General features: G+C 69.9%; 50 protein-coding genes and 1 pseudogene (1 of these 51 cut by a window edge). 28 read left to right on the top strand and 23 right to left on the bottom strand.

Annotated features, from left to right (window positions below):
• The 5 genes from ACJ8AN_RS03115 to ACJ8AN_RS03095 form a co-directional block, all read left to right on the top strand.
• On the top strand, positions 1-150 hold the 3' portion of the coding sequence (locus ACJ8AN_RS03115; protein WP_407753694.1) for a DUF3618 domain-containing protein. It extends 72 nt beyond the left edge of the window; only the last 150 of its 222 coding nucleotides appear in the window; its start codon lies beyond the left edge, outside the window; its stop codon occupies positions 148-150.
• A gap of 47 nt (positions 151-197) precedes the next feature.
• On the top strand, positions 198-398 hold the full coding sequence (locus ACJ8AN_RS03110) for a hypothetical protein (protein WP_407753693.1): 201 nt from the start codon (positions 198-200) through the stop codon (positions 396-398).
• Between the two features lie 37 nt (positions 399-435).
• On the top strand, positions 436-888 hold the full coding sequence (locus ACJ8AN_RS03105) for a hypothetical protein (RefSeq protein WP_407753692.1): 453 nt from the start codon (positions 436-438) through the stop codon (positions 886-888).
• Positions 889-928: 40 nt separating this feature from the next.
• Complete coding sequence (locus tag ACJ8AN_RS03100; RefSeq protein ID WP_407753691.1) at positions 929-1201, top strand: YtxH domain-containing protein; 273 nt, start codon at positions 929-931, stop codon at positions 1199-1201.
• A 395-nt stretch (positions 1202-1596) separates the two neighbouring features.
• On the top strand, positions 1597-2592 hold the full coding sequence (locus ACJ8AN_RS03095; RefSeq protein ID WP_407753706.1) for a hypothetical protein: 996 nt from the start codon (positions 1597-1599) through the stop codon (positions 2590-2592).
• Positions 2593-2601: 9 nt separating this feature from the next.
• Here the strand turns inward: ACJ8AN_RS03095 and ACJ8AN_RS03090 are convergent, their stop codons facing one another.
• A complete protein-coding gene (locus ACJ8AN_RS03090) occupies positions 2602-3477 on the bottom strand; it encodes a hypothetical protein (protein WP_407753690.1) in 876 nt (291 codons plus the stop codon).
• Between the two features lie 95 nt (positions 3478-3572).
• Here ACJ8AN_RS03090 and ACJ8AN_RS03085 point away from each other — a divergent pair, with 95 nt between their 5' ends.
• A complete protein-coding gene (locus tag ACJ8AN_RS03085; RefSeq protein ID WP_407753689.1) occupies positions 3573-6146 on the top strand; it encodes a CHASE2 domain-containing protein in 2574 nt (857 codons plus the stop codon).
• A gap of 7 nt (positions 6147-6153) precedes the next feature.
• Here the strand turns inward: ACJ8AN_RS03085 and ACJ8AN_RS03080 are convergent, their stop codons facing one another.
• The 7 genes from ACJ8AN_RS03080 to ACJ8AN_RS03050 form a co-directional block, all read right to left on the bottom strand.
• Positions 6154-6513, bottom strand: coding sequence for a (2Fe-2S) ferredoxin domain-containing protein (locus ACJ8AN_RS03080; protein ID WP_407753688.1), 360 nt, complete (start codon positions 6511-6513; stop codon positions 6154-6156).
• 201 nt (positions 6514-6714) lie between these two features.
• Positions 6715-7479 (bottom strand): NuoI/complex I 23 kDa subunit family protein, encoded by a 765-nt coding sequence (locus ACJ8AN_RS03075; protein ID WP_407753687.1) that lies wholly within the window; start codon positions 7477-7479, stop codon positions 6715-6717.
• A 21-nt stretch (positions 7480-7500) separates the two neighbouring features.
• Positions 7501-8988, bottom strand: coding sequence for a complex I subunit 1/NuoH family protein (locus ACJ8AN_RS03070; protein ID WP_407753686.1), 1488 nt, complete (start codon positions 8986-8988; stop codon positions 7501-7503).
• Between the two features lie 2 nt (positions 8989-8990).
• Positions 8991-10856, bottom strand: a complete 1866-nt coding sequence (locus ACJ8AN_RS03065; RefSeq protein WP_407753685.1) for a 2Fe-2S iron-sulfur cluster-binding protein — start codon at positions 10854-10856, stop codon at positions 8991-8993.
• On the bottom strand, positions 10853-12118 hold the full coding sequence (nuoD, locus tag ACJ8AN_RS03060) for an NADH dehydrogenase (quinone) subunit D (RefSeq protein ID WP_407753684.1): 1266 nt from the start codon (positions 12116-12118) through the stop codon (positions 10853-10855). Before nuoD ends, ACJ8AN_RS03065 begins: the two co-directional genes overlap by 4 nt.
• Positions 12119-12157: 39 nt before the next feature.
• A complete protein-coding gene (locus ACJ8AN_RS03055; protein ID WP_407753705.1) occupies positions 12158-12670 on the bottom strand; it encodes an NADH-quinone oxidoreductase subunit C in 513 nt (170 codons plus the stop codon).
• Positions 12671-12814: 144 nt separating this feature from the next.
• On the bottom strand, positions 12815-14101 hold the full coding sequence (locus ACJ8AN_RS03050; protein ID WP_407753683.1) for an adenylate/guanylate cyclase domain-containing protein: 1287 nt from the start codon (positions 14099-14101) through the stop codon (positions 12815-12817).
• Between the two features lie 121 nt (positions 14102-14222).
• Between ACJ8AN_RS03050 and ACJ8AN_RS03045 the strand changes: the two genes are divergently transcribed.
• Complete coding sequence (locus ACJ8AN_RS03045) at positions 14223-14693, top strand: PaaI family thioesterase (protein ID WP_407753682.1); 471 nt, start codon at positions 14223-14225, stop codon at positions 14691-14693.
• Positions 14694-14778: 85 nt separating this feature from the next.
• Here ACJ8AN_RS03045 and ACJ8AN_RS03040 read toward each other — a convergent pair whose 3' ends face one another.
• Both ACJ8AN_RS03040 and ACJ8AN_RS03035 read right to left on the bottom strand, forming a co-directional pair.
• On the bottom strand, positions 14779-15336 hold the full coding sequence (locus ACJ8AN_RS03040; RefSeq protein ID WP_407753681.1) for an NADH-quinone oxidoreductase subunit B: 558 nt from the start codon (positions 15334-15336) through the stop codon (positions 14779-14781).
• Positions 15337-15351: 15 nt separating this feature from the next.
• Positions 15352-15723, bottom strand: a complete 372-nt coding sequence (locus ACJ8AN_RS03035; RefSeq protein ID WP_407753680.1) for an NADH-quinone oxidoreductase subunit A — start codon at positions 15721-15723, stop codon at positions 15352-15354.
• 213 nt (positions 15724-15936) lie between these two features.
• Between ACJ8AN_RS03035 and ACJ8AN_RS03030 the strand changes: the two genes are divergently transcribed.
• Positions 15937-17541 (top strand): methyl-accepting chemotaxis protein, encoded by a 1605-nt coding sequence (locus ACJ8AN_RS03030; RefSeq protein ID WP_407753679.1) that lies wholly within the window; start codon positions 15937-15939, stop codon positions 17539-17541.
• Positions 17542-17544: 3 nt separating this feature from the next.
• On the opposite strand, the gene ACJ8AN_RS03025 is transcribed toward ACJ8AN_RS03030, so the two are convergent.
• Complete coding sequence (locus tag ACJ8AN_RS03025; RefSeq protein ID WP_407753678.1) at positions 17545-18960, bottom strand: hypothetical protein; 1416 nt, start codon at positions 18958-18960, stop codon at positions 17545-17547.
• Between the two features lie 154 nt (positions 18961-19114).
• Between ACJ8AN_RS03025 and ACJ8AN_RS03020 the strand changes: the two genes are divergently transcribed.
• Positions 19115-21076, top strand: a complete 1962-nt coding sequence (locus ACJ8AN_RS03020) for a S8 family serine peptidase (protein WP_407753677.1) — start codon at positions 19115-19117, stop codon at positions 21074-21076.
• Between the two features lie 41 nt (positions 21077-21117).
• On the opposite strand, the gene ACJ8AN_RS03015 is transcribed toward ACJ8AN_RS03020, so the two are convergent.
• Positions 21118-21945 (bottom strand): PHP domain-containing protein, encoded by an 828-nt coding sequence (locus ACJ8AN_RS03015; RefSeq protein WP_407753676.1) that lies wholly within the window; start codon positions 21943-21945, stop codon positions 21118-21120.
• A gap of 87 nt (positions 21946-22032) precedes the next feature.
• Here ACJ8AN_RS03015 and ACJ8AN_RS03010 point away from each other — a divergent pair, with 87 nt between their 5' ends.
• The 6 genes from ACJ8AN_RS03010 (at position 22033) to ACJ8AN_RS02985 (ending at position 26621) form a co-directional block, all read left to right on the top strand.
• Positions 22033-22533, top strand: coding sequence for an RrF2 family transcriptional regulator (locus tag ACJ8AN_RS03010; protein WP_407753675.1), 501 nt, complete (start codon positions 22033-22035; stop codon positions 22531-22533).
• A gap of 15 nt (positions 22534-22548) precedes the next feature.
• Positions 22549-22821: a hypothetical protein gene (locus tag ACJ8AN_RS03005; protein WP_407753674.1), complete on the top strand. Its 273-nt coding sequence runs from the start codon at positions 22549-22551 to the stop codon at positions 22819-22821.
• A gap of 44 nt (positions 22822-22865) precedes the next feature.
• Positions 22866-24080, top strand: coding sequence for a deoxyhypusine synthase family protein (locus tag ACJ8AN_RS03000; RefSeq protein ID WP_407753673.1), 1215 nt, complete (start codon positions 22866-22868; stop codon positions 24078-24080).
• Positions 24081-24110: 30 nt separating this feature from the next.
• The gene (locus ACJ8AN_RS02995; protein ID WP_407753672.1) at positions 24111-24548 is read left to right on the top strand and encodes an OsmC family protein; all 438 of its coding nucleotides are present in this window, start codon (positions 24111-24113) and stop codon (positions 24546-24548) included.
• A gap of 117 nt (positions 24549-24665) precedes the next feature.
• Positions 24666-25196, top strand: a complete 531-nt coding sequence (locus ACJ8AN_RS02990; RefSeq protein ID WP_407753671.1) for a hypothetical protein — start codon at positions 24666-24668, stop codon at positions 25194-25196.
• 111 nt (positions 25197-25307) lie between these two features.
• Complete coding sequence (locus ACJ8AN_RS02985) at positions 25308-26621, top strand: tetratricopeptide repeat protein (RefSeq protein ID WP_407753670.1); 1314 nt, start codon at positions 25308-25310, stop codon at positions 26619-26621.
• A 4-nt stretch (positions 26622-26625) separates the two neighbouring features.
• Here the strand turns inward: ACJ8AN_RS02985 and ACJ8AN_RS02980 are convergent, their stop codons facing one another.
• Positions 26626-27381, bottom strand: coding sequence for a CsgG/HfaB family protein (locus tag ACJ8AN_RS02980; protein ID WP_407753669.1), 756 nt, complete (start codon positions 27379-27381; stop codon positions 26626-26628).
• 43 nt (positions 27382-27424) lie between these two features.
• Here ACJ8AN_RS02980 and ACJ8AN_RS02975 point away from each other — a divergent pair, with 43 nt between their 5' ends.
• On the top strand, positions 27425-29752 hold the full coding sequence (locus ACJ8AN_RS02975; RefSeq protein ID WP_407753668.1) for a hypothetical protein: 2328 nt from the start codon (positions 27425-27427) through the stop codon (positions 29750-29752).
• Positions 29753-29764: 12 nt separating this feature from the next.
• Here ACJ8AN_RS02975 and ACJ8AN_RS02970 read toward each other — a convergent pair whose 3' ends face one another.
• Positions 29765-31609, bottom strand: coding sequence for a CsgG/HfaB family protein (locus ACJ8AN_RS02970; protein WP_407753667.1), 1845 nt, complete (start codon positions 31607-31609; stop codon positions 29765-29767).
• Between the two features lie 46 nt (positions 31610-31655).
• On the opposite strand from ACJ8AN_RS02970, the gene add reads away from it, so the two are divergent.
• The 3 genes from add (at position 31656) to ACJ8AN_RS02955 (ending at position 34715) form a co-directional block, all read left to right on the top strand.
• Entirely contained in the window at positions 31656-32702 is a 1047-nt protein-coding gene (gene add, locus ACJ8AN_RS02965) for an adenosine deaminase (RefSeq protein WP_407753666.1), read from the top strand.
• Positions 32703-32733: 31 nt separating this feature from the next.
• The gene (locus ACJ8AN_RS02960) at positions 32734-33231 is read left to right on the top strand and encodes a hypothetical protein (protein ID WP_407753665.1); all 498 of its coding nucleotides are present in this window, start codon (positions 32734-32736) and stop codon (positions 33229-33231) included.
• Between the two features lie 110 nt (positions 33232-33341).
• On the top strand, positions 33342-34715 hold the full coding sequence (locus tag ACJ8AN_RS02955) for a TAXI family TRAP transporter solute-binding subunit (protein WP_407753664.1): 1374 nt from the start codon (positions 33342-33344) through the stop codon (positions 34713-34715).
• 172 nt (positions 34716-34887) lie between these two features.
• On the opposite strand, the gene ACJ8AN_RS02950 is transcribed toward ACJ8AN_RS02955, so the two are convergent.
• On the bottom strand, positions 34888-36705 hold the full coding sequence (locus ACJ8AN_RS02950) for a penicillin-binding transpeptidase domain-containing protein (RefSeq protein WP_407753704.1): 1818 nt from the start codon (positions 36703-36705) through the stop codon (positions 34888-34890).
• A 399-nt stretch (positions 36706-37104) separates the two neighbouring features.
• Between ACJ8AN_RS02950 and ACJ8AN_RS02945 the strand changes: the two genes are divergently transcribed.
• Complete coding sequence (locus ACJ8AN_RS02945) at positions 37105-37647, top strand: hypothetical protein (protein WP_407753663.1); 543 nt, start codon at positions 37105-37107, stop codon at positions 37645-37647.
• A 103-nt stretch (positions 37648-37750) separates the two neighbouring features.
• On the opposite strand, the gene speA is transcribed toward ACJ8AN_RS02945, so the two are convergent.
• Positions 37751-39772, bottom strand: a complete 2022-nt coding sequence (gene speA, locus ACJ8AN_RS02940) for a biosynthetic arginine decarboxylase (RefSeq protein WP_407753662.1) — start codon at positions 39770-39772, stop codon at positions 37751-37753.
• Between the two features lie 228 nt (positions 39773-40000).
• On the opposite strand from speA, the gene clpX reads away from it, so the two are divergent.
• Positions 40001-41074: an ATP-dependent Clp protease ATP-binding subunit ClpX gene (clpX, locus tag ACJ8AN_RS02935; RefSeq protein ID WP_407753661.1), complete on the top strand. Its 1074-nt coding sequence runs from the start codon at positions 40001-40003 to the stop codon at positions 41072-41074.
• A gap of 12 nt (positions 41075-41086) precedes the next feature.
• Here clpX and ACJ8AN_RS02930 read toward each other — a convergent pair whose 3' ends face one another.
• From ACJ8AN_RS02930 to dnaK, 3 genes are all read right to left on the bottom strand, one after another.
• Positions 41087-41845, bottom strand: a complete 759-nt coding sequence (locus ACJ8AN_RS02930) for a CvpA family protein (protein ID WP_407753660.1) — start codon at positions 41843-41845, stop codon at positions 41087-41089.
• Between the two features lie 27 nt (positions 41846-41872).
• Positions 41873-42892 (bottom strand): DnaJ domain-containing protein, encoded by a 1020-nt coding sequence (locus ACJ8AN_RS02925; protein ID WP_407753659.1) that lies wholly within the window; start codon positions 42890-42892, stop codon positions 41873-41875.
• Between the two features lie 735 nt (positions 42893-43627).
• Positions 43628-45244 carry a molecular chaperone DnaK gene (gene dnaK / locus ACJ8AN_RS02920; protein WP_407753658.1) on the bottom strand — a complete coding sequence of 539 codons (1617 nt, stop codon included), beginning with the start codon at positions 45242-45244 and terminating at the stop codon, positions 43628-43630.
• A gap of 226 nt (positions 45245-45470) precedes the next feature.
• Here dnaK and ACJ8AN_RS02915 point away from each other — a divergent pair, with 226 nt between their 5' ends.
• The gene (locus ACJ8AN_RS02915; RefSeq protein ID WP_407753657.1) at positions 45471-46304 is read left to right on the top strand and encodes a class II glutamine amidotransferase; all 834 of its coding nucleotides are present in this window, start codon (positions 45471-45473) and stop codon (positions 46302-46304) included.
• A gap of 13 nt (positions 46305-46317) precedes the next feature.
• On the opposite strand, the gene mrtX is transcribed toward ACJ8AN_RS02915, so the two are convergent.
• Genes mrtX through polX form a run of 3 tightly spaced genes read right to left on the bottom strand, consistent with a single transcriptional unit; the run spans position 46318 to position 49413 of the window.
• On the bottom strand, positions 46318-47040 hold the full coding sequence (gene mrtX, locus ACJ8AN_RS02910) for a myxosortase MrtX (protein WP_407753656.1): 723 nt from the start codon (positions 47038-47040) through the stop codon (positions 46318-46320).
• A complete protein-coding gene (locus ACJ8AN_RS02905; protein ID WP_407753655.1) occupies positions 47037-47636 on the bottom strand; it encodes a trypsin-like peptidase domain-containing protein in 600 nt (199 codons plus the stop codon). Before ACJ8AN_RS02905 ends, mrtX begins: the two co-directional genes overlap by 4 nt.
• Before the next feature lie 34 nt (positions 47637-47670).
• A complete protein-coding gene (gene polX, locus ACJ8AN_RS02900; protein WP_407753654.1) occupies positions 47671-49413 on the bottom strand; it encodes a DNA polymerase/3'-5' exonuclease PolX in 1743 nt (580 codons plus the stop codon).
• A gap of 140 nt (positions 49414-49553) precedes the next feature.
• Here polX and ACJ8AN_RS02895 point away from each other — a divergent pair, with 140 nt between their 5' ends.
• Positions 49554-49871, top strand: coding sequence for a Rieske (2Fe-2S) protein (locus ACJ8AN_RS02895; protein WP_407753653.1), 318 nt, complete (start codon positions 49554-49556; stop codon positions 49869-49871).
• Between the two features lie 215 nt (positions 49872-50086).
• Positions 50087-50554 (top strand): molybdenum cofactor biosynthesis protein B, encoded by a 468-nt coding sequence (locus tag ACJ8AN_RS02890; RefSeq protein WP_407753703.1) that lies wholly within the window; start codon positions 50087-50089, stop codon positions 50552-50554.
• Positions 50555-50599: 45 nt separating this feature from the next.
• Here the strand turns inward: ACJ8AN_RS02890 and ACJ8AN_RS02885 are convergent, their stop codons facing one another.
• Positions 50600-52399, bottom strand: a complete 1800-nt coding sequence (locus ACJ8AN_RS02885) for an NAD-binding protein (RefSeq protein ID WP_407753652.1) — start codon at positions 52397-52399, stop codon at positions 50600-50602.
• Between the two features lie 90 nt (positions 52400-52489).
• Between ACJ8AN_RS02885 and ACJ8AN_RS02880 the strand changes: the two genes are divergently transcribed.
• From ACJ8AN_RS02880 to ACJ8AN_RS02865, 4 genes and pseudogenes are all read left to right on the top strand, one after another.
• On the top strand, positions 52490-53065 hold the full coding sequence (locus tag ACJ8AN_RS02880) for a phosphoglycerate mutase family protein (RefSeq protein ID WP_407753651.1): 576 nt from the start codon (positions 52490-52492) through the stop codon (positions 53063-53065).
• Between the two features lie 109 nt (positions 53066-53174).
• Positions 53175-54125, top strand: coding sequence for a TIGR02757 family protein (locus ACJ8AN_RS02875; RefSeq protein ID WP_407753650.1), 951 nt, complete (start codon positions 53175-53177; stop codon positions 54123-54125).
• A gap of 39 nt (positions 54126-54164) precedes the next feature.
• Positions 54165-55193, top strand: a complete 1029-nt coding sequence (holB, locus tag ACJ8AN_RS02870; protein ID WP_407753649.1) for a DNA polymerase III subunit delta' — start codon at positions 54165-54167, stop codon at positions 55191-55193.
• Positions 55190-55615 (top strand): annotated as a pseudogene (locus ACJ8AN_RS02865) (DNA polymerase III subunit delta); the annotation flags it as partial. The gene holB and the pseudogene ACJ8AN_RS02865, both read left to right, overlap by 4 nt.

Genomic DNA, 55615 nt, shown 5'->3' with positions numbered 1-55615 from the left:
CGGGCCGAGCTCATCCACTCCGTGGGCGAGCTGCGCGAGGAGGTGGCCTGGCGCACCGACTGGCGCGAGTGGGTGCGGCGCCGGCCCCTCACGTGCGTGGGCGCGGCTTTTTTCATCGGCTTCCTCATCGGCAATAGCCAACGGCGTTGAGGCGCCCCATCTTCGTTCCACCCTTCAACCCGAGAGGCTGAACTTCCATGGACGTCAATCCGCAGCACCTGCAGGAGAAGGCCCGTCAGCTCCAGGAGAACATGTTGCCGCAGCTGGAGGATGCGCGGCGCAACCTGGAGGAAGTGAACAACCGCGTGGTGGGCTTCATCCGCGCCAACCCGGGCACGTGCCTGCTGGGCGCCGTGGCCCTGGGCTTCATCGTCGGGCGGATTGCCTCCCGCCGCTGAGCGTGTCGCCGTTTCCTCGAAGACTCGGAGTACCAACATGACGACCTTCCAGAGCAACCCGGGCAATGGCGGCCAGTCGGCCAGCGACAGCCAGACGCAGGGCAACCAGGGGCAGGCGGGCTTCGGCCATAAGGTGGACCGGATCGGCACGGACGCGCAGCAGTTGTGGGACGACGCGCGCGGCGCGGTGACGGACCTGCGCGACACGATGGACCTCAAGGGCCGCGTGGAGCGCAACCCGTACCTGATGGTGGCCGCGGCCCTCGGCGTGGGCTACGTGCTCGGCGGAGGCCTCTTCACGCGCACCACCGGGCGCATCCTCCGGCTGGGCGTGCGGCTGGCGGCGCTGCCCATGGTGAAGGACGAGCTCATCGGCATGGCCGAGGCGGCCCTGCACGGCGTCGAGGTGGGCGCCGGCCGCGTGTCGAACATGACCGGGGGCGGTGGCGGGACGGGCGGCGCGGGCGGTCCCCAGGGCTCGCAGGTGTGATTCACTGGTTTCCCCACTCGCCACACATGGAGCTCCCGCGATGTTCAGCGCCAGAGACCTGAAGAAGATGGACAAGGACGACGTGCTCGAGTTGCTCGGCCTGGAGAGCAAGAAGGGCCCCGCGGACTGGCTGTTGCCCACGCTGGGTGCCTTCTCCGTGGGCCTGCTGGTGGGCGCGGGCCTCGGCCTGCTGATGGCGCCCAAGCCCGGCGCCGAGCTGCGCGATGACCTGCGCAGCCGGTTGCAGGGGGGCCAGGACTCGCTGGCCAACGGCGACGGCCAGCGCTCCGAGTCCGTGTCCCGCGGCGTCTGAGCCCCGGGAGTCCGAAGCTCCGCCCGTGAACCGGGCGGCCCTCGAGGGGCGATCCGCTGAAGTCGGGTCGCCCCTTCTACTTTCCAGGCGGTAGACTCCGAGCCCATGCGAGAGCGCGCGGCGTGACGTCGAGGAAGGAGCGCAAGCCAGCGGGCGGTAGGGGCCGGGCGGGGAAGGGGCCCGCCAAGGGCGGGGGTGCGTCGAAGCGCGAGGAGTCGCCGCGGCGGCGGGACACGCCCCGGGAGATTCCCGCCATCGACGAGGCGTGGGTGGAGGAAAGCCCACTCCCCGCGCCCGTGCGGAGCCATCGGCCGGCCCGGGACGGGACGCGAGCGCCCTCCGCCGGGATTCCGCTCGGGCACCTGGCCTCGCTGCGCCGGCACACGCCGGAAGCCATGCCCGCGGTGGGTGCGAAGGAAGAGAAGGCCCTGGCGCGCACCGGCACCGTGCCGACGGCCCGGCCGGAGACGCCACGCGAGCCGCCCCCACCCGGAGCCTCCGCCGAGTCGGTGATTCGCGGAGCCCTGGCCCGAGTGCGAGGCCTGGAGACGCTGGAGCCCGCCTATGACGCGTGGCTCGAATTGCGGCTGGCGCACGGCGCCGCGAGGTTGCGCTTCCAGGAGGAGCACGAGCGGCTGGAGCAGCAGGGCTCCTTCCTGGTGGGCGCGGTGCGGGCGGCGAGCCAGGAGCGGGCGTCCGTGGGCTCGGCACCCACGGCGGAGTCGGCGCTCACCCCGGCGGACGCGCCCATGCGGGACTTCCTGCGCCAGGCCGAGGAGAAGCTGATGCGGGCGCGCGAGGCGCTCGCGAAGGACGAGGCCGAGCGCGAGTCCCGCTACCGGACGGCCTTCGAGGAACTGCGCGCCACCATCCGGGACAGGGTGCGGCGCTACCTGGCCGCGTCGCCTCCACGCCTGCGGTTGCTGCTGCGCAAGGTGGGCGCCACGCGCGCCGTGCTGCATGTGGAGCGGGTGAGTGGGGACGCGCCGCTGCTGCTGCTGTACCTCTTCGCCGAGCGCATTCCCTCGCGCTACGGCTTCCTCTTCGACGACTCCACGGAGGACGTGTCCCTGCCCCCGGCGCCGCTCTACGCGGAGGAGGGCGTCGCGCCGGGCGAGGTGCGTCCGGAGGCCCTGGCGCTGGTGGAGCGGGTGCGCGTGCCGGGCGAGGTGCTGCCGGTGAAGGGCTTCCTGCCCGTCTTCGTGCCGCGGCCCGAGGGAGGTGAGGACTTCTTCCGCCTCCTGCAGCGCGGGCCGGTGATGGAGGTGGAGGTGGCCGAGGGCCCCGGCTTCCGGGGCATCCTCACCCGCGAGGAGTCCGAGCGCTTCGCGGGGCACCTGCTGCGCCTCAAGCTCGAGGGCAGGCTCGAGCTCGAGGTGGAGGCGGGCTGAGCGCGCGGGCTACTGCGTGCGGACGAAGCCCAAGTCCGCGGTGCCCACCAGCAGGGCGCTGCCGTAGAAGAGGTTGTCGGACTCGGCGCCGCCCATCCTCACCGTCTGGAAGGTGACGAGGTAGTTGCTGCCCGGCTGGGGGAAGGCGGTGCCGGGGATGGCGATCGTCGCCTTCTGCCACTCGACGGGCAGGGCCACGAGCTGGAGGAACTCCAGCGGCTCCTTGGGCACGTTGGTGTAGGTGGGCTCACCCTTCTCGCCGTTGGAGCCCAGCGGGAAGACGGTGACGAAGCCGAGCGTGCGCTCCACATTGGGGGCCACCGACGGCCGCTGCAGCGTGAGGCCCTGGTTGGCGGTGAGCCGCACGTAGCCCGAGGCCGGGTGGAGCGCTTCAATCCGCTCGAGGGCCGGCGCGTCCATCACCTGGCCCACGTACGAGCTGCCGCCCTGCGCGGCGACGAAGTTGTAGGTGGCGCCGGACTTGTACTTCACGCCGCCGTCCTCGCCGAAGTCGCTCGTGACGCTGTAGGTGCCCACGCCCTTGTTGTCGAGGGGGATGGAGGTGCCGTTCTGGACGTCGATGCGGACGGTGGCGTCGGCGAGGGGGGCCGGGGCGCCGGTGTCTCCATTGCGCGTGCCGAAGAAGACGAGGGCGGCCGTCTGGCCCGGGATGGTCTGTTGGTCGGCGAAGCCGCCATCGGTCCGGGGCGTGCCGGCGTCGAACCCGGCCATGGCGGTGGGCGAGAAGCTCACGTCGGGCGTGGAGAACAGGGTGCCCACCATCACCTTCTCGGCGAGGATTTGATTGCCCGTCTTGGTGAAGTCGCAGGCAAGGGGGGTGAGCAGGAGAGCGGTGGCGGCGGCGGACAGCAGGAGGCGTTTCATAAGCGTCTTTCCGGGAGGACGACCCGGCGGGCGAGCATACCAGGGCCACGCGAGGGCTGGGACCGTGGGCCGAACGCGCTATGGTGCCGCTGCCCGTGCGAAGCCTTCCCATCTACTCGGCCGGTCTCCGCTTCCTGCAGCGGCTCGGCTATTCGCTCCTGCAGGCCACGCTCTTCGGCGCCATTCTCGGGCTGCTGGTGTACTACCGCGTCCCGCGCGCGCAGCTGTCCGAGGAGGCCACGCCCATCGCGCTGCTCGCCCGGCCCTCGGCCTGGTTGCAGTCCTGGGAGCGCGGCACCTACGACTGGCGCGTGCGCTCGCTGGGAGGCCGCTCCTCGCGCTCGGATCGCGTGGTGGTGGTGGCGCTCGACGACGAGACGCTCGCCGAGGCCCGCCAGGACGAGCACCCGGGCATCGCCTCCAACCCGTGGCCCCGGGAGATTTTCGGAGGCCTGTCCAACCGGCTCGTCGACGAGGGCGCGGAGCTGGTGCTGCTCGACTTCCCCTTCACCGAGCTGAGCCCGCGCGCCTGCCTGGCGCAGGGGACGCCGGGCCTCGAGGGGCTGGACGACGACCGGGCCTTCCGCAAGCTGTTGGACCGCAACCCGGGCAAGTCGGTGCTGGCCTTCTCGTGGACGCCGGATCGGGGCATCCCCGCGGGCAGCCGGCTGTGGCCGTACCGGGTGCGGCTGGGCAGCTACGCGAGCGCGGCGGACGCGCGGGCCCGGGTGCAGTCGGTGCTGGCGGACCAGAGGCCGGCGTACCTGCTGCCCTCGGGGAACGCGGTGGAGGTGTGGGCGGGCGTGGCCAGCGAGCAGGAGGGCCAGAGGGTGGCCCTGGCGCAGGGCGTGCGCGAGCCGTCGAAGGTGCAGGAGCGGCGCATCACGGACGACACGTACCGCGTGGGCCCGCTCGAGCTCTTCATCTCCCTGGCCGAGGTGGAGGTGGAGGGGCTGGACGCGGCACAGCTGGAGGAGGTGCGGCAGCTGGAGCACCCGGTGGCGCCGCTGCTGGGCTCGGCGAGCCTCTATGGCGCCATCACCGTGCCGGCGGAGCCAGACGGGGTGGTGCGGGCGGTGCCGCACCTGGTGAGCTACCGCTCGCGCGAGGGCAACCGGCACGTGCTGCCCTCGATGCCGCTGGCGGCGGCGATGCGCCTGGCGAGCTCGCGCCAGCTCCGGTACGCGGACGGCCGGCTGTACGTGGGAGATCGCTTCTCCATCCCCATGGACGAGTCCGGCTACAGCCTGGTGCGCTGGGACGCGGCGGAAGTGGGGCGGGGCTCGCGGGGCTCGGTGTCGCGGGCGATTCCCGCGTGGAACGTGCTGCTCAACCTCTTCGCCGTGCGCGAGGGCGTGCCTCCCCGGGCGGTGCACGATATCGAAGGCCGCCTCATCGTCTTCACCAACACCTCGCGCCAGGCGATGGACTTCCAGCACACGCCCATCGGCGAGCGGACGCCCTCGGGCGCGGTGCTCGCGCAGTCGCTGGTGAACCTGCTGCAGTCCGAGGGCATCACCCGCGCCACGCCGCGCACGGACCTGTTCCTCACGCTGGGGCTGGCGCTGGTGGGGGCCTTCGTGGCGCTCACCTTCAACCGGGGCCTGCGCTCCTTCGGGGACGTGCTGCTGTACCTGGCCGCCATGGTGGCGCTGGGGCTGCTCTACGCGGGCGTGGCCTGGTACGTCTTCGTCAACGAGCTGGTGTGGGTGGCGATGATGGGCCCGCTGCTGGCCATGGGCCTCACCTTCATCTTCACCATCGTCCAGGCCTCGCGCACCGAGCGGCAGCTGCGCCACTTCATCACCGATGTGCTCGGCCGCTACGTGCACCCCGAGGTGGCGCGGCTCGTCACGAGGGACCTGCGCCTGCTCACGCGCCCGGAGCGCCGCGAGGTGACGGTCTTCTTCTGCGACCTCGATGGCTTCTCGAAGCTGTCGGGGCAGCTGCCGCCCGAGCGGCTCGTCCAGCTGCTCAACGACTACCTGACGGAGATGACGGACGTGGTGCGCGCCACGCACGGGCAGGTGGACAAGTACATCGGCGACGCGGTGATGGCCTTCTGGGGCGCGCCGGTGCGCACGGACCGGCACGCGCACCGGGCCTGCGAGGCCGCGCTGAAGGTGCGCGAGGTGCTGGCCGAGCGCCAGGAGTACTGGGACAAGACGTACGGCCACCACCTGCAGTGCCGCATCGGCATCGACAGCGGCGAGGTGCTGGTGGGCGGCATGGGCAGCGACTTCGAGTCCAAGTACTCGGTGATGGGCGAGTCGGTGAAGCTGTCCATGTTCCTGGAGAGCCTCAACCGGGGCTACGGCACCTTCGTGCTGGTGGGGGACTCGGCGGCGAAGCTGGCGCAGGACGCCTACGTCTTCCGCGAGGTGGACCGGGTGCGGCTCAAGGGCCGGGCCGAGCCCATGCGCATGCACGAGCTGGTGGGCCGCAAGGGAGAGATTTCCCCGCGGGTGCAGGCGCAGCTGGCGCTCTACGAGCAGGCGCTCACCGCGTACCACCAGCGGCGCTTCGACGAGGCGCTGGCGCTGTTCACGCGGGGCGTGGAGGAGCTCCAGGACGCGGTGGCCGGCGTGTACGCCGAGCGCTGCCGCAAGCTCTCCTCGGTGGCGCCCCCGGAGGACTGGGACGGCGTGTTCTCGCTCGAGGGGCAGTGACGGGAGGCTAGTCGTCCGCCTCGTCCGGGTGGCCGAAGAGCTCGACGACGGGCTGGTCCTGCTCGATGTGCCAGGCCACCACGCGCCGCATCTTCTCCGGCGTCATGTGCGAGTAGTACGCCTCGCCCTCCCAGCCCATGAGCTGGTAGTCCTCGGGGGAGAGCGGATCCCTCTTGCGGCCCGTCTCCTCGCGGATGACGACGTTGGGCCCCATGTGGCAGAAGCCGTAGCAGCCGCCCCGGTACAGCTCGCAGCGCACCTGCAGCTTCCGGGAGGACAGCTCGTCGCGAGCGGCCGCGGCCACAGCGTCGGAGCCGCCGGCCTTGCAGCTCGAGCCCTTGCACACGGAGAGGCGGTAGCGCTTCATGCGCCATCCACCCTACGGAGTTTGCGAGAGGCTGGAAAGGGTCGCGCGGCCGAGGAGGGCCAGCCCCCTCGCATGCCGGGAGCGGGGTTGTACGGCTGCAATGCGGCTGCACCTGCACTCGCACTGCGCCTGAAAAAGCACCGGCCCGCCGTTCCACCGCGCAGGCGGGGAGGGCGGGCCGGGAGCGGGGCACCGGACGAGCTACTTGAGGAACTTCGTCACGGGTACCGGGCCCTCGTTGGAGACGACGGTGCGGCTGGCCGGGGCGGCGGGGGCGGCGGGGGCGGCGTGGCCGTGGCCCGCCTCGAGCTGCGCGGGGTGGTGCGACTCGTGGCCCTCGCCGATGCGGGTGTGGGCCTCCTTGTGCGTGTGCTCCGGCCGCTCCGAGCCCGGGCGCTTGTTCCACGGGTCGGACGGGTGGGAGACGGCGGGCCCCTTGAGCAGCTTGGGGATGTCGTAGACGAAGCCCTGCCGGTTGTACTCGGGCGGCGTGTGCGTGTACGTGTCCATGCGGATGGCGTCCTTGGGGCACGCGTCCACGCACAGGCCGCACACGATGCAGCGCAGCTCGTCGATGACGAACTGGGTGGGGAACTTCTCGATGACGCGCGAGCCCGCCTCGGCCGCGTCCGTCTCGTACTCACCCGCCTCGATGTAGATGCACTGGGCCGGGCAGATGGTGGCGCACATGTAGCACGCCACGCAGCGCGGCTTGCCGTCGTCGCGGGGAACCAGGCGGTGCAGGCCACGGTAGCCCGGGGGATAGGGGACCTTCTCCTCGGGGTACTGCACCGTGGTGATCTGACTGAAGCCCTTGCGGTCCTCGAATGGAACGCCCACCTCGCGCGTCCCGAAGAGGTTGCGCAGGAAGTGCCGGGTGGTGATGGCCAGACCCTTGATCAGCTCCGGAATGTAGGAGCGCTCGCGGATGTCGGTGCGGGGCTCCTGAGTCGCGTTGTAAGCCATGGTGTCTGTCTCTCCGCTCGACTAGTGCGAGGCCGTGGCGGCACCGGAGTGCGCACCGGCATGGGTGTCCGCGTGGGCCGTGGCGGCATGCGCGTGGGCGGGCAGGCCGTGCCCGTGGTCGTCGTGGCCGTGGCCGCCGTGAGCGCCGCCGTGGCCGTGACCCTCGTGGCCCTCTTCCTTCTTGGCGCCCGAGGACAGGGTCAGCGCCACCAGGACGCCGATCTCCAGCAGGCCGAACACAGCCAGCGCCCGGAGGGACGGATCCCACAGCACCAGCGCGCCGGTGACGAACACGTTGATGAGGCCGGTGGGGAAGAGGATCTTCCAGCCCAGCGTCTGGATCTGATCGTAGCGGAAGCGCGGCATCGTCCAGCGGATGGCCAGCTGCAGCCAGACGAAGAACATCACCTTCGCCCAGAACACGGTGCCCATCACGGTGCCGTACAGCCAGCCGTGCTCCTTCATGATGGCCAGGTTGGACAGCCACTCGCCACCGATGGGCAGGTGGTAGCCGCCGAAGAAGAGCACCACGATCAGACCCGACAGGACCACGATCTCCACGAACTCGGAGATCATGAACAGGCCGAACTTCATGCCCGAGTACTCGACGAAGTAGCCGATGATCTCCGACTCACCTTCCGGTGTGTCGAAGGGGGCGCGCTTGGTCTCCGCGAAGGCCGCGGCGAAGAAGAGGAAGAAGCCGAGCGGCTGCAGCAGGAAGCCCCACGCGGGGATGCCGACGTCGAAGCCGCCGATGCTGCCGGACCACAGGTAGCGGGCCTGGCCACTGGCGGCAACGCCCGTGCCCAGCTCATTGGTCAGGTTGCCCACGAAGGCGGGCAGCTGCACCGTGGAGAAGGCCAGCATCAGTCCCACCAGCGACAGGCCGAGCGCCACTTCGTAGGAGATCATCTGCGAGGAGGCGCGGACGCCACCGAGCAGCGCGAACTTGTTGTTGGAGGACCAGCCGGCCAGCGACGTGCCGTACACCGCCAGCGAGGCGATGGCGAACACGTAGAGGATGCCGAAGTCCGGGGTGGCCACCACCATGTCCACCGTCTTGCCGAACACCGACACGGTGGGACCGGCGGGCACCACCGCGAACAGCGCGAAGATGGGCCCGAAGGCCAGCATGGGCCCCAGGTTGTAGAGCAGCCGGTTGGCCGTGGCGGGGAAGAAGTCCTCCTTGAACAGCATCTTCATGCCGTCCGCGAGGAAGTGGGGGATGCCCACCAGGGCGTTGTCCTTGAGGCCGGGCAGGTTGATGCGCGCGCGGTTGGGACCGATGCGGTCCTGCATCAGCGCGCTCCACTTGCGCTCGGCCACCGTGAGCAGGGACGCGATGCCCATCACCACGGCGATCATCAGGATGACCAGGTTCGTCAGGCGGCTGGCGCCCGGGAAGAGGCCCTCCGCGAGGCCGCCCAGGGCATACGCCGCGGCCATGATGCCCACGAAGTGGGCGAACATGATGCCGAACCAGAAGAGGATGGTGAGTATGCGCTTCATTGTCAGATACCTCGGACCCTGGGAGCGCCGAACTCACGGTAGCCCGGAGGCCGGCCGTCGGCGGCGGTCGGCAGCGGGTTGATGCCCGGCTTCTCCCGGTCGGGCGGAGCGGCCTTGTCCCAGTCGAACTGGGCGAGCTCGGCCACCTGCTTGCCCAGCTCGCGGAACGCGTCACGCGAAGAGTTCCAGGCGGCGGTGCCACCCATGGCGCGGGTGAGCTCGGCCGCCAGCGCCCAGTGGGCCACGGCGTCGCCCTTGGAGGGGTACGCCTTGCGGAAGCGCTGGACGAGCCCATCCACCTGCACGAAGGAGCCGTCGTACTCCACGTGGGTGGAGGCCGGCAGCAGCACGGTGGCCTGCGCGGTCAGCGGCGACTCGTTCATCGCCTGCGCCACGAAGACGTCCAGCTTGGCGGCGGCCTGCGCGAAGGTCTCCACGTTGCCCGGCACCTCGGTGCCCACGGCGTAGAGCGCCTTCACCTTGCCGCCGTTCATGGCCGTCACCAGCTCGTCGAACGGCTTGAGCGCGAGCCCCAGACCGGCGGCGATCAGCTCCAGGCCCTTGCGGTTGGGGTTCTTGTCCGCCGTCATGAGGTAGTGGTCGGCCTCACCCTGCGGGCGGCCACCGACAAACACTTCCTTGGCGCCCAGCGTCCCCTTGGCGAAGGTGAGCGTGGCGAGCAGGTCCTCATTGGAGGCCAGCGGCGAGGCGAGCACGGCCACGCGGCCCTTCACGTCGGCGAGCGCCTTGGCGGCGGCGGCGACGGCGTCCTTGCGAGCCACCTCGGGACGGGCGGTGCCAATGTCCTGCTGACGGCCCACCACCGCGCTCAGCACGCGGCCGAGGTTGAGGTACTTGTACGAGAGCCGGCCCTGATCGCACATCCAGCTCTTGTTGACGGCCTCGTTCTCGCGCGGGCGGTAGCGGTAGGTGTCCTGCGCCATGAAGTCCGCGTAGGTGTTGCAGCCGCGCGAGCAGCCGGTGCACACGGACGGAGCGGCGGAGAGGAACCAGGAGCGGGCGCGGAAGCGGAAGTCGCGGCTGAGCAGCGCGCCCACCGGGCAGATGTCCACGGTGTTGAGCGAGTAGTTGCTGCTCAGCTCGCTGCCCGGGAAGGTGTCGATGACCTCGTGGCTGCCACGGCCGAAGATGCCGAGCTGCGGCTCCTTCGGAATCTCGTTCATGAAGCGCACGCAGCGGCTGCAGATGATGCAGCGCTCCTGGTCCAGCACCACGCGGGGCCCGAGCACCTTGCGCTTGTTCTTCAGGACCTTGCCACCCTCGAGCCGCGACGGGCGGTAGTCGTAGCGCATGTAGTAGTCCTGCAGCTTGCACTCACCGGCCTGGTCGCAGATGGAGCAGTCGACCGGGTGGTTGAGGAGCAGGAACTCCATGACGGCGCGCTGCTGCTCCTTCACCTTGGGCGTGTTGGTCTTGATGACCTGGCCCTCGGCGAGCGGCGTCTGGCAGGCGGGCACCAGCTTGGGGGCGTTGGAGGCCTCCACCATGCACATGCGGCAGTTGGCCGCGATGGACAGGCGCGGGTGGTAGCAGAAGTAGGGGATGTCCGAGCCGACCGAACGGGCGGCCTCGACCATGTTCGTCCCCGGCTTCACCACGACTTCCTTGCCGTCGATGGTGCAGGTGACGAAGCCCGGGTTCTTCGGCGGGGGCGGCCCAGCGGGCTTGGCCGCCGGGGGAGGCGGAGGCGCGGTGGGGGCGCTGTGCGCGGCCGGAGGGGTGTCCAGCTTCGCGCCCGCGGGCGGATGCTTCGGCGCGGAGCCGGGCGCCTCCCGGGTCTCGGAGGGCGCGCCCTTGGGAGGCGTCTGCGAGTCTCCGGTGGGCTTCTTGGTGTCGTTGTCGCTCACTGCTCGACCTCGCCGCCGATCATGTTGATCGTGTCAAAGGTGGGAATGAGGTCCGCCAGCATCTTGCCCTTGATGATGTAGGGCACGGCGGACAGGATGGGGTAGCCAGGGGCGCGCACGTGGACCTTGTACGGCCGGCCGCTGCCGTCGCTCACCATGTACCAGCCCAGCTCGCCGTTGGCGGCCTCGGTGGCGTCGTAGACCTCGCCGGGGGGCACCTGCACACCCTCCATCACCAGCTTGAAGTGCGAGATGACGCCTTCGATGGTGCCGTACACCTCGGGCTTGGGCGGCAGCGCGATGCGCCAGTCGTCCAGGATGATGGGGCCGGAGGGGATCTTCTTGAGCGCCTGGCGGAGGATCTTGTCCGACTGCTTCATCTCCTCGATGCGCATCAGGTAGCGATCGTAGTTGTCGCCGTGCTCACCCACCGGCACGTCGAACTCGAGCTGGTCGTAGACCCAGTACGGCTTCGCCTTGCGCACGTCGTAGTTGATGCCGCAGGCGCGCAGGCACGGGCCCGTCCAGCCGTAGTCGATGGCGTCCTCGGCGCTGATGACGCCCGTCTCCTTGGTGCGGTCCACGAAGATGCGGTTGCGCGAGAGCAGGCCCTCGATCTCCGCGACGAGCTCCATCGTCTTGTCGAGCGACTTGATGACCTTCTCGATCCACCCCTCGGGCAGGTCGCGGTTCATGCCGCCGATGCGCCCGAAGCTGGTGGTCAGACGCGCGCCCGTGAGCTCGGCCACGCGGTCCATGATGAGCTCGCGCGCTTCCACGGCGAAGAGGAACGGGGCGAAGCCGCCGAGCTCCATGCCCGTGGCGCCCACGCACGTGAGGTGATCATGGATGCGGTGCAGCTCCGAGCCGATGACGCGGATGTACTGGGCGCGCTCCGGAATCTCCAGGCCGATGAGCTTCTCCACGGCGTTGAGGAAGCCGAAGTTGTTCATCATCGCGGACACGTAGTTCAACCGGTCCGTGTAGGGCAGGCACTGGGTCCAGGTGACGTTCTCGCAGCTCTTCTGGAAGCCGCGGTGGAGGAAGCCGATCTCGCAGTCGGACGTGGCGATGTTCTCGCCCTCGAGCTCCACCTTCATGCGCACGGTGCCGTGCATGGCGGGGTGCGAGGGGCCCATGTTCACGTACATCCGCTTGGTCTGGAGGTGGGCCTCCAGCTCCGCCTCGTGGGCGTAGGCGTCGGTGTCCGGGTTGGGCGCTTCGGGGTTGGGGGGTGACACGGGCTTGTGGGTGTCCGCCATGATGTCTTTCCTGCTCGAAAGAGGGGGGCGCGGGGGCGCTCAGGAAACGCCGCTGGTACCGGGGCCGCGGAAGATGTCCTTGATGGGCCGCTCGGGGATGAGCGGCTGACGGTCGCGCAGGGCGTAGTCCTTGCGGAGCGGGTGGCCCTGGAACTCCTCGTAGAGCAGCACGCGGCGCAGGTCCGGGTGGCCCGAGAAGCGCACGCCGTAGAAGTCCCAGACGAAGCGCTCCCACCAGTCAGCGCCCTTGAAGATGGACACGATGGAGGGGACTTCCGGCCTGGCCTCGCTCACGCGCACCTTGAGGCGCACGTGCTCGTGACGCGACAGCGAGTAGATGAAGTAGACGACCTCGAAGCGCGGATCATTCTCCGCGAGGTGGAGGCGATCCACCGCGTCGATGGACGTGAAGAGCTTGAAGTCGAGCTCGTTCTTCAGGAACGCCGCGACCTTCGGCAGGTGCTCGGCGTGGATGACGGCCCAGGCGCCGCCAGTGCGGTCGAGGTAGCGCTCCGCCACCGCCTCTGGGAACTGGGCGGTGACCCTGTCCAGTGCGAAAGTGCTCAAGGGGGCCTCAATGCTGGCTAAGGAATCCGGCGCGTTATAAGGATGGGTCCCGCCGCCCGTCAACGTAATCCCTCAACCATCCCCGCTACTTACGCGAGTCAGAAGCCGGCGTGGGCCGGGACGGGCATTTCAGGCCGCCGCCTCGGGCCCCTCGCGGGCGGGGAGCGGCCGGGGAATGAAGGTGGAAACGGGCTCGGTCTTGCCGGCCACCCGCGTGGGGGGCAGCTCCTCCCAGCGGAAGCCCTCCCCGGCCTGTTCACGGGTGGTGCGCGAGACGAGGACGGGGGTGCCGTGCTGCTTGGTGAGCCGCTCGATGCGGTTGGCCAGGTTCACCGTGTCCCCAATGGCCGTGTACTCCAGGCGGTGGGCCGTGGAGCCGATGTTGCCGAGCACCACCCGGCCGGTGTGCAGGCCCACCCCCATGCGCAGGGCGGGCTCGCCCCGGGAGGCCCGCTCGGCGTTCACCGCCTCCAGCTCCCGCATCATCTCCAGGGCGCACTCCACGGCCCGCCGGGCGTGGTGCGGCTCGGGCAGGGGAGCGCCGAAGTACACCATGAGTGCATCCCCGATGAACTTGTCGAGCGTGCCGCCGTGGCGGAACACCACCTCCACCATGCGGCCGTGGACTTCATTGAGCAGGGCCACCACGGCCTCGGGGGACAGCCGCTCGCTGAGCGCGGTGAAGCCCCGCAGGTCCGTGAAGAGGAGCGTCACCTCGCGCAGCTCCGGGGTGGACACCGGCGAGGCCAGGTCCTGCAGGCGCTCGGCCACCGCGGGGGAGAAGTAGCGGCCGAGCTGGGCGCGCTGGAGCTCCTCGTGCGTCACCGCGGAGATGAGCACGCGGATGCGGTGGAAGAGGTAGCGCGCGGCCCCCGCCGTCAGCCCCAGCACCACCACCGCCACCACGCGCGCGCCCACGCCGATGCCGGCCTCGGCCTGCAGGTACACCTCGGCCACGGCCGCCACCGCCGTCACGGCGAAGATCACCGGGCGGCGCAGTGACAGCGCCGAGAGGACGATGATGCAGGCGTAGAGGCCCAGGGTGAAGCCCGCCACCCCCCCGGGTGAGGGCGAGACGGGCAGGGCGAGGTGCTGCAGCCAATAGATGGCCGGCACGTCCACCACCGCGAGCGACAGCCCGGCCCAGGTCGTCACGCGGGGCAGGCGCATCACCACGCCCAGGGTCACCCCGGTGCACAGCCAGTAGGAGGTGAAGGGGACGAGGTACACCTCCCAGTCCGCCAGCCCCTGCACCCGGGCCAGGTACACCGTGACGGCCAGGATGGCGGACACGCCGAGGAAGCGCAGCAGCGCCAGGCGCACGGTGTTGTGCCGGCGCTCTTCCTCGAGGGCCCGCTCCACCGGTTCCTTCAAGAACTCGGTGAGCGGGTCGCGTGTCTGGGGGGACTCGGCCACTCGACCTCGGCGGTCATGGGGGGTGGTGCATCCTCGCACGGAGGAGGGGCGCGTGCACATTTCGCGAGCCCGCCTGCTCGCCGTGCGTCCCAAGAGGGAACGGCGGCGTTATGGTTTCCGCATGTCCACGACTTCTCCCGAGAGTCTCCAGGAACGTTTCGCGCCCAACCTCGTGTGCTTCGGCTGTGGCCCCGCCAACCCCCAGGGCCTGCACGTGCGCAGCCGCGTGGAGGGCGAGCTCGTCGTCGCCGACTGGACTCCCGCCGAGCACCACCAGGCCTTCCCCGGCGTGGTGAATGGCGGAATCATCGGCTCGTTACTGGATTGCCACTGCAACTGGACGGCGGCCCACGCGCTGATGAAGCAGCGCGGCCTGGACGCCCCGCCGTGCACCGTCACCGCCGAGTACTCCATCCAGCTCAAGCGCCCCACGCCCCTGGGTCCCCTCCACCTGGAGGCGAAGCCCGTCTCAATCGAGGGCGACAAGGTCGTCGTCGAGGGCACGCTCACCGCGGGCGGCAAGGTGTGCGCTACGTGCCGCGGCACCTTCGTGGCGGTGAAGCCCGGCCACCCGGCCTACCACCGCTGGTAGGGCGGGGGCTGGAAAGGCGAAGGCCCCGCCACCTCCGAGGAGGTCGCGGGGCCTGGGGTCCGGCACCGGTGCGGTGCGCGGGTGCCTACTTGCTGAGGTTGTACTGGCCGGCCAGCAAGTCGTGCGGGGCCGAGCCCCGGTGACCCACGCGGTGCGTCTGGTTGCCGATCTTGTCCTGCAGCAGCTTGAGGCCGTCGAGCACCTGCTCGGGGCGCGGCGGGCAGCCGGGGATGTAGACGTCCACCGGGATGACGCGGTCGATGCCCTGGAGCACGGCGTAGTTGTCGTAGAAGCCGCCCGAGGACGCGCACACGCCGAAGGCGACGACCCACTTGGGCTCCGTCATCTGCTCGTACACGCGCTTGAGGATGGGGGCCTGCTTCTGGTTGATGGTGCCAATCACCATCAGCATGTCCGCCTGGCGGGGCGAGAACCGGGGGAACTCGGCGCCGAAGCGGGCGATGTCGTGCCGCGCGGAGGCCACGGACATGAACTCCATGCCGCAGCACGCGGTGGCGAACGGGTAGGTGAAGAGCGAGTACTTGCGCGCCCAACCCAGGCCCTTGGACACCATGCGCTCGAAGAAGCCCATGGCCTCGTCGCGGCGGGTGGTCAATACGGGTGCGATATCGGTCTCAGCCATGGTTCTTTCGTGCCCTCAGTGCTCCCACTCGAGGGCGCCCTTCTTCCAGATGTAGATAAGGCCCACGACGAGCGTCGCCGCGAAAACGAGCATCTCCACGTAGCCGAACCAGCCGAGCGCCTGGAAGTTCACCGCCCAGGGGTACAGGAACACCGCCTCGACGTCGAACACGATGAAGAGGAGGGCGACCACGTAGAACTTCACCGCGAAGCGCTGACGCGCCGGACCGCTGCTCTCGGAGCCGGCCTCGAAGGCCGTGGACTTGATGGCGCTCGGACGCCGGGGTCCCAGCATGGCGGCCAGCTGGACGATGACGAGCGCCAGCACGCCCGCCAGCAGCAGCACGATCGCCAGCGGCAGATAGGGGGCGAGAGGGTTGGGGTTCATTCGGCGCGGACCCTAGGGACACACCGGGGCGGTGTCAATGGGGAAACCCGGAGATCCAACCCCCGGACATGACAGCGGAAAGCCGCGGCGGAGTGCCTGGCCGCCTGCCCCCCGGTCCCGCGCCCTCGCGCGCCAGGGGTTTGACGCTCCGAGCACCGGGCGCCTAGGGTCGCACCCTGGCGGTCGTCCGATCAGACAGGAGAGAGCCCGGGCATGTGGGGTCGGCTCAGTTTGCGCTGGCAGGTGGCATTGGCGGTGCTGGTTCCCAGTCTCGCGGTGGCCCTGTTCAGCGGTTTCTATTTTCCGAAGCAGCAACGGCAATTCGGCCTCAAGCGGCTCGAGGATCGGGCGCGCGCGGTGGGGCTGCTCGCCTCGGATGAGATCGCCACCCTGCTCGAGCAGGGCGGGACGGCGCCTCCAGCGTTGCCGGGCCCCCAGGCCGTGGACGCGAAGGAGGGCGGGCTGCGCGAGGTGAAGCAGCTCTCGCACATCTTCGAGCGGGTGGATCAGGCCGGCTCCGTGTCCTTCCAGGTGGTGCTCGCGCCCGAGGGCAAGATGCTGTCCTCCCGCGGCACCGTGCCGCCGGAGGTGAAGGCCGCCTCCGAGGACGAGGGCGACGGCGAGGACTGCTCGGTGAGGCGGATTCAGGGCAAGCCGGTGGCGTTCTGCCGGATGCCCGGGGGCCACACCTACGTGGTGGGCATGGACACGGCGGTGATGAAGGCGGAGGCCGATGAGCTGCGCTGGCCGACGCTCTACGCGTACCTGGGCGCCATGGTGGTGGGCCTGTTCATCGCCTTCTTCATCGGGCGGGCCATCGCCGAGCCGGTGACGCGCATGTCGCAGGCGGCTCGCGAGGTGGCCCAGGGAGACGTGTCGCTGAGCGAGGTGGACGTGGCCTCGGCGGGCGAGGTGCGCATGATGGCGCACTCCTTCAACGAGATGCTGGGCACGCTGCGTGGCACGGTGTCGGAGCTGCTGGCACGGCTCGAGCAGCTCTCCAGCGCGTCGCGCGGGCTGACGGGCGCGTCCGCGGACCAGGAGCACGTCATCAGCCAGCAGGCGGCGTACGCGCAGCAGATCGCCGCGACCTTCGAGGAGCTGAGCCGCACGGCCGAGCAGATTTCCAGCTCCACCGAGGTGGTGGAGTCCAGCGCGCGGCGCACGCACGAGGCGGTGGCCGAGGCGATGGCGGTGGTGGCGCAGGTGGTGGCGGGCATCAACGACATCCGCATGGAGTCCAAGGGCGTGGCGGACGCCATCGTGGGCCTGAACCAGGACCTGCAGCAGGTGTCCAAGATTGCCCAGGTCATCAATCAGGTGGCGGAGCGCTCGGACCTGCTGGCGCTGAACGCGGCCCTGGAGGGCACGAAGGCCGGCGAGGTGGGCCGGGGCTTCTCGCTGGTGGCGGCGGAGATGCGCAAGCTGGCGGAGAACGTGTCCGCGTCGGCGCGGGACATCGCGCGGATCGTCGAGAAGGTGCAGGACTCGGGCAACGAGGCGGCCACCAAGGCGCGCGTGGGCATGGCCACGAGCGACCGCGGCGTGGAGGTGGCCGAGCAGGCCTCGGCGGTGTTCCAGCGCATTGTGGAGCTGGCGCGCGGCACGAGCGAGGCGGCGCGGCAGATCACCATCGCCACGCGGCAACAGCGTCAGTCGAGTGAGCAGGCCGTGCAGGGCGCGCGCAACGTGGCCGAGCTGGTGAAGCAGGGCGTGGACGCCACGGGCCGCACCACGCGCATTGCCCAGGATCTACAGAACGTGGCCGACAGCCTCACTGTGCTCACCAGCAAGTTCAAGGTGTCGCGCGACCGGTAGGGCTCACTCCAGGGTCACGGTGAGGGTCGCGGGGCCCAGGCTCGCATAGAGCCCGTCCACCCAGAGGAAGTAGCTTCCGGCTGGCAACGCCGCGATGTCCAGGGCGGCGGTGCCGCAAGCCACCTGCGCGTCCGGAGTGCAGGTCGCTCCGACCAGGGTGAGCGGGCGGGTGTAGCCCGCCGGGGTGGTGGCGCTCGCGTGGAGCTTCAGCGTCCGGTCGGTGGTGAAGGAGTAGACGACATCCATCACGTCATCCCCGCCGCACGTCTGGTGCCAGTCATCGTGCAGGGGCGTGGGATCCACCGTGTCCGTCGCGGTGCCGCCCTGCGCGCCGTTGGAGAAGACCAGGGGCTTCGCCTGAGCACAGGCATCTCCTGGCGGAGGCGCCACGAGTTCCCCACGGAAGAGGTACCCCGTGGAGGTATCGGCGTCGACCCAGACGTAGTGCGTGCCCGGGGGAAGCTGGCTCGATGAGCCCTTGCTGCCGAAGCAGGCGCGCTCCGTTCCTCCGCAGACGTCGCTCACGGCCACCGCGGCGGAGAAGATACTGCTGTCGTAATCGATCGACGTGTGCAGGTAGGCCAGCTCGCTCGTCTCCAACCGGTAGACCCGATCCAACCCTCCGGCGCGGTCGCAGCTCGGCCTGTACGCGTCATCCGCGCCCGAGAAGGTGCCTCGGACGGTGAACCGCTGGCCCGTCAGCGGAAGTACATCGGCGCAGCTGTCGGCGGAGCGGCCACCCACCTCGACGCTCAGATCGAAAGCCCCGCCCGTCTCCGTCTGCCCATCCACCACCAGGTAGAAGGTGTTGGAGTCATAGCCTCGCGTCGTCTGGAGCTGCACGGTGGCGCCGGGTTGGTGCGCCGCGACGCAGGCCTTGCTCGGCTCGGACTGCGGCGAGTCGCAGCGGCCCTGCCTCAGGTACACCACCGGCTGGAAGGCCGCGTCCCGGGGCGTGAGGGTGACGACCACGTCGGTGCTGGAGGCGGCGGTGCTGGGGACGGTGAAGGCGTAGACGACCTCGTGCCCATCAATGCCGCCGCAGGAGCCGGCCGCCTGTTGCTCCGCGCCCACCGTCGTTCCGCTCACCTCGGCCTTGCCGTTCACCAGGGGCAGCGCGATCGCGCCACAGCCGAGCGGCACGCCCGCATCCGGGGTGCCCGCGTCCGGAGTGGAGACCTTGCACCGCCCGTCCAGACCACACGCGCCCTGGGAACTACAGTCCACACACGCCTGTCCCTGCACGCCGCAGGCGGACACCTCGAGCCCGCGCTCGCAGCGCCCGCTCGCCATGCAGCACCCCCCACAGCTCGCGGGGCCACATGACGCCTCGGTGCTCGTGGGCGGCGGCTGCGTGGTGGAGCCACATGCGATCAGCGCGAGCGCCCACAACCCGATGAACACGATTCGATGCGACATGTACCGGACTTCCTCCCGTACCGGCTGGATTGACCCTGAGCAGCGCGGTTGGATCACCCGGGAGGTGGAGGGGGGGGCTTGCGTGTTGTTCCTGATTTCCTGTAATTGCGCGCCCCTGTTCATCCCAACCCGTACGAAGCTTCAGGAACTCCTCATGTCTGAAACCTCGCGCCGCCCGTGGGTGGTATTGGCGTTGGCCGCCGTGCTGTCTGGCTGTGGCTCCGAGACGCAGGACGCGCCGGTCTCGTCCGAGAGCGTCTCCGCTCCTTCGGCCATCACGGTCCAGTCCCTCCAGCCGGCACAGGCCGAGCAGAAGCCGAAGTTCCGCCGTGCCACCCACGCGAAGAAGGCACGCTACGTGGTGGTGCTGGCCGAGGAGGGGCTCGACGAAGCGAAGGTGAAGCAGAAGGCCAGCGCCCAGGCGGCGCGGCACGGGGGCAAGGTGCTCCGGCACTATGCGCATGCGCTGCGTGGCTGGGCGGGTGAGCTCTCCGAGGCCGAGGCCCGGCGGCTGAGCGAAGACCCCGAGGTCGCCTTCGTCGAGGAGGACGGCGAGTTCACCCTCACCGAATCCACCCAGGAGACTCCGCCCTCGTGGGGCCTGGGCCGCGTGGACGAGCGCTACCTGCCGTACACGGACCGGTTCCATTACAGCTGGACCGGCTCGGGCGTGAACGCCTACGTCATCGACTCGGGCATCCGCGCCACGCACGTCGACTTCGGCGGACGGGTGCGGCACGACTTCACCGCCATCCAGGACGGGTGGGGCGCCGGTGACTGTGCCGGCCATGGCACGCACGTGGCCGGGACCATCGGCGGTGCCACGTATGGCGTCGCCAAGTCGGTGCTGCTGCACTCGGTGCGCATCTTCGGGTGCCCGGATGCGGCCGGCCACGTCACCTCGTCCACGGAAGTCATCCTGAGTGGCGTGGACTGGGTCGCCGCCAACCACGTCAAGCCGGCGGTGGCCAACATGAGCCTGGGCGGCGGGGCCAGCGATGCGATGGACCAGGGCGTGCGCAACCTCATCGCGCGTGGCGTGACCGTCGTGGTGGCCGCGGGCAACTCCAACGTGGATGCGTGCACCCAGTCTCCGGCGCGCGTGGGCGAGGCCATCACCGTGGCGGCGACCGACATCAACGATGCGCGGGCCAGCTTCTCCAACTGGGGCTCCTGCGTCGACGTGTTCGCGCCGGGCGTGGACATCGTGTCCGCCTACCACGGCAACGACACCTACCAGACCACGATGAGTGGAACCTCCATGGCGACCCCCCATGTCGCGGGCGCCGTGGCGCAGTACCTCCAGGCGCAGCCGGGGGCTGCTCCCGCCAATTCGCACAACGCCATCGTGGGCGAGTCCACTCCCGGGGTCGTCTCGAACGCGGGCGCGGGCACGCCCAACCGGATGCTCTTCACCCACGTGGTGCCGCCCGCCGCGCCCCGGGGCCTCTACGCCGCCGCGCGCTCGCCCTGGCAGGTGGAGATCGATTGGTACGACAACTCCGAGCTCGATCTCGCCGGGTACCTCGTGTACCGCGGGAGCACACTGGTGGGCTGGATCGGCCGCGACTCCCACTTCTGGGACAATGGGCTCGCGGGGAACTCGACCTATGGCTACACGGTCCGCGCCTACAACTGGTACGGCCAGCAGAGCGGTTCGACCGGCACCTTCTCCGTCACCACGCCGGTGGATCCCGCGAGCGCGGTGCCCCTGTACCAGTACTTCAACGGCACCAACACGGACCACTTCTACACGGTGAGCCGCAACGACGCGGGCTATGGCTATTTCGGATACGGCTATGAGGCGGTGGCCGCGCGCGTCCTCACCTGGGGGGCGCAGGGGGCCGTGCCGCTGTGGCGCTACTGGAACCCGACCAATGGGGACCACTTCTACACGGTGGACCGCAATGACTCGGGCTACGCCGCCTACGGCTACTCCTACGACGGCTCCGAGGGCTATGCCTACCGCGAGCAGCGCTGGGGCACGGTTCCGCTGTACCGCTACTGGAACGGCACCGGCGGAGACCACTACTACACCACCAACCGCAACGACGCCGGTTACGGCTACTACGGCTACGGGTTCGAGCGCGTCGAGGCCTGGGTCTATCCTCCCTGAGCCCGTGTGACGCCGGGGACCTCGGTGGTGCGTCCGGGCCGCTACTGCCGCTGGCTCGAGGCCCGGGCGCGCAGCTTCGCGAAGTTCTCCGGGGGCGTGGTGGAGTCCCCGGGGCGCTTGCCCGGCGTCACCGCCTCGCCGTGGAAGTCGCTGCCCCCCGTGGGCACCAGGTCGAACTCCTTCGCGAACTTCAGGTAGCGCTCCTGCACGCCCGGGTTGTGGTCCGCGTGCAGCGCCTCCAGCCCGTCCAGGCCCGCCTTCGCCAGCTGCAGCAGCTCGTAACGCTCCACCTTCGAGCTGCCCGGGTGCGCCAGCGTCGCCGTGCCTCCCGCGCGGTGGATGAGCTTGATGGCGTCCGCCCCGTCCAGCTTGAAGCGCTCCACCCACGCCGACTTCCCCGCGCCCAGGAACCGGTCGAACGCCTGTTTCACGTCCACGCACCAGCCCTGCTCCACCAGCAGCCGCGCCAGGTGCGGCCTCCCGAGCTGCGCGCTCCCCGCGAGGGCCCGCACCTGCTCCATCCGCACCGGGAAGCCCATCTTCCTCATGCCCTCCACCATCCGCACCATCCGCTGCTCGCGCTCCACCCGCAGCCGCGCGTCGTAGCTGGCCAGCTCCTCGAAGTCCGGCCTCACGAAGTGCCCCAGGATGTGCACCTCGCGCCGCAGCACGAACGCCGACAGCTCGATTCCCGCCACCAGCTCCATCCCGTGCGCCTTCGCCGCCTCCGCCGCCTCCCCCAATCCCGCCACCGTGTCGTGGTCCGTCACCGCCAGCGCCGTCACCCCCGCGCTCGCCGCCAGGGAGACCAGCTCGGCGGGCGAGTGTTGGCCATCACTCGCCGTGGTGTGGGAATGCAAGTCGATCAAGGCGGACTCCAAGGTGCTCGGGTTGAAAGGGCCTCTTACGACCCCTAGGATGTGCGATAAACCTGAGACTCACCAGCGACGGACGCAATGCAGCAGCACCCGTTCCAGATTTCCCGGAAGCTCGAATACGCCATGCGCGCCATGATCTTCCTGGCGTCGCAGCCCCTGGAGCGCATGGTCCCCTTCCGGGAGATCGCCCGCCGCATGGACGTGCCGGAGGACTTCCTGGCGAAGATCCTCAAGACGCTCGTCGAGCGCAACAGGGTCCGCTCCACCCGGGGCGCCCATGGGGGCTACGCGCTGGCCCGGCCCGCCCGGGAAATGTCCTTCCTCGACGTCATCGAGGCCGTCGAGGGTCCGGTGGTGGTCAACGTCTGCCAGGACGGCAGCAACCACGACTCGTGCAAAGCCACCGGAAGTTGCACCATGTACGGCGTGTGGAAGCTCGGCCAGCAGCGGATGCTGGAGGTGTACCGCCACGCCACGCTCGACCGGCTCGCGATGAGTGACCTGCGCGTCCCCGAGCCCGTGGCCGAGGTGCCCGAGGCTCCCGCACGTCCGGCCGCGGAATCGCGGCGAGTGGAGTGAGCAGGGGAGGGCCCCATGGCCAAGGACGACACCATCGAGAATCGCGTCTACCTCTTCGATTCGCTGGCGAGCGCCTACGTCTCCGCCGCCTCGGAGCTGCTGTCCTCCGAGGATGAGGCGGTGCGCGCCCGGGCGAGGCGGGCCCTGGCGGACCTGGCGTACGTCTCGTGCGTCGTCGCGGATACCGGGCACCTCTCCGCCGAGCAGGTGCGCCAGCGCGTGCTGGGCACTCCCGAGCCGGAGCTTCCCAAGGCCGGCTCCGAGGGCAAGGGCAGGAAGCGCAAGTAAACCCGTGCTCCCCTCGGCGGGCGGGCAGTGGTAGATCGCGCGCCATGGCCAAGAACCCCTCGAACAACAAGAAGAGCCTGCGCTCGCATTACGCCGGAGCGCGCAAGGCGGACCCCCGTCCCATCACCGGCAAGGAGTCTCCCACCGAGCTCCTCGAGCACGCCTTCTCGGCCTACGTGGGGCGCCAGGAGCGCACCGCGTTCGAGCTGATGCGCCGCTCCATGGAGGTGGATGCCTCCATCTTCCTCACGCTCTCGGGCGCGATGACTCCGGCGGGCCTGCACCAGAGCTGCATCATCCCCCTCATCGAGAAGGGCATCATCTCGGCGCTCACCACCACCGGCGCCAACCTCTACCACGATGCCCACCGCATCATCGGCCACGCCATCCGCGAGGTGAACCCCAACGCGGGCGACCTCCAGTACCGCCTGGCCCGCATCATCCGCATCTACGACCTCGGCTTCTGGGAGGAGGCGCTGCTCGACACCGACCGCCTCTTCTCCGCGCTCCTGCGCCGCCCCGAGTTCCAGCGCAAGATGACCACGCCCGAGTTCCACTACCTGCTCGGCAAGAACATCCAGGCCATTGAAAAGCAGCTGGGCGTGAAGCAGGCCTCGCTGCTGTCCACCTGCTACAAGTACGGCGTGCCCATCTTCGTGGGCGCCGTGCAGGACGGCTCCATCTTCCTCAACGCCGTCAAGCTCAAGCGGCTGCTCGGTCCCGACCAGTTCAAGTTCGAGATCGACATCAACGACGACGTCTACTGGATGTCGGCCGTGCAGCACTACTGCCGCCACCACTTCTCCAACAAGATGGCCATCTGGATCCTCGGCGGCGGCGTGCCCAAGAACTACACGCTCCAGGGCGAGCCCCTGCTGGACCAGATTCTGGGCGTGCCCACGGACGGCTTCGACATCGACGTGCAGTTCTGCGTGGACCCGGTGGACAACGGCGCGCTCTCCAGCTGCCCGGCCGGTGAGGGCCACACCTGGGGCAAGGTCTCCATGGAGGCCGTGGAGGCGGGCTCCATGTACGTGCACACGGATGTCACGGCCGTCTTCCCGTGGCTCACCCACGCGCTGCTCAGCGACACGAAGATGAAGCGCAAGCCGCGCCGGCTCATGGACGTGATGCAGGAGGCCGTCACCTTCCTCGACAAGGACGTGCAGAAGCGCCGCAAGTCCCTGCTGAAGACGATCGACTGGAGCCCCGACGAGCCCAAGCCCAACCCGGACGAGCACACCGCCTACGTGCGTTGATTCTCCCAGTCCCCTCGAGGAGCCATCCCCATGAGCCAGCCAACCCCCGCCACCGGCGTCCAGATGAACGTCGTGAGCGCGCCGGGCTTCACCTGCAAGTTGGAGCACGGCCCGTCCGGCACGAAGATCTCCACCGAGGCCCCCAAGGACAATGGGGGCACCGGCATGTCCTTCTCTCCCACGGACCTCGTGGGCGCGGCGCTCGCCTCGTGCGCCCTCACCACCATGGCCCTCGCCGCCTCGCGGGAGAACATCCCCTTCGGTGAGGCGAAGGCCCGCGTGGAGAAGCGGATGACGCCTCCGCCGCGCCGCATCGGCGAACTGGTGCTGGAGATCGACATGCCCTCGGGCCTCTCCGCCGCGCACCGCACCCGGTTGGAGGAGGTGGCGCACGGCTGCCCGGTCGCTCGCAGCCTGCACCCGGACGTGAAGCTGCCGCTGTCCTTCCGCTACCCCGACAAGGCGTAGCGGGCTTCACGCTCCGCCGCCTGCTCCCCGAACGCCCGGGCCCGGCCTCCTGCGCCGCCGCCCGGGCGTGCGGACCCTCCCCAGGGTTGACGCGAGCGCGAGGAGGGCGCTGTGAACGTGGCGTTGTTGCGGATCTACCTGAACGATCATCTGGCGGGCTCCACGGTGGGCCTGGAGTTGGCTCGCCGTACCTGGTCGGAGAACGCCGACAACACCGTGGGCGAGTACCTGGACACGCTCGTCCGCGAGCTGCGCGAGGACCGCGCGACGTTGCTGGGCGTGATGTCGGCCCTGGGCCTGCCGAGGGATCAACTCAAGGTGGGCGCCGCGTGGCTGGGCGAGAAGCTCGGGCGGCTGAAGCTCAATGGCCGGTGGCTGCGCTATTCGCCGCTGAGCCGCCTCGTGGAGCTGGAAGGGCTGTGTCTGGGCACCGAGGGACGGCTGTCGCTGTGGCGGACGCTGCGGCGGCTGTCGCGCAAGGACGAGCGCCTGCGCCGCTTCGACTTCGCGGCCCTCGTCACCCGCGCCGAGCAGCAGCGGCGCACCCTGGAGCGGCTGCGGCAGCAGGCCTCGGAGGAGGCCTTCTCCGAACCCCATGCGGGCTCCGTGCTCTCCATGACTCCGCCGGAGCCGCGGCAGGAGGCATAGCCCGCGTCCCGGGCCTCGCGCCTGCCCGCTTCCTCTCCCGGCGCCAGCTCCAGGGGCACTCGCTCCTGGAGACGCCGCCCGGTGCTAGGGTTCCTCGCGAGAGGAATCGAGATGACCGAGCTGGAGCCGCTGCTCAACCGCATCGAGCAGCTCACCCCGTACTTCGGCAGGGCCCAGGATGACCTGGTGGCACTGGTCACCCGGGGCCGCAACCGGGACTACAAGGGCGTGCTGCAGAACGCGCGGCTGGTGCTCGAGATGCTCCTGCGCTCGCTGCTCACCACCGAGCTGAAGCAGACGCCCGGCAAGGCGACGCTCGACGAGCTCATCAACAAGTTCCGCCAGCAGGCCCACGCGGGTCTCATCCCCACCCATGTCCTCGCGCACATGGGCACGGTGCAGGCCTGGGGCAATCTCAGCGCGCACGACCACGCCGGAGACCTCCAGGACGCGGGCGTGAAGGTGGACCTCCAGGAGGCGATGACGAGCCTCAACTCCCTCGGAGTCATCCTCACCTGGTACCGGGAGCGCCACCTCCAGGAGCCCGCCATCACCCCGGTTCCGGGCTCGTCGATGATGGCCGCTCCTCCGGTGAAGGCTCCGGTGGGGACTCCCTCGAAGCCGGTTCCGGCGGTGCGGCCCCCGGGGGGCAAGCGGTTGGCGTGGGTGGGGGGCGTCGCCCTCGTGGTGCTCGCCGCGGGACTGGGCGTCGTCGCCTACCGTCCGGCTCCCGGTGCGTCCTCTCCCAGTGCCTCCAGCCTTCGGGGCCGGGTGGATGCGCTCTACGCCGAGCACGCGGAGCCTCCGCCTCCCGTGGAGTGCCAGGAGATGGACCCGCGGGCGCTCGGGGTGCTCGTGGAGATCGGCCCCAAGTTGTTGGAGCGCATCCCCGCGGACAAGCGGGTGGGCGAGGCCCTCGCGGCGCTCGCGGCCCTGCGGGCGCAGGGGGCGCACTGGAGCCCGGAAGGGTGGTTCCACGTGGCCCGGGCGAGCCTGCTGGCCGGCAACCCCGATGCCGAGGCCATGAACAAGGCGCTCCTGTGCACGAGCTTCGCGGCGGCGGAGAACCTGGCGGCGAGGGTGTCGGTGGCGCACGGCAACGTGAAGGAGGCCGTGGAGCACCTCACGCGCGCCGCCGAGCTGAACCCGCGCTTCTGGCAGCCGCGCTACAACCTGGGGCTGATCTATTCGAGGGTGCCGCGCATGGACCAGGCCGTGTTGTGGCTGAAGCGCGCGGCGGAGAGCGCTCCGGAGATCGCGGACATCCACTTCGCGCTGGGCAATGCCCATGCGGCGCGGGCGAAGGAATCCCAGGCCGCGAACCGGGAGGCGCAGGCCCTCGAGGAGCAGAAGCACGCCCGGGCCGCGTGGTGCCGCGCGAAGGAGCTGGGCCACGCGGAGGCCACCGGGCTCTGCCCGCCCTGAGCGCTCACTTCATCAGCAGCGCCAGCTCCTGGGACGCGAGCTGGAAGTCCGGCTGGGCCTTGACCACGGTGCTCAGCTCCTTCTTCGCCGTCACCAGATCCTTGCGGTCCTTCGCGTCCAACGCCCGGCCATAGTGCAGGGCCATGTCCCGGGTGAGCCTGCGCGGCCGGCCCTGGGCGGCCCTGCGCTTCGCGGGCACCTTCGTGGAATCGGCCCGGGCGGTGAGCTCCTCGAAGACGGCGCGCAGGTCGTCCACGAGCACCTGCTCGAGCGTGAGGAACTTGTCGGGCGTGTTCTGCGCCCCGACGGAGCGGATGATGCGGCCCGTCTCGGTCTCGACGATGCGGGCGTCCACGCGCAGGGTGTTCATCACGTCGAAGTAGCCGCCCATCACCAGGTAGCGCGCCCCGAGCAGCTTGCCGATCCGGCTCGCCGAGTCCGGGGTGAACTTGTTGGACTGGCTCAGCCGCAGCTCGTCCATCACCTGCTGGAGCCTGCTGCGCTCCACGAGCCGCACGGAGTCGTGGGCCGACAGGTCCGAGATGAGCATCTGCGCCAGCCCCTTCTTGAGGAGCGCCATCTCGGCGTTGATGCCGTCGTAGTCGAAGTAGAGCACCGCGACGGTGGGCTTGTCGGCGTCCTTGTCCGCGGGCGTGCCGGTGGGCGGGCCATGGGGCTCACCGGTGGCGAGGGCGGGGAGGGCGAGCAGCCCGAGCAGCAGGCCGAGGAGACACGGGAACGGGAAGCGTGGAGCCGTCACGAAGCGGGATTCTCGCACGGGATGGGCCTATAAGGTCCCCCCCATGGATGCGAAGTTGCGACAGGTGGTGGAGTTCCTGATGGGCGAGGGGCAGGTGGAGTGGACCACCGACAGGCCCGCCCCTGGCGTCGAGCCGGAAGCCCGCGAGCTGTTCATCAGCGTGGGCTCCCGCGCCGAGTCCCTGCCTCCCCATCCCCGCATGCTGGCGTGGAAGCTGCCCCAGTGGATGCGGCGCTCGGTGCGCTCCACCACGGGCGCCGTCCTCCTGTCCGCCGGCGAGCTCGATGCCCTCGCCGGGCAGCTCAGGGAGGGCCAGCCCGAGGGCTCGCTGGGGAAATTCACGCTGCGCGTCCACGAGCACACCTTCGACGTCATCTGCGCCACGCTGCTGGTCGCGTACCGGCTCCTGCATGGCGCCTGGCCCGAGGGCTCCGACGCGCTCGTCGAGTACCTGGGCGAGTGGGAGCAGGGCCACACCGAGACGGTGGGCGACTACGAGCGGGCCTTCGGGACGGTGTTCTACGCCGCGCTCAACCTGTGGCCCTCGGAGACGGCCCGCCCCACCCGCGAGGTGCTGGAGCTGATGGCCTCGGTGATGAACGTGGTCCGCCTCCGCGCGGAGCTGGCCCGGCTGCCCGAGCCGCTCATCCCTCCCGTCATCTCCCGCCGCCTCAAGGCCGACGAGCGCCTGTACCGCGCCGAGCTCTCTCGCGCCCAACGCGTGCAGCTCGATATTCCCCTCGATGGGCACGAGGACGGGTCCGTGCGGCGCGTGGACGCGCTCTTCCTGTCCTCCTTCCAGGACGTCACCGTGCTGCGGCTGCTCGCGCGCAGCGACACCGGGAACACCCACTACGGCCAGGGCTTCGACTTCATGGCCGTCCACATCTCACGCCTCGAGCAGAGCCGGCCCTGGCACGTCATCTCGCTCACCCCCGAGCGCGCCGGCTCGCTCGCGGACCTCGCGGGCACGCTGGACGAGCTCGAGGGTGACAAGCAGCCGGACGGCACGCCGCGCAAGAAGGGCGCGCGCCGCTTCGAGCGCCAGCCCAATGACTACTCGGACCCGTGGTACTCGGATGGCTACGCCAGCCCCGTGGGCCGCTCGACGATGGTGGCTGTTCCGTACTCGGGTACCCGGCTGTCGCGCCGCGAGCTGTGGCAGGCCATCTGGGACCGGTTCAACGTGGGCCGCCACGTCCACGTCCTCCGCGCCCACACCGTCTTCGCCCGGCCCTTCCTGTGGCGCGGTCCGGCGCCGGACATCGAGCTCGTGTCCCGGGGCTTCCGCCGCAGCGACTTCTCCCCCCAGGGCTCGTCCTTCCACCCCGCGGTCGTCAATTCCTTCCTGGGTTCCACGCAGGAAGCGGACGTCACGCACTACGAGAAGCCCACCGACGGCCACACCCTCCACGTCTCCGTCTATCCGAACCGGCTCGTCGTCGTGTGGATAGAGCGGCCCCGCAAGACGCCGACCTCGATGTACGCGCTCGCCCAGGAGCAGGCGGCGCTCGCCGAGGGCAAGGAGTTGTGGGAGCTCGAGCCCCTGCGCGGACTGCCGCCCTGGCTCGCGCCGCTGGGCCCCGAGCGCTGGCTCGTCTACGGCTCCTACCGGATTTCGCGCGGCCGCTCGTCGATGCTCGATGACTCGCGCTCCATGCAGGGGCTCTTCCACGCGATTGCCTCGGGTACCGAGCCCACCCTGGAGCGGCTGCCCTCGGAGGCCGCGTCCGAGAGCCGGCGCGTGCTCCGGGATGCCGCGGGCGAGACGGAGCACTGGCTCACCTCGACGGGCGGCGCCCGGCTCGAGTTCCTCATCGAGGAAGAGGAGCGCGGCCCACTCGCGTGCGACCGGGATGTGCTCCTGTTCCTGCTCACCATAGGCCAGCGCTACTCGGCCTTCGAGACGAGCCGCCGCATGGCCGAGGTGGAGCAGCGCTACCGCACTTCGCGCTGGCAGAGCCTGCGGCCCGCGCGCAGCGTCCGCTCGGACGTGATGCTCTTCACCAACTCACTGTGGCACACGCGCGTGAGCGAGGACCCGGACGTCAACGCACGCTACCTCTCCTGGCACTCGCTGCACGGGCTGCAGGAGACGGTCGAGGCCATGAAGGACCAGGCCGCGGAGCTGGACCAGTACAAGCGCGACCAGTTCGACCGGATGGTGGGCATCCTGGTGTTCGTCTTCCTGCCGGTGAGCCTCGCGTGCGGGTTCTTCTCCGGGGCGCAGTTCCAGGAGATGAGCCCCTCGGTGGGCATCCCCGGCAACACCTCCGGGTGGCTCATCTTCCTGGGCTACACGGCGGCCTTCACGGTGCTCGTCTTCGGGACGGTGTTCCTCGCCCGGGTGATGAGCTGGCGCCGGCGCTGAAGGGCTCGCGGCTCAGGGGGCCGCGGGCTTCGCCTCCGCTTCCGTCTCCGCCTTCTGCCTCTGGCACTGCGGCACGTAGTTCTCGAGGTACCCGGCGGTGTCGCTCGGGCTGCCGTGGAGGGCGAGGAAGCGGGTCGTCATCAGCTCGTGGAAGCTGGCGCAGTCTCCGGCCTGCGCGGCGGACAGGGCCGAGCTCGTGAGCAGCGAGCGCAGGTACGGCTTCAGCTCCTGGTTGTCACCGCACTTGGAGTCCAGCTCGACGAACAGCTCGCGCGCCGCCTTGTAGCCCTGGGTCATCAGGCGCCGGTACAGCTCCTGGCTATAGCCCGCGAGGATGCCGCTCTTGTCGCAGGCCTCGAGCGCCTGCGGGAAGGTGGCGCCCGCGTTCGAGTGCGAGTTGGGGCCCACGCCCAGCGCGGTCTTGAGCTTGTTGCTGACGAAGTTGAACTGGCTCGAGGTGGGGAACAGGTCGAGGAAGCGCTGCCAGCGTGCGACCGCCTCGTCCACGCGGCCCTTGCGCATGAGCACGTCACCGTGGAGCTCGAGCGCCCGCTTCGCGCGGAGCTCGCGCTGCCGGGGCGGAAGGGATTCGGCCTCCGTGACGGCCTCCTCCAGGAGACGGAAGCCCTCCTCCTCGGCGGTGGGCTCCAGGTCCGAGAGCGAGGGCCCCATCTGGAGGTCATCGTCGTTTCCGTCGTCGAACTGGCCCAGGAGCAGGGCCTTCGCCACGGTGATGCGCGCCTCGTCGTCGAAGCTCAACGGGCCATACTTCGCCTGACGCACGCGCTCCGCGTCCTCGGGCGGGAGCGTCAGGGTGGTGCTCGGCAGGTAGCGCGCCCCGTTGAGCTCCTGGGCGAAGCGCTCGGAGTACGTGGCGCTGTCCTGGACGAAGGCTCGCGCCTGTTCGTGCCAGCGCTCCATCAACTCCCGGGCCTGGGACTCGTGGCCCGGGAGGATGACGCGGGGATGCTTCGGGGCGAGGTGCTGCCGCAGCTGGCGCGCCAGGTACTGCATGCGGATGAGCCGCCAGGCGAGGAACGTGGAGCCCCCCTGCGCGTCGAGCCCGTCCAGGCTGTTCTCCTGGAGGTAGCGCTCCGCCTGCTGTCCGAGGACCTCGTTCACGTCGGTGAGCGTCTCGGTCCGCCGCTGCTCGGCCTGCTTCAACCGGGTGAGGATTTCCTCGTGGCGCTCGCGCGCGAGTAGGAACGTGGGCGCATGGCTCACCACCGAGGCGAGCTGCACGTTGGCCTCCTGGAGCTTGCCCTGGTCCGCCAGCTCGATGCCCTTGGAGTAGCTCAGCAGCGTGTCCACGTCCGGCGCGCGGCTCCGGGGTCTGGGGAGCTGATCGATCTTCGGCAGCAGCGCCTTCACGAACTTGCCCACGAGCTGCTGCTGGAGCTCGAAGAGCCGGGTCTTGTTTCCGGTCACCTTCTCGGTGAGGAGGACCGTGCCGGTGGCGATCTCGACGAGCCGGATGTCGATGCGCAACGACGGGTCGATGGCGTGGATGGCGCCCGTCACCGCGAACTGCGCGCCGACGCCCTGGCCGAGCCGCTGGACCGTCTTCGGATCGAAGTACCGGCTCTGCTGCATCCGCAGCTCCTCGAGCAGCTTCTGGAACTTCTCGCGCTCGACGACCTGGAGCTGCTTCACCGTGGCCAGGTCCGTCACCATCATGTCCGCGAAGCCCTTGCGCAGCACGTCGAGCGCGGGCTTGCCGGTGTCGTTGTCGAAGTAGAGCACCGCGATGACCGGTTTGAATTCTCCGGCGGGCGGGGTCTCCAATGCCCCCTCGGCACGAGCGGAGAAGGGCAGGGCGAGCAGCAGGCTCAGGGCGGCGGCCAGGATGCGGGGCATGGGCGCGGGAATTCTATACTGTGTGCTCCCTCGGATGGACCTGCCCATGACGACCCTTGCTCCCTCGCTCGAAGCGCTCATCCGCCAGCTCCCCAAGGCCGAGCTCCACCTCCACCTCGAAGGCAGCATCCAGCCGGAGCTGGCGCTCTCGCTCGCGCGGAAGCACGGGGTCTCGCTTCCGGGGGCCTTGGAGGGACTCGAGGGGCTGCGGCGCCGCTACCGCTACGGCAGCTTCGAGGACTTCCTCTCGCTGTACCTGGCCATCAGCGAGTGCCTCGTGGTGGCCGGGGACTTCACCGCCATCGCCGTGGACCTGGCCCGAGCGCTCGCGGCGCAGAACGTGCGCTACGCGGAGGTGACGGTCACCCCGATGACCCACGTGGCCCGAGGCGTGCCCGGGGAGGTGGTGCTCGAGGGACTGGCCGAGGGCCGTGCCCGGGCGCTGCGTGAGCACGGCGTGGAGCTGGCCTGGGTGTTCGACATCGTGCGCAACCTCACGCAGCAGGCCGAGCCCACGCTCGCGCTGGCCCTGCGCGGACGGGAGCAGGGAGTCATCGGGCTCGGGCTGAGCGGGCCGGAGCAGGCCGAGTGGCCTCGGGAGCACTACGCGTCGATCTTCGCCCGGGCCCGCGACGGAGGTCTGCACAGCCTGCCTCACTCGGGCGAGTTCTGCGGCCCCGAGGGCATCTGGGATTCCCTGCGCTGGCTCGGCGCCGAGCGCCTGGGCCACGGCGTGCGCTGTCTGGAGGAGCGCGCCCTCGTGGAGCACCTCGTGGAGCACCGCATCCCGTTGGAGGTGTGCCCGTCCAGCAATACGGCGCTGCACGTCTGCCCGAGCTTCGAGCAGCATCCACTTCCGAGGTTGATGGAGGCGGGACTCGCCGTGAGCCTCGCGAGCGATGATCCGCCGCTCTTCTCCACCACGCTCACCGACGAGTACCTGCGCTGCGCGGCCGCCTTCCATTGGACAGAGGCGACGGTGCTCTCGCTGGCCTCGGCTGCCGTCGAGCACAGCTTCCTGCCCGAGCCCCGGAAGCGGGAATTGCTCACCACTCAGCGCACGGTGGCGGAACGGCTTCGCACGGGAGGCTGAGCCCGCGAGGCGTGCCTATGCTCGGCGAGGCATGAGCCCCTTCGGTGGTGAGAGCCTCCTGGCTGACGCGAGCGGTATGCCGCTTCCCTGGTGGATCCTCCTGGATATCTACGTGTCCGTGTTGGTGGGGACGTGGCTGCTCTCCAGCACCCTGGTGGCGTGGATGATGGGGCTCCGCGGTCTCCTGGCGCGGTACCCGCCCGTGGATGAGCCCGTGGAGCAATCCTTCCATTTCGCCTCGGGCACCCTGCACTGGGTGACGCTCAACAATGGCCTCTACGTGGGGATCGGCACCCGAGGGGTTCACCTGTCGCCCACCCGGTCCTTCCGGTCCCCCTTCTTCCAGGACATCCCCTGCATCCCCTGGAGCGAGCTCGTCTGCGTTCGTTTCCAGGACGACGGGCTCTTCAGCTGGTTGAGGGCCTCCCGGTTCAAGGTGCCCGCGCTGGACCTCCGCTTCTCGGTCCGAGGCGCGGCGGGGCGCGCCATCGAGCGGAAGCTCCTGGCGCTGTCCGCGGGAAGGCCCTGAAAGGCCCGGCCCACGACAGTCGAGACGTCGCCTCTGAAGCAGTCGGGCCGCCGGGCGCGAGCGGTGGAGTCCCCGCTGGTTACCATGGCCGGACCCAAGGAGGGTCTGGCGTGCAGGGATCGCGAAGCAAGAGTCCTCGGGCACTGTCGCGTCAGGAGATGGTGCGCGCGGCGGCTGTGGTGGCGGTGTTGGTATCGGCGGCGGTGGCGGTGGCGTGGCAGTTCGTCGAGCCGGCCCCTCCGAGCAAGGCCGTCATCGCCACTGGCTCCGCGAGCGGCGCGTATTACGCGGCGGCCCGGCAATATGCCGAGTACTTCGAAGCGGCGGGGCTCGAGCTCGACGTCCGGGAGACGGCTGGCTCGCTCGAGAACTACGGACTGCTGGGCAAGCGGGATTCGGGAATCGAAGTGGCCATCGTCCAGGGTGGCACGGCCCCCGTCGAGCCCGCGCGGCGGCGGGAGCTGGTCGCGCTGGCGAGCCTGTACCTGGAGCCGGTCTGGGTGTTCTACCGGGGAGAGCCCGGGCTCGGCCGGCCGGGACAGCTGGCGGGCAAGCGCATCGCGGTGGGGGCGGAGGGCAGCGGCGTGCGAGCGCTGGCCCTGGAGCTGCTGACCGCGGGCGGCGCGCTGGGCGAGAAGTCCGGCACCACGCTCGTCGACGTGGGCGGGGACAAGGCCGTGGCGGCGCTGCGCGAGGGCTCGGTCGATGCGGCCCTCTTCGTCGTGGGGCCCACCGCGCCCTTTCTCACCGAGCTGCTGGCCACGCCCGGGGTGCGGCTGATGAGCTTCGAGCAGTCCCAGGCCTACGCCCGCCGATTCCGGTACCTCTCACCCGTGACGTTGCACCGGGGCTCGCTGGACCTGGCGAGAGACCTGCCGGAGCAGGACGTGCAGTTGGTGGCACCCGCGGCGGTGCTGGTGGCGCGCAGGGACGCGCATCCCGCCGTGGTCGCGCTGCTGACGGAGGCGGCGGTCGCGACCCACCGGGGAGGCGATCTGCTCAGCGAGCCCGGGACGTTCCCCAGTGCCACGCTCACCGAGCTGCCCGTCAACGAGCAGGCGCGCTACTACCTGACGCACGGCCCGGACTTCCTGCGGCGCGTGCTGCCCTTCTGGCTCGCGGCGCTCATCCACCGCTTCATCGTGCTGCTCGTGCCGCTGTTCATGGTGCTGCTGCCGCTGCTGCGGCTCACCCCGCCGGTGTACCGCTGGAGCATCCGCTCGCGCATCTACCGCTGGTACGCGCGGCTGCGGATCATCGACGAGCGCCTGCGCGGAGCGACGGACGTGGATCAGGTGCGGAAGGATCTGCTGCTGCTCGAGCAGCTCGAGCATGAGATTGGCGGGCTGAAGGTGCCGCTGAGCTACATGGACGAGTTCTACGACTTGCGCCTGCACGTGGGGTACATCCGCGACCGGCTGGAGGAGCGGCTCGCGATGGCGGGCTCGCCGCGCGTCGAGGGCACCGCGTTGAAGGTGTCCTGAAGGATCAGGCCAGGTTGGGTAGGTCCCTCAGGGAGGAGGCTCCGGGCGCGTTTTCCCGCAACTGGTCCGATGGTCGGACCAGTCGGGACGAAGCGCGACCGGAGGGGGCCTCATTCCCCGGCCACGAGCTCACCCCTGGCAGGACTTTCCCCACCTGGCCCCCAGGCGAACGTCACAAGGCGGAGGCGAACTTCGCGGCGATGGGCACGGCGACACGGCCACCCACGCCACCGCCCTCCACCAGGACGGCGAAGGCAATGTTGTTGCGATAGCCAATGAACCACGCGTGCGTGGGCAGCGGAGGGCCGCTTCCGAATTCGGCGGTGCCCGTCTTGCCAGCGAGCCCCGCGATGCCCGCGGCCCCACGGGCCGTTCCGTCGGTGACGACAGCGCGCATCAGCGCTCGCAGGGGCGCACGGGTGCCGGGTGCGAGCGAGGCGCTCGGGCCGTCATCGAGGTCGGCGAGGAGGTACGGAGCGCGCCACCTGCCCGAATCAGCCGCCGCGGCGACCGAGGCCATGTGCAGTGGCGTGGCGAGCACGCGTCCCTGTCCGATGGAGGCCGCCGCCAGCTCGGCGTCGTCGCGGGGCTCGGGAAACGAGGCGCCGGAGGAGGGGAGTCCCGCGCGGTATTCCACATCGAAGCCGAAGCGGCGGGCCGCGGCCCCGAGTGCGTCCGCCCCGAGCCCGGTGCACAGCAGCACGAAGGCGGTGTTGCAGGACCAGGCGAAGGCCATGCTCAGGCGGGTGTTCCCGAGCTCCTCGCCCTCGAAGTTGCGAAACGACTTACCGGCCACGGTCGCCATGGGCGGGCACGACACCGGGGAGTCCGTCCTCACCCCTCCGGCGAGCAGCGCTTCCGACGTGACGACCTTGAACGTCGAGCCGGGAGGGTAGCGGCCGGTGAGGGCGCGGTTCATGGGCAGCTCGAGCGGTCGGCTGGCGACGGCGAGGATGGCGCCCGTGTTGGTGTCCACCGCGACCAGCGCCGCGGGCTGGGTTACGCCCTCGAGTGCGGCCTCCGCGGCCGACTGCACTTCCGGACGCAGCGTGGTGCGCAGCGGAGAGCCCGGTGTGCCCTCGAAGCGGTGGAGGATGCGCGGCTCGCCGGAAGGGCGGGAGAGGCGCACCTCGCCGGAGGGGCTTCCCCCGAGCCACGGCTCATACGCGAGCTCCAGCCCGGACAGGCCCACGATGTCTCCCGTCTGGTAGGCGGGGCCCAGTTGCGCGAGCAGCTCGGCGGTGATCTCGCCCACGCGGCCCAGGGTGTGCGCCGCGAAGCCCTCGGCCGGGGTGAGCCGGGCGTTCTTGCGGCGGAAGAAGATGCCGGGCACGGGCGCGAGGGCCGGGCGTACCAACTGGTAGCGCTCGGGCCGCACGTCGATGATGGGCACGAAGCGATCGGGCGCCAGGTTCGGCGTGTTCAGCAGCTTCTCCAGCCGGGCCGGGTCGACGCCGAGCTGCGACTGGAGCGCCGAGGCGACGGCGGCACGATTCTGGATGCGCCGGGGCTCGACGCCGATGGTGATGACCTCGCCCGGGCGGGTGAGGGGCTGGCCGTTCGCATCGAGGATGGCGGCGCGCTCCGGACGCGTCCGCACGCGGGAGAAGCGGTCGCCCTCGCGAAACTCGGGGTGCAGCACCGCCGGAGTCCAGCGCACCGCCCAACGCCCCTCGCGGCGAACGAGGGGGAGCGAGCCGTCCACCTCCCACTCGCCGAGCCCGCGCAGGACATGGATGGAGCGGAAGGAGACCACGGCGCTCTCCTGCTCTTCGCGCTCGACGCGGCCGAGCTCGAAGCGGGAAGAGAGGATGCGCAGGTCATCTCGGAAGCGCTGGTGCTGCTCCTCGAGGTTGGCCGGGGGATTGGCCACGAGGTTGCGCAGGGCGGCGAGATCGCCTCCGGCCCACGCGTCCAGGTACACCTGGGCCGCATCGAGCGGGCCCTGCGCGGGCCGCTCCCGCACCGAGACGCAGCCCGCCAACAACAGGGCTACTGCTGCGCTGACGACTCCAACCCTGCACTCTCGCCGTGACACGCGGCGCACTGTGCTGCGGACGGGCGGCGAGTCAAGGAATCGGGCGGCGCCTCCCGGGTGAGGGCGGTTGACACGATGGGACACCAAGGCACAGGGTGTTTTCGCCGTACATACCTTCACGCGGGTGGGTCCATGACGCGTCTTTCTGAACTTGCGAACGCGCACCCTGTGATTGGGAAGCGGTGGAGTCAGAGCCCATCCCCAGAGCAGTTGCGAATTCTTGGCTTGGCTCGGGACGCTCTGGATTTCATCTTCGCCACCGGCCAACGGTATGACTTTGAAGACTTCTTCAAGAGGACCCAGCCCAGCCACCCTCCTCCGCCAGGTGAGAACCCGGAGCTGCGAGGGCTCATGGACAGGACGAAGCGCTTCTTCGAGAAGCTTCGTGATGAACCGGAATCTGGTGAGGAGGTCGCCCAGAGTCAGGCCATCCTCGACGCGATTCACTACATTGAGTCAACCGGCCAGCAGGGGGCGTTAGCGGTTTTTCAGGAGCACGTCGAGGCCAACGCTCCTCCCTATGTCGTGGCTGCGTTCGATACGCGGGAGGCTGCGGAAGCCTGGCTTGCGAGCCATCCTCATCCACCAGACCCCGCCAATGTGCTCATCGCGAACGAGTACCACGATGTCGTTTATGATCGCGAAACGAACATCCGCCGTTTACCACGCAACCGTGCCCTCAAGTGGTACCTCGCCGAGCTTCAGGAAAAAGAAAGCCCCGTCGCGGTAGCCTCTTTCGAGACGCGAGAGGCGGCGGACGCGTGGTGGAGGGCGCAGCCCGAGTCGGCCAGACGGGCGTGGGTTCGCGTGGGTGGCCAGCCCTATCTCGCGGCGTACTACCTCAACATCCACCACCGGGCCCTGTTCCCTCTTTCCGCGGCCAATGGCCACTGAGGAGGAGCGGCGGAAACCCATCCAGGTTCGTGGCGGAAACACAAAGCCCCGCGGCACTGTGTGCGCGCGGGGCTTCGTTACATCCCGGGTTCTACCGTGAGGCTCAGGCGCCCGTGCCGGTGGGCGGAACGGGGGCCTTGCCCGCCGCCGTGCCGCTGTCCTGGGCCACCAGGCGCAGCTGTCCGTGGCCCGCCACGAACGAGGCGTCCACCTCGCGCTCCAGGTACGTGTAGCCCGACAGGCCTTCCTCGTACATGCGCAAGAGCTGCCGCGACTCGTCCAGCGACAGGCGGCCGTTGCGCAGCGCCACCTCGGTCGCCCTGCGCAGCTTCGCCACCAGGTCGTCCTTGTTGTAGCTCACGTAGTTGAGCACCTCGGTCACCGTGTCGCCCTCCACCACGTGGTCGATCAGGTAACCCCCGTTCGGCGCCAGCGACACCTGCACCGCGTGCGTGTCTCCGAACAGGTTGTGCAAGTCGCCCAGAATCTCCTGGTACGCGCCCACCAGGAAGATGCCCAGGTAGTAGTCGTCATCGTTGAGCGGGTGCAGTTCCAGCGCGTCCTTCACCTCGCGCTTGTCGATGAAGTGGTCGATCTTCCCGTCCGAGTCGCACGTGATGTCCGCCAGCACCCCGCGCCGCGTCGGCCGCTCGTTCAGCCGGTGGATCGGCATGATGGGGAAGAGCTGATCAATCGCCCACGAGTCCGGCAGCGACTGGAACACCGAGAAGTTGCAGAAGTACGTGTCCGACAGCTGCTTCTCCAGCGCCTCGAGCTCCTCGGGAATCTCCCCCGACTCACGCGCAATCCGCATGATCTTGTGGCAGAGCGCCCAGAAGATGTTCTCCGCCATCACGCGCTGCTCGAGCGACAGGTGCCCCAGGGAGAAGAGCGTGAGCGTCTCCTCCTTGTAGTCCTGGGCGTCGTGGTAGGCCTCGAGCAGGTTCTTGTTCGTCACTTCCTTGAACGTGGCCATCAGGTTGCGCACCACCGAAGGCGCCTTCTCGTCCGCCTTCTCCGGCACGCTCACCGGATCGAACTCGCTGGTGCCCAGCACGTCCACCACCAGCACCGCGTGGTGCGCCACCACGGCGCGGCCCGACTCGGACACCAGCGTGGGGTGCTGCACCCCCGCCGAGTCGCACGCCTCCATCACCGCGAACACCACGTCGTTGGCGTACTCCTCCGTCGTGTAGTTCATGGACGAGGTGAAGTTCGTCTGCGAGCCGTCGTAGTCCACGCCCAGGCCGCCGCCCACGTCCAGGTACTTCAGCGGCGCCCCCTGGCGCGCCACCTCCACGAAGAAGCGGCCCACCTCGCGCAGCGCGTTCTTCACGTTGCGGATGTTGGAGATCTGGCTGCCCAGGTGGAAGTGCAGCAGCTCGAAGCACGGCAGCAGTCCCGTCTCCTTCATGAAGCCGATGGCGCTCATCAGCTCCGAGGAGGACAGGCCGAACTTCGAGCGGTCTCCGCCCGAGGCCTCCCACTTGCCCGCGCCGCGCGAGGACAGCTTCACGCGCATGCCGATGCGCGGCTGAATCCCCGTCTTGCGCGCCACCTCGGCGATCAGCGGCAGCTCCGAGGGCTTCTCCACCACCAGAATCACCTTGCGGCCCAGGCGGCTGAAGCGCAGCGCCGTCTCGACGTACTCCTCGTCCTTGTAGCCGTTGCAGATGACGAGCGCGTCCTCCTGATCCAACAGCGCCATCACCGCGAGCAGCTCCGGCTTGCTGCCGGCCTCCAGGCCGTAGCCGAACTGCTTGCCCGTCTCGACGATGGTCTCCGCCACGTACCGGTGCTGGTTCACCTTGATGGGGTAGACGCCCTGGTACAGGCCCTTGTAGTTGTGCTCGGAGATGGCCTTGCGGAACGCCTGGTTGAGGTGCACCACGCGGTGGCGCAGCACGTCCGTGAAGCGGATGAGCAGCGGCAGGCCGATGCCCCGGCGACGCACCTCGTCCACCAACTCCTTCAGGTCCATGCTCTGCGCCGCGGGCCCGTCCGGATGGACGCACACATGGCCCTTGTCGTTGACGCCGAAATAGGGCGAGCCCCAGTTGCGGATGCCGTAGGTGTCCTGGGCATCGGCGAGAGTCCAACGGTGCTGAGGAGTGATCAAGGCCATCGTCGTTCCTGCTCTCCCGGTCAAGGGGTGGAGGTTGTCCAACATCGGACAGCGCGGGAAGTATCGGGAAACCCCCCGCCGTTCAACTCCTGGTTGAGGGGCGGCCGGCCAGACGGCGGCCGGAGGACACCCCTTCCCCCCGCAATGGGTGGGCTGTCTTCCAGCGGATTCCTACCCTTCCCCCACAGAGGAGGTCCGGGAGCCCGCATGGAACCAAGGGGAGGGTACATGGAGTCATCCGCACGCAGGGACTCGCCGTTGTTGACCCCACGGGAGATCTACGAGCGGTTGGATAAGTTCGTCATCGGCCAGGAGGCGGCCAAGCGGGCCGTGGCCATCGCGGCACACAACCACCTGAAGCGCATTCAAGCGCGCCGGATGCGGCGCACCTCGCTGCTCAAGAAGTCCAACATCCTGCTCATCGGGCCCACCGGGAGCGGCAAGACGCACATCGCCCGCAACCTGGCGGAGATCCTCTCCGTCCCGTTCACCACCGTGGACGCCACCGAGTACACCGAGGCCGGTTACTACGGGAAGGACGTGGAGGTGATGGTGGCCGACCTGCTCTTCAAGGCCAACCACTCCGTCGAGGACACCCAGCGGGGCATCATCTTCATCGACGAGGTGGACAAGATCGCCCGGCGCTCGCAGAGCGCTCGCAACGGGGCGGGGAGCCGGGACATCGGCGGCGAGGGAGTTCAGCAAGCGCTCCTCAAGCTGCTCGAGGGCCGGGAAGTGTTCGTCCCGATGAACGTCACCCAGGCGTGGAACCGGGGTGATTTCGTCCCCATCGACACCCGGGACATCCTGTTCATCTGCGCGGGGACGTTCTCGGACCTGCACGAGTACGGGGGCACCGTGGACTCGCGGCCCCTGGGCTTCGGCGCCCAGGAGACGAAGCACCTGCACCGGCGCGTCACCACCAAGCAGCTCGTGGAGTACGGGATGCTCGCCGAGTTCCTCGGCCGCCTGCCGGTGGTGGTGCAGTTGGACCTGCTCGGCGAGCCGGAGCTGCTGCGCGTGCTCACCGAGCCGCCCGACTCCATCGTCCGCGAGTACCGGGAGCTGCTGGGGCTGGACGGCATCGAGCTGGAGCTCACCCAGGACGCCCTGCGCGAGGTGGTGCGCTTCTCCATCGACAAGGGCCTGGGGGCGCGCGGCCTGCGCTCCATCCTCGAGCACGTCATGGCCGATGTGATGTTCGAGGCCCCCGAGCACCGCCGCCGCCAGGTCACCGTGGACGAGGGCTTCGTCCGCGTCCGCCTGGCCGGTCTGGAGGCGCACGCCGGATTGGGGGCCTGAGCCCCACCGGGCTCACTCGCGCTCGGAGGCCCGCGCTGCGGCACCCAGCCGGGCCACGAACTGCGGGTCCTGCAGGAGCTGGAGGACGAGGTTGCTGCGCAGCACCGCCTGCGTGTCACCTCGCTCCAGCGCCTCGCGCAGTTGCTTGTCCGCGAGCGCTTTCTGGAAGCGCGGATCCTGCTTGAGCGACTTGAAGGCCGGGTTGTCCGCCAGGCTCCGGGCCCGCTCGGGGTTGGTGGCTACCCGGCCCACCGTGACCAGGTCCTTCACGGCGGCGAACTGCGTCAGCTCGAAGAGGTTGTAGCGGCGCGCCAGCCCGAAGCTCACCGAGTCCTTGGGCGACACGCCCAGGTGCCTGCCCGCGATCACCACGTACTGCTCGGCGAACACGAGCGCGCTGAGCACCACGTAGGCGATGAGCGCCACCTTCGCCCCGCCCAGGACGAAGCCGAGCGCCCCGTCCAGGTCCATGCCGCGCTTGTCCGGGTCCTTGCCGCCCAGCAGCCGCCGCAGCAGGTAGGTGAGCACGTAGCGCACCGCCACCAGCACGACGATGAAGAGGAGCAGCGAGCCGGCCACCGTGCCGATGAGCAACGGCGCGCCCCCGAGGGCGTCCGCCATCTTCGGCCCCACGTAGGTGGCCAGCTTGCGCGAGACGAACCACGCCACCGCGAGCGCCACGAAGTTGGCGATCTGCTTCGCCCCTCCGGAGATGGCGCCCACCACGGCGAAGAGCAGCACCAGCCCCAGGATGATCAGGTCGATGGTCACGCGGTTCCCCCTTCCGCCACGGGTCCGTCAGCGGATCTTGAAGGCGTCGCCCTGCTTGCGTGACTCTTCCAGTAGCACCTTCTGGACCTCGGCGAGCTTTTCCTTGTAGCGGGTGTTCGCCGGCTCATAGGTGAGGGCCATCTTCAGGTTGCGCTCGGCCGAGGCCCAGCGGCCCGCGTCGGCGTCCGCCGCGCCCGTCTGGTAGAACTGGCGCCCCTTGGGGTGCGTGCCGATCTGCTCCTCCACCTGGCGCTTGGAGGCCGCGCGCGTCTCGACCTCGGAGGCCTCGGTGAAGCGCAGCTTCTGGGCGCGCTCGGGGCCCGAGATGTGGGCCGTGTACTGGCGGCGCTTCGCGTCGTCGCGCAGCACGTAATAGGCCTCGGTGACGCGCTTGTAGAGGTCGTTGACCCGGTCCTTCAGCTCCTTGTTGTCCAGGTGGAAGTAGCGGTCCGGGTGGTAGGCGCGGCTCTCGCGGTAGAAGGCCTTCTTGATGTCCGCGGGGGGCGCGCCGCGCTCCACCATGAGGACCTCGAAGTAGTCCATCTCGTCGAGCTTCGCGCACCGCTCCCAGAGCTCGGCCATCTGGGCCGGGTCGAGGTTCATGGTGGCCCGCTCGACCGGGGCGGCCGGCGGGGGCGGAGGCTGGACGGCGGCGGGAGGCGGCGGCGGAACGGCGGGGCCGGAGCCGGAGCCGGAGGGCGGACGCACCGGCGCCACCGTGGGCGCGACGGCGGGCACCACCGAGGGCACGAGCGGCGCGACGGACGGCGTCACGGGCGCGGGCGGCGGACGTGGCACACCGGGCGCGGGAGGTGGCTGGACGGCGGCGGGAGGCGGCGGGGGCTGGACGGCGGCGCCAGGAGGAGGCGGCGGACGGACCGGGCCAACACCGGAGGGAGGAGGGCGCACGGGCGTCGAGCCGGGCGCCACGGCCGGGAGCGAGGTGGTGGGCCGGATGGCGGGACGCGGTCCCGAGGAGGGGGCGGGCGTGGGAGGCGTGGCGCCCTGGGCCAGCGTGGGCGGAGGCGGACGGGGCTGCGTGGCCATGGACGGCGGAGGCGGGGGCCCGCCGGGTACGGGACGAGGCGCCGAAGTCGCCGGAGCGGCCGGACGCGTGGGGGCCACGACCGGAAGTGCGGTGGCGGTGGGGCGCATCCCCGAGGGCGTTCCCGTGGGACGTGTGGGCGCGGCCGCGGGTACACCCGGTACGGGGGACGCAGCTGGTGGCACGGCCGGGGCCGGGGGCACCGCGGGGCGGGCACCCGAGGCCACGGGAGGCGCACCGGGAAGCGGAGGCGGACGGCCCACGGCGGGCGCACCGGGCGTTGCGGGCACGGCCGGACGGACACCCGAGGCCACCGAGGGAAGGGTCATGGTCGGACGCGCCGCGGACGGGCTCGGGGCCGTCACGGTGGGACGCACGGCGGCCACGCCCGGCGAGGCAACGGTGCCAGGCGGGCGAATCGACGGCACGCCGACGGGAGGCGTCGGCCGGGAGTCCACCGGCGAGGCAGCGGCGCCAGGTGGGCGAATCGAGGGCACGCCGACGGGAGGCGTCGGCCGGGAGTCCACCGGCGAGGCAGCGGCACCAGGCGGGCGGATCGACGGCACACCGACGGGAGGCGTCGGCCGGGAGTCCACCGGCGCGGCAGAGGCACCAGGCGGGCGGATCGACGGCACGCCGACGGGAGGTGTCGGCCGGGAGTCCGGCGGTGGGGGAGGTGCCGGAGGGGCAGGGGGCTTGCCGCCGCCATTGTGGGGAGGCTGGGACATCGCGCTGGTCTATCTCCGCCGGGTGGTGGCGACGGCGGGCAGGTCCCCATCATGACCCGCGAGGTGGATGTTCTTGTTGTTCTGCATGGAGCGCTGGATGTCCGCCTCCGACATGCCCGAGGACATGGTCAGCGTGGTGGACGTCTTCTGCCCCGTCTCCTGGTCCGTCGCCGACACGTTCACCAGGCCGTCGGTGTTGATCTCGAACGTCACGTCGATCTTCACCTCGCCGCGGTAGCCGATGCGGAAGCCCGAGAACTCGAACTCGCCCAGCATCTCGCACTCGTCGGCGCGGTTGGACTCACCCTGGTAGACGCGGATCTTCACCTTCTCCTGGCCGTCGCGGCTGGTGGTGAACGTCTTCGAGCGGTCGATGGGGACCGGGGTGTTCTTGTCGATGATCTTCTCGGTGTAGCCGCCCACCGTGCCGATGCGCAGCGTCAGCGGCGTCACGTCCACCAGGAAGGTCTCGGTGGCCGCGTCCAGCAGCGCGTTGGCCTGCAGCGCCGCGCCCATGGCCACCACCTGATCCGGATTGATGCCCTCCTTGGGCTCCTTCTGGAAGTAGTGGCGCACCGAGTTGCGGATGATGGGCAGGCGCGTGGGGCCACCGACCAGGATGACCGCGTCGATGTCCGCCGCCGTCATGCGCGCGGACTGCAGCGCCTCGTCGCACACCTTGAAGGTGCGCTGCACCAGGTCCATCACCATCCGGTTGAACTGGTCCTGGGTGAGCCGGCCCGAGAGATCCAACACGTTGCCGTTGGCGTCCTGGCAGATGCCCTGGCAGAGCACGTCCGCCACGCCCTTGCCGCCCACGTCGATCTTCGCCCGCTCGGCCGCGTCCTTGAGCATCTGCAGGCAGAACTTGTTCTGGCGCAAGTCCAGCCGCGTGCGCTTGAGGAAGTCGTCCGCCAGCCACGTCATGATGCGGTCGTCGAAGTCGTCGCCGCCCAGGTACGTGTCACCGGCGGTGGAGAGCACCTCGAAGACGTCCTTGCCGATCTCCAGGATGGAGACGTCGAAGGTGCCGCCGCCCAGGTCGTACACCACCACGCGCTGGTTGACGTCCCGGCCGAAGCCGTAGGCGAGCGCCGCCGCCGTGGGCTCGTTGAGGATGCGCAGCACCTCGAGCCCCGCGATGCGGCCCGCATCCTTGGTGGCCTGGCGCTGGTTGTCGTTGAAGTAGGCCGGCACGGTGATGGCCGCCTTCGTCACCTCGCGGCCCAGGTACGTCTCCGCGACGGCCTTCATCTCCTTGAGCACCAGCGCGCTGATTTCCGGCAGCGAGTACGTCTGCCCGCGCACGGCGATGCGCACCGAGTTGTTGTCACCCTCGACGATTTGATACGGCATCACCGCCTGGGCCTTCTTCACCTCGTCGGAGAAGAAGTAGCGCCCGATGAGCCGCTTGGCCGAGTACACCGTGGACTCGGCGTTGGTGATGATGTTGCGCTTGGCCGCGTTGCCCACCAGCACCGAGCCGTCCTCGAGGAAGGACACGCACGAGGCATGGGTCGTCTCACCCCACTCGTTGGGGATGACGAACGGCTGACCGTCCTGCACCACGGATACACACGAGGTGGAGGTGCCCAGGTCGATGCCGATCGCGATGTCGTCCGACATTACGTCTCCGGTGTAGCCAGGGAGGACCGTTGGAAATCCGACCCTCGGGAAAGCGCGGGGATGTTAGGCACCTCGCATTGGGGCTGTCAAACGTTCCGTGTGGGTAAACCCCAATCCTTTCAAGGGGTTGGCGGGGCCGCGCGGGAGCCGGAAGCCGGGTTGAGGGGGAGGGGGGGCGGCATTATCTATTGATTGAATCCATTGGTTGAACAAGGGGGTTTACCGCATGTCCGTGGCGCTGGCCGTCCTGACGTCCGATCCGAACCTGGTGCGGTGCGAGCTGCATCGGCTGGAGGGGCAGGTGTCCCTCCAGGGAGAGGAGGGGCGCTCCAACGCCGTCGGCATCGGTGCCTATGCCCAGGACGACGTCCTGTTGCGTCGCTTCCCCCGGGACGCCGACCTGACCCTGGAATCGCTCGCTCCGCCGCACGAGACGGAGGCGCTGCTCTTCCACGGCCGGCGCCTGCCCGTGGGGCTGTCGCTGGAGGAGAACACGCAGCCGTTCCGCTCGCGCCGCTGGCTGTTCGCACACCAGGGGAGCCTGCAGGACTTCGCCCACCTGCGCGGCACGCTGCTCGACGAGGTGCCGGACTTCCTCAAGCGGCAGATCCGCGGGGAGACGGACAGCGAGGTGGCCTTCGCGCTCTTCCTCAAGCGGCTGTGGGAGTCGGGGCACGCGGATGACCCGAGGCTGGAGGCGGAGGTCGCCGGCCGGCTGCTGGCGGACACGGCGCGCTACCTGTCGAAGGCCTCGGCCCAGGCGGGCGCCGCGCGGACCTCCACGGTGAACCTGCTCGCCACCAACGGCTACATGCTGGTGGCCACGCGCCTGGGCGGCCAGCCGCTGCACTACACGCGCCTCGAGGGCACGGACCGCTGCGAGGTGTGCGGCCTCACTCCGTCCTCGCCCGAGTCGCAGCCGGGTGTGGTGGCGCACCGGCGCCGGCGCTCGGTGGTGGTGGCCACGCACGTGAAGCGCCCGGCGGGCTGGGTGGAGCTGGCCGAGGGCACCACGCTCGCGGTGGCGTCCGACCTGACGGTGCGGCACCTGACGCCGTAGCCGGGCCCGCGCCTCAGACGCCGAAGAAGGACGCCTCGAGGAAGCGCACGAAGAGGTTGGAGGCGGCGTGGAAGAGGGAGGAGCCCACCACGCTGCCCGTGCGCTCGCGCATCCAGCCGAAGAGCAGGGCGGGGAAGAAGACGGACAAGCGCCACACCTGGAAGATGGCCAGGTGGCCGAGCGCGAAGAGCAGCGCCGTCAGCCAGAAGGCGGGCCCCAGCCGCACCCCGAGCAAGCGCCTGCCGTGGGGCCAGGCATCGCGCAGGCGGGCCTGCATGTAGCCCCGGTAGAAGAACTCCTCGGGCAGGGCCACCACGAAGAGCTGATCCACCACCCACTCGCCGAAGCGGGGCGGCAGCCGCGGGGTGAAGTGCGCGGGGCCCCGGAAGGGCGCCAGCAGGCGCGCGAGCTCCGGAGGCAGGTGTTGCAGCACCTGCGTCCACAGGGCGAAGGCCCCGAAGAAGAGGGGGAACACCACCGCGCTCACGAGGAGGAAGAGGCGCACGTCCTCGCGCCAGGTGCGCGGGGAGAGGCCATAGTCGTGGTAGTCCTCCCCGCGCCAGCGCATGGGGATGAGCGGCAGGTAGAGGAAGCCCACCGTGGCCACCAGCTTGGGCACGCCGGAGCCTCCGAAGAGGAGGAAGGCGATGATGATGCCCAGGAAGCCCAGCCCCCACAGGCCGAGCACCTCCTGCACGGCGCTCGGGCGCCAGGGCGCGGCCGCGGTGGTGCTCACGGCTCGGCCACCCTCGTGGCGAGCTGCTGCCGGACGACGTCCAGGGGCAAGGCGCGGCAGCCGCGGCCCTTGCGCTGCACGGACACCGCCACCAGCCGGCCATTGGTGTCGAAGAGGGGACTGCCCGGAGGCAGCGCCAGATCCACGTCGAAGAAGGGCGCGGGCGCCTTGCGCGCGAGGCCCGCCTTGGGCGTGTCGTTCGAGCGCCGGTTCCGCGCGGGGACGACGCCGATGAGCCATTGCCCCACGGGACTGTCGGTGGCCGTCCGCACGGGGACGGCGGGGTAGTCACCGGCGGGCGCGGCGACGACGGCCACCTTCAGGTACGCGTTGGCGAGCACCACCTTGGCCGGCAGCGCTTGCCCCGCGAACTCCACCTGCGCGGTGTCCAGACTGACGTTGCTCACGGAGGTGAGCACCTGGCCTTCGGTGCCCACGATGACCCCCACGCCCGCCTTGCGATTGCCGCGCACCTTCACCACGGAGCGCTCGTGCAGGGCCAGCGCCTTCTGAAGATCGGCCATGGTGGGGCGATCCTCGGCGAGGGCGTGGGTGGCGAACAGGAAGAGGACGAGCGGGAGCAGTCGGCGCGTCAAGACGCCGCGAGCCTAGCACCGGGGAGGGCCCGCGTCAGGCGGAGCGCATTTCGCGCAGGGTGGAGATGAACTGCTCGGTGGGGAGGGTGTTGAGGAGGTCCCCCTTCCGGGCCCAGCCCCGGCGCGCGGTGGCCACGGCGAAGGCCAGGTTGCTCAGGTCCGAGGCCCGGTGCGCATCGCAGCTCGCCACCAGCTTCACCCCGCGTTGCAGCGCCATCCGCACGTGCTCCGTCTTCAGGTCCAGGCGCTCCGGCTTGCCGTTGACCTCCACCACCACGCCCTTCTCCGCGGCCTTGTCGAGCACCGCCTCCATGCGGACGGGGTAGGGCTCCCGGCTCTGGAGGAGGCGCCCGGTGGGGTGCCCGAGGATGTTCAGGAACGGGTTGTCGAAGGCCTTGAGCAACCGCTGCGTCATCTGCTCCTCGTCCATGCTGTGACGCACGTGGATGGAGCCGATGACCACCTCGAGCTTCTCGAGGACGCTGTCCGAATAGTCGAGCGCGCCGCTCTCCAGGATGTCCACTTCGATTCCCTTGAGCAGCCGCACGCCCTTGACGGTGTCGTTGATGCGGTCGATCTCGTCCCACTGCCGGCGCAGGTCCTCCTCCTTGAGGCCCCCGGCGTAGATGGCCGCCTGGCTGTGCTCGGTGACGGTGAGGAACTTCAACCCGAGCGCCTGGGCCGCGCGCGCCATCTCCTCCAGTGAGTTCCTCCCGTCCGACCAGGTGCTGTGCGCGTGCACGGCTCCCTGGAGGTCCTCCATCGTCACGAGATCCTCGGGCAACCGGCCCGCGAGCGCGGCTTCGATTTCGCCGGTGTCCTGGCGCAGCTCGGGCGGGATGTACTGCATGCCGAGCAGCCGGTAGAGCGCGGCCTCGTCGGGCACGTGCAGCTTGGTGCCGTCGTCGCGATGGACGCCCCACTCGGAGATTTTGAGCCCCTTGTCGTGCGCGAGCCCGCGCAGCCGCACGTGGTGGGCCTTCGAGCCGGTGAAGTGGTGCAGCGCGGTGGCGAAGTCCTCGTCCGGCAGGACGCGCACGTCCACCTGGAGGTCCTTCTCGTGCAGCCGCACCGAGCACTTGGTCTCGCCCCGGCCGATGATGTGGGCCACCTCGGGCGAGCGGAGGAAGGCATCGAACACCGCGCCGGCATCCGCCGCCGAGGCGATGATGTCCACGTCTCCGATGGTCTCCGCGCGCCGGCGCAGGCTGCCTCCGACACTGGCGCGGATGACGCCGGGAGCGCTCTTGATGGACTCGAGCAGCCGGTCGGCCACGGGCATCGCGTCCCCGAGCAGCCGCCGGGGCGTACGGGTGCGCCGGTACAGCTCGACGCCCGCGAGAATCTTGGCCTCGCTCTTCTCACCGAAACCGGGGAGCGTGCGCACGCGGCCCTCGCGGCAGGCCTTCTCCAGTGCGTCCACCCCGTCCACCCCGAGCTGCCGGGCGATGGCGAGCGCCTTCTTCGGGCCCAGGTCGGGCACCTGGACGAGCTCCAGGACGCCCGGGGGGAATTCGGCGCGCAGCGAGTCGAAGTAGGCGAGCTTGCCGGTGGTGAGCAGCTCGGAGACCTTGTCGGCGATCGCCTGGCCGATTCCCGGCAGCTCCTTCAGGCGGCCTTCGCGGACGAGGACACCGAGATCCTCGGAGAGGCCGGCGATGCGGTCGGCGGCGGTGTCGTACGCGCGGCTGCGGAAGGGGTTCTCCCCCTTCATCTGGAGCAGGAGCGAGATGTCCCGGAGGACCTGGACCACGGCGGCTTTATCGGGAGGCGTCACGGGGGGAAGGTAATGCCCATGGAATGGGCGTGCAGGCGAGCGGAAACGCGAGGTTCACATGGGAGACTTCCCCGGGCCCACCCCTGTCGGGATACAAGGGCCCCGGAGTTGATTCCCAAGAGCCACGAGAGACGGAGTCGATGAAGATCAAGCTCGGACCGGCGGACTTCGCCGAAAAGGAGATGCGGGGCTACGAGGTGGGCAAGCGCAGCCTGTGCGTTGCGAAGATCAACGGGCGCTACAAGGGGCTCGATGACTGGTGCAACCACGCGGGGTGCCTGCTGTCCGGAGGCCGGCTGGAAGGGAATCTGGTCGTCTGCCCGTGCCACGAGGTCGGCTTCGACATGGACTCGGGGAAGAACGAGACCTCGCCGGGCGTGTGCGATGACCAGCCCACGGTGCCGGTCGCGGTCGAGCACGGGGAGCTCGTCGTCGAGCTGTCCGACAAGGACGTGTAGGGAGGAGCCGTATGGCACACGAGGGACACGAGCACGACCATGACCCCAAGCAGGGTCACGGGCACCACCACGACCACGGTCATGACCACGGGCACGAGCATGGCCATGACCACTCGCACGACCATGACCACGGGCACGAGCACGGCCACCATGACCATGACCATGGGCACGAGCACGGGCCGGGGCTGGTGGCGGAGCACAAGGCGCATGCGCCGGTGCACGTGAGCGCGTTCGTGGTGACGTGCTCGGACAGCCGGGACGAGTCGAAGGACGAGAGCGGGCGGGTGCTACGCGAGCTGCTGGAGGCCGAGGGGCACTCTGTGAGTGGCTACCGCGTCATCAAGGACGAGCCCGAGGCCATTCGCGCGATGCTGAAGGAGGCGCAGGAGTCAGGCGCCCGGGCGGTGATCTTCAACGGCGGGACGGGCATCGGCCGCCGGGACAGCACGGTGGAGACGCTGCAGGGACTCTTCGAGAAGACGCTGCCGGGCTTCGGCGAGCTGTTCCGGATGCTGTCCTACAAGGAGATCGGCAGCGCGGCGATGATGTCCCGGGCGACGGCGGGCACGTACCAGGGGATGATCCTCTTCTCGCTGCCGGGCTCGCCGAAGGCGGTGAAGCTGGCGCTCCAGAAGCTCATCCTGCCCGAGCTGGGACACGCGGTGCGCGAGCTGACACGCTGAGAGGATTCTCCTCTCCCTCTTCTCCTGGAGGGGGAGAGGGGCCCCTCATCCCGCGCGCTGCATCCGGGAGACGCTCGCGTCCTCGGGGTTCTCGCTTATGGCCTCGCGGACGATGCGCTGGCCGACGAGCTCGAGCAGCTCGGGAATCTGCCGGACCGCGGCGCGGTCGTTGTCCCGGTAGCGCTCCTCGTGATCGCCCCACGGGATGATGCAGGGGTGGGTTCTCGCCACATCGTCGCGCGTGTCGCCCCGCCGCCACCCCTCGAGCAGATGCCGCGCGCACCAGCGGTCGTGCTCCATGCGCGCGAGCAGCTCCACTTCCTCGGCCGTGAAGGCGAACGCTCCCGGTGCCGTATCCGGCGGCGAGGCGGGCTCGAGCCGGCATCCGATGGCGCGCAGCTTCACGCGGATGTGGTCCGCCTGCTGCCGGTTCGACTCGCGGAAGAACTCGTCGAGCTCGGACCACTCCTTCAGCGCCGGGCGCGAGCCCAGGGTCTCTCCTTCCGCCAGCTTGCGCTTGAGGTAGTGCTCATGCGTCCTTCGCGCGAGACGATCCAGCTCCTCGCCGAGCACGCTCTCGCCGGTGCACAGCCGGTCGAGCATCCCGAAGACGCTGATCTGCCCGGTCCAGTGGCCCTCGCCCGTGCCGTGCACCAGAGCCGACATGCCCACCTCCTGGGACATGCGGACCCGCACCGGCACCTGGCGCCCGCGCAACCGCTCGACCAGGGTCAGGCCACAGGCGATGCCGCGGCGATCGTCATCCAGGCACACCGCGATGTTGAGGAGCCGGCTGGAGTCACGGCCCCACTCCTCGATGCGCTCGAGCACCTCGGCGTATTCCACGTCCCCCTCGAGGACATCGAGGTGCGCCACGGAGGTGAATCCCGGGCACCTTCCGAGGAAACGCTGCCTGCGCTCCTCGGCTTTCCGGTCCACGATGGTGACGTGCAGCCGGCTGCCGTTGGCCACGTGCACCAGACGGGCGGCCTGCAGCGCGATGCTCTCGCCCATCTGCCCGAACCCCACCACGCACAGGTGTACGAAGCGCGGGTCGCCGGGGCCGAGCCGCTCCCGGTCCAGCGGGTGGTCCCTCAGCAGCACGCGGGCCGCGGCCTCGTGGATGTTGAAGGGCATGGCTTCCACCGGCTCCTTGCCGCCGGTCAACACCTTCGCGCCGCGCAGCAGCCCGCACAGCCGCAGGTCGCTCACGTGGGAGAGCACGCGTAGGGGCCTGGTACGTCCGGGAGCCCCCTCGCGCACGAGCCGGCGCGCGGCGAGGGCCGTTTCGATGTTGGCTCCATCGTCGCCCGTGACCGCCAGCAGCAGCGAGGCCTGGGCCACGCGGGCCTGGCGGAGGATGGCCTCGTCGGCCGCCGCGTTGAGCATCACGACGGCGCCCGCCTCGCGAGCCGCGAGCAGGTAATCGTTCTCCTCGTCCTTCTCGATGACGACCACCCGCTCCCCCCGGGAGAGGAAGTCATGGGCGAGCCGGTGCCCCTTGCGTCCCAGGCCGCACACCACCACGTGGCCGGAGAGCCGGCGCAACCGGAGCCGTTCGATCTCTCCCGCGAAGAGCACGGAACCGGCGCGGAGCACCGCGTAGAAGGACACGGCCGCGGCGGACCAGCGGGCCAGCTCGAGCGTCCAGGTCGTCTTGTCCGGCACCACCTGGAGTTGCAGCACGAAGAGCTGCGCCGATTGGTAGAGCAGGTCCGACAGATCGAAGGGGACGCCGTCGGGGTAGCCTTGCAGCCCCACGACACCGAGCCCCAGCGTGAAGAGAACCCAGAGGGTGACGGCTCGTGGCTCGTTGTCGCGGATGTAGGCGAGGAATCGGCGCATGGGCCGCGCAGTCTACCGTGTCCTGATGGCGGGTCATGGGGGGCTGAGCGACACTCGCGCCGTCCATCCCTCTTCACCAGGAGTCCTCGCATGCGCACCGCCACCCGCCGTTTCCTGCTCTGGGTCTGCCTGTTGCCGCTGGCCGCCTGCACCGGCACTCGCTCCGCGGGCCCACGGGCCGAGGCCGAAGCTCCGCCGAGCGCGTCGACCGTCGTGCTGCTGGTCCGGCACGCGGAGAAGGCCTCGGAGGGGGGAAATGACCCGGCCCTCACTCCCGCCGGACAGCAGCGCGCGCAAGCCCTGCTCGACGTGGCCGGGAGCGCGGGCGTGAGCGCCATCTACACCACGCAGTACCGCCGGACGCATGACACGGCCCAACCGCTCGCGGACAAGCTGGGCGTGGCGTTGACGGAGCGTGCGATCTCCGCGGGTGCACAGGCACACGCCACGGAGCTGGCGCGGGAGATCCTCACGCAGCACCGCGGAGAGACCGTCCTGGTGGTGGAGCACAGCAACACGCTCCCGTCCATCCTCGCGGAGCTGGCCAGGGTCCAGCTCCCGCAGCTCGGTGACAACGAGTACGACCGCCTCTTCGTGGTGGTGGTGCCGCCGTCGGGTCCGGCCCGGCTCATCCAGTCGCGCTACGGCGCGCCCTCCGCCCCGTGAGGGGGTTCTCGTGGGCCGGGTTACTCCAGGAGTCCTGTCGTCCGGAGCCGGGGTGGAGGATGAAGTCCGTGGCGAAGCGGGTTGCTCCAGGCTACGGAGTCCCTGAACCATGCCCCGGAGACCTCGAGAACATACGGGCCTGAGCCCGCGAGACGCCGAGCGCCTGCGCCCCTGTCTGGACGCCTTCCTGGCGTCGACGGACAGCCGGGGGCGCATCGCGTTCGATCCCCTGGAGTTCCCGCACCGCTACCGGGACCCGCGCGACATCGAGGTGAGCGCGCTGCTCGCGGCGGCACTCGCCTACGGGCGCGCGGACCTCTTCCGGCCCAAGGTGGACGCGCTGCTCCGGCGCATGGGCCCGTCTCCGGCGGGCTTCGTGCGCGCGCTGGACGTGGCCGGGGCGCGCGAGCTGCTCCACGGCTTCGTCTACCGCTTCAACGTGGGCACGGACGTGGCGGTGCTGCTGCTGGGCATGGGCCGCGCGCTGCGCGAGCTCGGGAGCCTGGAGGCGCTCTTCATCCAGGGACTCGAGGCCCGGGGCTCCTGGCACGGGGCGCTGGACGCCTTCACCACGGCCCTGCGCGACGTGCCCATGGAGGAGCTGCGCGAGGCGCTCGGGCCCGAGCGCGGCCTGCATCACCTGTTGCCCTCGCCCCTCGGGGCCGGCGCGGCCAAGCGGCTCAACCTCTTCCTGCGCTGGATGGTGCGCGGGCCGGATGGCGTGGACCTCGGCATCTGGAAGCGCGTGCGTCCCTCGGCGCTGCTGATTCCGCTGGATACGCACATCGGCCGCATCTCCAAGCACCTGGGCCTCACGCGCCGCAATGACCTCTCCTGGCGCACCGCCGAGGAGGTGACGGCCTCGCTGCGCACGCTCGATGCCGAGGACCCGGTGCGCTTCGATTTCGCGCTGTGTCACTACGGCATGAGCGGGGTGTGTCCCACGAAGCCCGTTCCCGAGAATTGCGCGCGGTGCAAATTACTTCCCGCCTGCTCGGTGGGACAGAAGACGGTGAAGACGCGCGCCGGTACGGCGGGGCGGGGGAGGTCTACCCGCTGAGTGGTTGACGGGTGGGCCGTGAGCGGGGATACACGCGCCATGACGTTGGCCTCGGTCGTCGGACAGCCTCGCGCCATCGATGCGCTCCAGGCGGCTTTGCGCGGTGGCTCGGTCCATCATGCCTATCTCTTCGCCGGCCCCGAGGGCGTGGGCAAGGAGCGGGCCGCCGTGGGGCTCGCCCAGGCGCTCACCTGCCCGGAAAAGCCCAACGAGGGCTGCGGCACCTGCTCGGGCTGCACCCGCATCTCCAAGGGCGCCCATCCGGACGTCACCTGGCTCATGCCGGACGCCGAGCGCGTGGAGCGTGGGCTCGCGGGGCGCTCGGACTTCACCGGCACGCCCAGCCGCGAAATCCGCGTGGAGCAGATCCGCGGGCTGCTGGAGCGCATCGCCCTGCGCGGGCTCGAGTCCAAGCGCAAGGTGGTCCTCGTGGTGGATGCGCACCTGATGAATCAGCAGGCGCAGAACGCGTTCCTCAAGACGCTCGAGGAGCCGCCCTCGGACACCACGCTCATCCTGCTCGCGTCGGCGCCGGACAAGCTGCTGCCCACCATCCGCAGCCGGTGCAGCAAGGTGTACTTCGGCCCGCTCTCCATGGAGCTCGTCGCCGAGCGCCTCCAGAAGGAGCGCAAGCTGGACGCGCAGACGGCGGAGCTCGCGGCGGTGATGGCGGGCGGGAGCCTGGGGCGGGCCATGGCGTTGGACCTCGACGCGCTCGCGGCGCGCAAGGAGGTCATCACCGGCTTCGAGGCGCTCAAGCCCGGGGCGGTGGGCGCGCTGCTGCGCTGGGCCGAGACGTTCGGCGCCTCGCGCGAGCTGGCGGAGCAGGCGCTCTCCATCCTCTCGCTGTGGACGCGGGACGTGTCGCTGGCGAAGGTGGGCGTGGAGCAACTGGCCAACCGCGACATGGTGCAGCTCGCGCACGAGGTGGCCGGGCGCACGCACGAGACGATGCTGCACCGCCGGCATGCGCTGCTGGAGAAGACGAGGGCGACCATCGCGGAGCGCAACGCGTCGCCGAGGCTGCAGCTGGAGCGGATGCTCATCGAGCTGCTGGAGGGGCGATGAGCGCGGACATCGAGGATGTGCTGGACGAGGTGAAGGCCGGCAAGGTGCACCCGCTCTATCTGCTGTGGGGCGAGGAGTACCTGGTGCGCCGGGGCGCGGACGAGCTGGTGAAGGCACTGCTGCCGGACGCGTCGGCGGGGTTGAACTTCGCGGTGCTCGATGCGGGCTCTCCGCGCGAGGTGGCCTCGGAGCTGGCCACGTTGCCGCTGTTCCCCGGGCGCAAGGTGGTGCTGGTGAGGGACCCCGAGTTCCTCGCGCCGAAGAAGGGCCGCGGGGACGCGCTGGGCAAGGCGCGCGAGGCGTGGAAGGCGGGCAAGCGCAAGGAGGGCGCGCGGCGCTTGCTGGCGCTGGCGGCGCGGGCGGGGTGGGGCGTGGATCAGCTCGACCCGATCTTGGGATGTGCGTCGTGTTTGGAATTATTG

This window comes from Archangium sp., from assembly GCF_045802675.1.
In the GTDB taxonomy this organism is placed as follows: Bacteria; Myxococcota; Myxococcia; order Myxococcales; family Myxococcaceae; genus Archangium.
This window is presented reverse-complemented; position numbering and strand designations above follow the sequence as displayed.

Bases quoted from the DNA above. Each gene is read 5' to 3' on its own strand.
- ACJ8AN_RS03110 (WP_407753693.1), top strand. From the start codon at position 198: ATGGACGTCAATCCGCAGCACCTGCAGGAGAAGGCCCGTCAGCTCCAG.
- ACJ8AN_RS03105 (WP_407753692.1), top strand. From the start codon at position 436: ATGACGACCTTCCAGAGCAACCCGGGCAATGGCGGCCAGTCGGCCAGC.
- ACJ8AN_RS03100 (WP_407753691.1), top strand. From the start codon at position 929: ATGTTCAGCGCCAGAGACCTGAAGAAGATGGACAAGGACGACGTGCTC.
- ACJ8AN_RS03095 (WP_407753706.1), top strand. From the start codon at position 1,597: ATGCCCGCGGTGGGTGCGAAGGAAGAGAAGGCCCTGGCGCGCACCGGC.
- ACJ8AN_RS03090 (WP_407753690.1), bottom strand. From the start codon at position 3,477: ATGAAACGCCTCCTGCTGTCCGCCGCCGCCACCGCTCTCCTGCTCACC.
- ACJ8AN_RS03080 (WP_407753688.1), bottom strand. From the start codon at position 6,513: ATGAAGCGCTACCGCCTCTCCGTGTGCAAGGGCTCGAGCTGCAAGGCC.
- ACJ8AN_RS03075 (WP_407753687.1), bottom strand. From the start codon at position 7,479: ATGGCTTACAACGCGACTCAGGAGCCCCGCACCGACATCCGCGAGCGC.
- ACJ8AN_RS03070 (WP_407753686.1), bottom strand. From the start codon at position 8,988: ATGAAGCGCATACTCACCATCCTCTTCTGGTTCGGCATCATGTTCGCC.
- nuoD (WP_407753684.1), bottom strand. From the start codon at position 12,118: ATGGCGGACACCCACAAGCCCGTGTCACCCCCCAACCCCGAAGCGCCC.
- ACJ8AN_RS03045 (WP_407753682.1), top strand. From the start codon at position 14,223: ATGTCCACGACTTCTCCCGAGAGTCTCCAGGAACGTTTCGCGCCCAAC.
- ACJ8AN_RS03040 (WP_407753681.1), bottom strand. From the start codon at position 15,336: ATGGCTGAGACCGATATCGCACCCGTATTGACCACCCGCCGCGACGAG.
- ACJ8AN_RS03035 (WP_407753680.1), bottom strand. From the start codon at position 15,723: ATGAACCCCAACCCTCTCGCCCCCTATCTGCCGCTGGCGATCGTGCTG.
- ACJ8AN_RS03030 (WP_407753679.1), top strand. From the start codon at position 15,937: ATGTGGGGTCGGCTCAGTTTGCGCTGGCAGGTGGCATTGGCGGTGCTG.
- ACJ8AN_RS03025 (WP_407753678.1), bottom strand. From the start codon at position 18,960: ATGTCGCATCGAATCGTGTTCATCGGGTTGTGGGCGCTCGCGCTGATC.
- ACJ8AN_RS03020 (WP_407753677.1), top strand. From the start codon at position 19,115: ATGTCTGAAACCTCGCGCCGCCCGTGGGTGGTATTGGCGTTGGCCGCC.
- ACJ8AN_RS03010 (WP_407753675.1), top strand. From the start codon at position 22,033: ATGCAGCAGCACCCGTTCCAGATTTCCCGGAAGCTCGAATACGCCATG.
- ACJ8AN_RS03005 (WP_407753674.1), top strand. From the start codon at position 22,549: ATGGCCAAGGACGACACCATCGAGAATCGCGTCTACCTCTTCGATTCG.
- ACJ8AN_RS03000 (WP_407753673.1), top strand. From the start codon at position 22,866: ATGGCCAAGAACCCCTCGAACAACAAGAAGAGCCTGCGCTCGCATTAC.
- ACJ8AN_RS02995 (WP_407753672.1), top strand. From the start codon at position 24,111: ATGAGCCAGCCAACCCCCGCCACCGGCGTCCAGATGAACGTCGTGAGC.
- ACJ8AN_RS02985 (WP_407753670.1), top strand. From the start codon at position 25,308: ATGACCGAGCTGGAGCCGCTGCTCAACCGCATCGAGCAGCTCACCCCG.
- ACJ8AN_RS02975 (WP_407753668.1), top strand. From the start codon at position 27,425: ATGGATGCGAAGTTGCGACAGGTGGTGGAGTTCCTGATGGGCGAGGGG.
- ACJ8AN_RS02970 (WP_407753667.1), bottom strand. From the start codon at position 31,609: ATGCCCCGCATCCTGGCCGCCGCCCTGAGCCTGCTGCTCGCCCTGCCC.
- add (WP_407753666.1), top strand. From the start codon at position 31,656: ATGACGACCCTTGCTCCCTCGCTCGAAGCGCTCATCCGCCAGCTCCCC.
- ACJ8AN_RS02960 (WP_407753665.1), top strand. From the start codon at position 32,734: ATGAGCCCCTTCGGTGGTGAGAGCCTCCTGGCTGACGCGAGCGGTATG.
- ACJ8AN_RS02945 (WP_407753663.1), top strand. From the start codon at position 37,105: ATGGACAGGACGAAGCGCTTCTTCGAGAAGCTTCGTGATGAACCGGAA.
- speA (WP_407753662.1), bottom strand. From the start codon at position 39,772: ATGGCCTTGATCACTCCTCAGCACCGTTGGACTCTCGCCGATGCCCAG.
- clpX (WP_407753661.1), top strand. From the start codon at position 40,001: ATGGAGTCATCCGCACGCAGGGACTCGCCGTTGTTGACCCCACGGGAG.
- ACJ8AN_RS02925 (WP_407753659.1), bottom strand. From the start codon at position 42,892: ATGGCCACGCAGCCCCGTCCGCCTCCGCCCACGCTGGCCCAGGGCGCC.
- dnaK (WP_407753658.1), bottom strand. From the start codon at position 45,244: ATGTCGGACGACATCGCGATCGGCATCGACCTGGGCACCTCCACCTCG.
- ACJ8AN_RS02915 (WP_407753657.1), top strand. From the start codon at position 45,471: ATGTCCGTGGCGCTGGCCGTCCTGACGTCCGATCCGAACCTGGTGCGG.
- ACJ8AN_RS02895 (WP_407753653.1), top strand. From the start codon at position 49,554: ATGAAGATCAAGCTCGGACCGGCGGACTTCGCCGAAAAGGAGATGCGG.
- ACJ8AN_RS02885 (WP_407753652.1), bottom strand. From the start codon at position 52,399: ATGCGCCGATTCCTCGCCTACATCCGCGACAACGAGCCACGAGCCGTC.
- ACJ8AN_RS02880 (WP_407753651.1), top strand. From the start codon at position 52,490: ATGCGCACCGCCACCCGCCGTTTCCTGCTCTGGGTCTGCCTGTTGCCG.
- ACJ8AN_RS02875 (WP_407753650.1), top strand. From the start codon at position 53,175: ATGCCCCGGAGACCTCGAGAACATACGGGCCTGAGCCCGCGAGACGCC.
- holB (WP_407753649.1), top strand. From the start codon at position 54,165: ATGACGTTGGCCTCGGTCGTCGGACAGCCTCGCGCCATCGATGCGCTC.